Raw genomic sequence first — 55,480 nt, 5'->3', positions numbered from 1 at the left:
CCTGCCGCGGGCGGCCAGCCAACGCGGCGACTCGGGCACCCTGCGCTGGAGGAAGAACGCGGCGACGCCGGGGATCGCGGCGATCAGGAACAGCGTGCGCCAGCCCCAGTTCGGCACGATCCACGCCGACGCCAGCGCGCCGACGGTCAGCCCGGCCGGGAAGACCACCTCGTACATCAGCACGAACCGGCCTCGCCGCTTGGCCCGGCTGAGCTCGGCGATGTAGGACGCCGCGGTGGGCACCTCGCCGCCGATGGCGAGCCCCTGGATGAACCGCAGGACCAGGAACGGCAGCAGCGCCGGGCTCAGCGCCATGCCCAGGTTGCCGAGCGCGGTGATCACCAGGCACAGCGTGATCACCTGGACCCGGCCGATGCGGTCGGCGAGCCAGCCGGAGGCCAGCGCCCCGAGCAGCATGCCGATCGAGCCGACGGTCAGGGTCGCGGTGGCGCCTGCCGTGGACAGGCCCCACTCGCGGGAGATCTCGGGCAGCGAGAAGGCGATGAGCAGTTGGTCGAACGCCTCGAAGAACGTGACGACGCCGATGATCAGCCGCACGCTGACGTGCCAGCGCGACATCGGCAGCCGCTCCAGGCGGGCGGCGACGTCCTGCTGGACGGTGTGGTCGGGGGTCGTGATGCTCATGCGTCCCTCCTTCGTTGGGACACGCATGCCACGAGGACGTGGCATGGAACGGTAGTTGCCGGGAGGTTCGGCGAGCGCGGTGGACTCGCGTTTCGCGCCTCCCTGGGTCGGGAGGCGACCGGTGGGGCCGATGGGTCAGGGCAGCCGGGCGTCGAGGAGCCGGATCGCCCGGGCGGCGTCGGCGGCCGAGGACTCGTCGAGCGGATCGCACTCGACCGCCGCGGCCAGGTCGTGTTCGGCGGCGGCCCGGGTCGCGAGCGGGCCGGTCTCCCCCACCCCGAGCGCGCCGGTCGCGCGGGCGGGGATGCCGAGCCGGGAGGCCAGGTGGTCGAGGGCCCCGGCGATGTCCGCGGCGAGGTCGTCGGCCGCCAACAGCGACATCGCGGCCCGCGCGGTTTCCTCGTTATCCGGGCGGAATTCCTTGCCGCCGGTCTCGTAGTAGAGGTAGGGGGCGACCGCGACGTGCCCGCTCCGGGCCAGCGCCCGGCAGCAGTGCTCGATCGGTTCGGTCAGCCCGTAGGCGTCGTGCAGCACGACCACGGCCGTGCGCGGGCGGGTTCGCGGGAACCGCACGAACAGCGGTGCTGCGGTGCGCCAGCACCCGGCGGCCCCGGTTGGCGGGCCCGTGGGCGTGGTGGTGGTCGTGGTGGGCCGGTTCGGCAGGCATCTCGGATCCTGTTCAGCTGGGCACGTGGACCGGAGGAACGAACGGCGACGGCGTCGGTTCGAGCGCGGTGACGTCGACCTCGAGCAGGAACGGGCGGTGCTCCGCCACCGCCTTGGCGAACGCCTCGGCGAACGATTCCGCCCTGTTGACCAGCGCGTACGGCAGGTCCAGCGCGTCGGCCAGGCCCCCGAAGTTCGGCGTGAACAGGTCGACGCCGGATCGCCGGCCCGCGTGCTTGTCCTGCATGTTGCGCAGCACGCCGTAGCCGCCGTCGTTGAACACCACCAGCACCAGCCACGGCCGTTCCTGGGCCAGCGTGGCGAGCTCGCCGAGGTGCACCGCGAGTCCGCCGTCCCCGGCGAAGACCACGGTCGGCGCCTCCGGCGCGCCGATCGCCGCGCCGATGCCGGTGGCCAAGCCCTGCCCGATGCCGCCGCCGACCGGGAAGACGTTGGTGTTCGGCCGGTAGATCTCCAGCAGCCTGTTGCCCCACTGGCTGGACGGGATCGTCACGTCCCGCGCGATCACCGACTCGGCCGGCAGCGCCTGCCGCATCGCATCGCAGATCAGCGCGTACTTGCCGATCGCAGCGCGCAGGTGCGCGCGCACCCGCGCGCGGGTACCGGTGACCTCCTCGCGCCAGCCGGGCTCGGCGCCCGCCGCACCGGTCAGCTCGGTGAGCAGCTGCGGGAGCACCTGCTCCGCGGCGCCGGTCAAGCCGACCTCGGCCGGGTGGACGCGGCCGATCGCCGCCGGGTCGACGTCGATCTGCACGTGGTTGCGGGGCAGTTCCAGCGCGTAGTGCCTGGTTTCGTTGGAGCGGAAGTGCGTTCCGATGGAGATCAGCAGGTCGGCCTCGGCGAGCAGCGGCCCGGCCTCGGGGTTGGCGGCGAAGTTGCCGATCACCAGCTCGTGGTCCTCCGGCACGCTGCCGCGGCCGGAGTTGCTGGTCAGCACTCCCGCCCCGAGCAGCTCCGCCAGCTCGCGAACGCGCTCGCCTGCGCCGGTGCCTCCGCCGCCGACCCACAGGATCGGCCGCTCGGCGCTCCGGATGATCTCGGCGGCGCGACGCACCGCCCCCGCATCGACCGGCGGCGCAGCCTCGCCCTGCTCCGCGGGAGCTGCCCGGAATCGCTGCTCGGCGTACTGGAGGTCGATCGGCCATTCCACGCTCGACGGTCCACAAGGGAGCGACAAGGCACTGCGAACCGCTTGGCGGAGCACGGATTCGGCCGCATCGGACGAGGTCACCGTGGCGGCATGCTTGGACACGGCGGCGAGCATCGCGGCCTGGTCCTTGGTCTCGTGGATGACGCCGCGGCCCTGCCCGAGGAACGGCGAGTCGATCTGGCCGGTCACGTGCAGCACCCGGCTGCCCGCGGTCAGCGCCTCGACCATCGCGCCGGCCGCGTTGCCCGCGCCGGTGCCGGTGCTGGTGATCGCCACCCCGAGGCCGCCGGTCGCCCGGGCGTAGCCGTCGGCGGCGTTGACCGCCGCCGCTTCGTGGCGCACCGGGACGAACCGCAGTTCCCGGCTCACCGCCTCCACCAGGGGCAGGTTGTGCACGCTGACCACGCCGAAGGCGGTGTCGACGCCGTTGTCGCGCATGACCTGGACGAGCAGATCGCCGCCGTTGGTACTGGGCATGGCAGTCCTACCTTTCAAGGCGTGGGTCTGATCAGAGGTAGCGGGCGATGCCGCCGCCGACGTCGACGGCGGAGCCGGTGATGTAGGAGGCGCGCGGGGAGAGCAGTGACGCGATCGGGAAGGCGACCTCGTCGGCGGTGCCCAGCCGCCCCAGCGGGATGCCGCGGTCGGCGGCCAGTTCCGCGCTCCACGCGGCGAAGTCCGATGCGGAGCCGGACTGCTCGTAGCGGCGGCGCCACTGCCCCGTGTCGATCAGGCCGAGGCACACCGAGTTGACCCGGATCCCGTCGGCGGCGAGCTCACCGGCGAGCGTCTTGGTGAGGTTGAGCAGCGCGGCCCGCGCCGCCGAGGTGGCCGCCAGGCGCGCTTCCGGCTGCCGCGCCAGGATCGCGTTGATGTTGACCACCGATGCGGCGTCGGAAGCGCGCAGCCACGGCTGCGCGGCGCGGATCACGTTCAGGACACTGAAGATCTTCAGCTCCAGCTCGTCGCGCCACTGCCGGTCGGCGGTTTCGGACAGCCGCGCCATCAGGGAACGTCCGGCGTTGTTGACCACGCCGTCGATCCCGCCGAAAACCTCGGCCGCCCGCGCGACGAACTCGTGCACGGCCGCTTCGTCCAGGACGTCGCAGGCACCGATGTGCACCGGCAGCCCGTCCAGCGCGGCCTTCAGCCGGTCGGCGTCGCGTGCGCAAGCGGCGACGTTGGCTCCCTCGGCGAGCAGCATCTTGGTGGTGGCCAGGCCGACGCCGGAACTCGCGCCGGTCACCACCACGGTCCGGCCGGTCAACCCAAGATCCATCGTTTCCTCCTCATCGGCAGACGAAGCCGCCGTCTACGAGCAGCGTCTGGCCGGTGATGTACGCGGCCGCGTCGGACAGCAGGAACCGCACCGCGCCCACGAGGTCCTCGGGTTGCTGCGGCCGGGCGAGCGCGCGGTTGATCCGGTACAGCTCGTGCCGTTCGGCCGGAACGGCCTGGGTGGCCTCGCATTCGGTGATGCCCGGGGCGACGGCGTTCACGGTGATCCCGTCGGGCCCGGCGTCGCGGGCCATCGCGCGCGTCATGGCCACGATCGCGCCCTTGGAGGCCACGTAGTGCATCAGCCGGGGCGGGCCGTAGAACGCGACGTCCGAGGCGATGTTGAGGATCCGGCCGTCTCCCTTGGCCCGCAGCTGCGGGTAGAGCGCCTTCGAAACCAGCCAGGTGCCGCGCAGGTTGACCGACATGATCCGGTCGAACTCGTCGGGTTCGATGTCGTAGAAGTGCTTCCCGCCGACGCCGTCGGCCAGCGCCGCGTTGTTGACCACCCCGTAGGCGCCGCCGAGCGCGGCGACCCGGTCGGCGAGCCGCTGCACCGAGTCGGGGTCGGACACGTCGGTGTCCACGCGGTGCACCGGAACGCCGTGCTCGGCGAGTTCGGCGGCCGCTGCGGCGGCGAAGCCGGGGTTCCGCTCGGCGATCACGAGGTGCGCCCCGGCGGCGGCGAGGTCGTGGGCGATCGCGAGCCCCAGGCCGCGGCCGGCGCCGGTGACCACGACCAGTCGTCCGGTGAGCGTCACAGCACTCCTCCCCTGGTGTCGAGTTCGGTCAGGAACGCCCGCACCGCCGCGTTGAACTCGGCGGGGCGCTCCTGGTTGGCGGCATGCCCGGCGCCGGGGATCTCGACCAGCCGGGCGTCGGGGATCTGCTCGGCCAGCACCCGGCTTTCGGCCACACCGGTCACGGCGTCCTCGCCGCCGACGACCACCAGCGTCGGCGTGGTGATCACCGCCAGCTGCGCGGAGTGGTCGGTCGCCGCCATCACCCGGGCGGCGTTGCGGTAGCCGCGCGGCCGGACCCGCGACATCAGCGCCACGACCCGCTCCCGCACCGCCGGGTCCGCACCGGGCGCCACGAGGCGCGGTCCGCGGGCGGCCGCGAACGCGTCGGCGCCGCTGGTGGTGAGCTCCCGGACCCGCGCCGCCATCGCCTTCCGGCCGTCGGCCGTCCGGCCCGAGCCGCGCGAGGAGTCGGCGAGGATCAGCGACCGCAGCACCTCCGGTGCCTTGATCGCCACCCGCGTCGCGATCACCCCGCCCCAGGAAACCCCGAGCAGGTGCGCCGGTTCGGCGTCCAGCCCGCGCAGCGCCGACACGACCGCATCGGCGTACGCGTCCAGGTCCGGATCGCCGGGCAGGTCCGCCGAGCCGCCGTAGCCGGGCGCGTCCCAGGCGATGACCCGATGATCTCCGGCCAGCCCGGACAGCTGCGCGTCGAACGCATCGGCGGCGCCGCCGATGCCGTGCAGCAGCACCAGCGGCGTGCCGCTGCCCGCCACCACGAAGTCCACATCGGACACCTTCGTCCGGATCATGCGAACGCTCCGGTCGGCGCGGCGAGCCGGCCCACGGCGGCCAGCACCGCGTGCGGAACCACGCCGCTGGTGGCCGGGTTCGCCGGGGACGGGTGGTTGCGGACCTCGAAGCGGTAGTCGCCCGCGCGGCCTTCGGCGGTGATCACGTGGCTGGTCAGCGGCGCCTTCGGGTCGGCGACGACGGCGGCCTCCACCAGGTCCCAGTCCCCCACCGCCAGCGCGACCGACGCCGCGACGTTGGCCGAGGCCGGGAAGGCGGCGGTGACCGCGCGGGCCGGTGCGCGCATCAGCTCGACCGGCTCGACGGCGGTGCGCAGCCGCTGCGCGGCGGGCTCGTCCATCCACTTCTGGATCAGCGTGGGCGCCTTCTTGGTGGTCACGATCCGCACCGTCGACAGCCCACCCATCCGGGCGGCCGCCGCGAGCACGTCCAGGCCGCCGATCGCGCCGCTGCACAGGTGCAGCCGGCCGGGTCCGGTGTCGCGCAGCTTCGCCAGCAGCGCGTCATCTGCCAGCGCGCCGATGGACACCACCAGCAGGTCCGTGCCGGCGGCCACGATGGACGGCCCGAGCTCGGCGAGCGCGCGCTGGCCCGCGCACTCGACGATCAGGTCCGCCTGCTCGATGGCGGCTTCGACGTCCAGCACCGGCAGTCCCGGCGGGTCGGTGCGCTCGGCGTGCACGACGCCGACCAGATCGGCCCCCGGGACCTCTCCGTCCCGCACCGCGCGCGCCACGACGCCGCCGATCGCGCCGCAGCCGAGGATCGCCACCTTCATGCCCGCACCAGCTCCCGGTAACCGGCGTCGGGCTTGCCCGCCATGTGTGCACGCGCGTCCTTGGACGGCGGGCCCGCGGTGCCCCACTGGTCGGAGAGCTCGGCGGTGCGCCGCCACACCCGGCACAGCCAGGCGTCCTCCTCGACCTGCGCGACGTCGGAGGTGTACTCGCAGACCAGTCCGGCCGGATCGGCGAAGTACGAGAAGGTGTTGGATCCCGGGCCGTGCCGCCCCGGGCCCCACAGCGGGGTGATCCCGTTGTGCTTCAGCCGTCCGATGCCGCGCATGAAGTGGTCCATCGACGGCATCTCGTAGGCCACGTGGTTGACCGAGGTCCACTGCGCCTGGTTGAACGCGATCACGTGGTGGTCGGAATTGCACCGCAGGAACGCCATCTGGTGCTCCGACCAGTCCGAGATCCGCATCCCCAGCACGCGCGTGTAGAACTCGCAGGCGGCGTCGATGTCGACGGTGTTGAGCACGACGTGCGCCACCTTGCGCGGCACCGCGGGCAGGCCGTCGGGATCCTTCGCGACGACGGCTTCCACGTTGCAGGACAGCTCGATCAGCCGGCCTTCAGGATCGACGAACCGCAGCCCGTAGCCGCCGCCGATCTGGTCCAGCGGGCCGGGTTCGGCGAGCATCGGGACGCCGAACGCGGCCAGCCGCCGGCCGGCCTCGTCGATCTCGGCGGGCGTCCCGACCGCGAACGCGATCTTGCCCAGCCCGTTCTGCTCGGCCTGCCGCAGCTCGACGATGTGGTGTTCCGAGCCGGTTCCGCGCAGCCACGCGGCGTCCCGGTCGGTCTCCACCGGGGTCAGGCCCCAGATCTCGTGGTAGAACTCGGCGGCCTCGGCGAACCGCTCGGTGCGCAGGCCGACCGACCGCAGCGACCGGAGCCGCACCACCGGCTCGGCGTCGGGGAATCGCATGGTGTGACTCCAATCAGAGACTTTCTTCGAAGCGCCGGAGGCGCTTGGCCCGCCCTCGCAACTTGCACCGCCATGCAAAGGGGTTCGGAGACGAACGATCAGCGGGCGGCCGCGCGGACGGGTTCGCGGGCGGCGGCTTGGCGCTTGGCTTCTGCGCGCAGCATCCGGCGCAGCCGGACGAGGGCGATGTCGTGCTGGTAGAGGTTCTCCCGCGTCCAGGCGTCCTCGGGCATCGCCTCGGCCATGACGCGGTCCTGCTCCAGCACCTGCCAGTGCCGCGCCTCGATCCGGTTCTTGTACAGGAACCGCCAGCTGTCCCGCTGCCAGCCGCTGACCTTGCGGCAGCGCCAGAAGAACCCGGCGTGCTGGCGCTCGTTGATCGCCGTCACGCAGGCGACGATGGTGAACGGCCCGCCCGGCCCGGCGGTGTCCGGGTACGGGATGTCCAGCGTGACCGACTGCAGCCCGCCGGTGTCGAGCCACTCCGACCAGTCGAAGTTGACGCCGCGCTGGTCGGTCTTCTCGAACACGAAACCGGTGTCGGTGTCCCGGATCTGGAACGCCGCCTCCCGCTTCCCGGTGTACATGGTGTGGCTGTTGCGGTGCAGGAACGCGCCGTGCATCGGGTCGAGGAGGTTGTCCAGCGAGAGCAGGTAGGAGGCGTCCCACTCGACGTAGCAGAGGAAGTTGTCCCATTCGCCGCCGGCGATCGGCGCGGGCACCTGCAGCGGAGTCGGCTCGGCGGCCTCGTCCGCGCCGAACCAGGCGAAGATCGCCCCGGCGTGCTCCTGCGCCGGGAAGGTGCGCAACGCCTTGCGGCCTTCCAGCGCGCAGCCCGGGCTGCCCGGCACCGAAGCCACGACACCGTCGCCGTCGAGCTGAACACCGTGGTAGTTGCAGGCGATCCGGTCGCCCATGTGCACACCCAGCGACAGCCGCGCGGAGCGGTGCGGACACCGGTCCTCCTGCACGTGCACGACGCCGGAACTGTCGCGCCACAGCAGCAATTCCTCGCCCGCGCGCTCCAGCCGGGTCAGTTCGCCCGCCCGCACCTGGCTCGACGGGCACAGCGGGTACCAGCGGTCCCGCAGCCCGAGCAGCAGGAGATCTTCCTCGTTCTGCAGCCTGGTCATCATCAGATCTCCTTCGCGCCGAGGCGGGCGAGCTCGGCGACGAACGCCTGCTCGGTCCAGTCGGAGCCGTCGGCCGGGCGGACGCCGGTCTCGTTGAGCGCGGCCACGACGCCGGGCAGGTCGTGCACGCCCCGGCCGTAGATCGCCTCCAGTTCGTCGGCGAAGGCATCCGCATAGCTCGTGGTGGGCCCGAGCCGGGTCTGCACCGGCTCCAAGGTCAGCGACATGTCGGTTCTCCTCCAGTGTTTTTCAACGGGACACCGGCACCCGGATCTTTGATGGGTCGTTTCGGAACGCGGCGCGGGAGTCCGGACTGCGGCGGGAACTCCCACAGAGGGCCGCCACCCACGCCCGTTGAAGAGACCTCCGCTAGTGCAGTGCCGCCCGGCCGAGGTCGGTCAGGGCCGCGGTCACGCGCCCGCCGCTCGCGCCGGACGGGGCCGCCCGCACCAGGCCGGTCCGCACCAGCTCCCGGGCGCTGCCCTGGTCGCAGCACGGCAACCCGTCGACGTACAGGTCGGGTTCGCAGCTGCAGGTGATCTCGGCCCGGCCACCGGCGACGGCCCGCAGCATGGCCAGCTGCCGGTGGTTGAGCACTGCGATGACGGTCATGGTCCTACTCGTTCACAAGTCCAGTACCAGCTCGGCCGAACGGCAGCGGGACACGCAGATCATCATCGTTTCCCCGGCATCCCGTTCCGCCTGGCTGAGCACGAAGTCGCGGTGCTCCGGCTCGCCGCCGAGCACCTTGGTCTCGCAGGTGCCGCACACGCCTTCCTGGCAGGAGCTCGGCACCGGCACCCCGGCGTCGGACAACGCGTCGAGCACCGAGACGTCCGGGCCGACGAACACCCGCGTGCCGGACGCCTTGCAGTCCACCTCGAAGCCTCCGTCCGAAGTGGACGGCTGCGCCTCCGGGGCCCGGAACCGCTCGACGCGCAGCACCGACGGATCGGGCAACGCCGCTTCTACCGCGCCGATCAGCGGTTCGGGGCCGCAGCAGTACACCAGCGCGCCGGGCGGCAGGTCGGCGAGTTCGGCACCGAGGTCCGGCGGCCCGCCGTGCTCGTCATCGGCGTGGACGCGGACCCGGTCACCACCGATCTCCTGCAGCTGCGACAGGAAGGCCATGCTCTCGCGGGACCGTCCGCAGTAGAGCATCCGCCAGTCGGCACCGCGGCCGGCGAGTTCGCCGGCCATGGCCCGCATCGGCGTCACGCCGATGCCGCCCGCAATGAGGAGGTGGCGCTCGGCGGGTTCCAGCGGGAAGTTGTTGCGCGGCCCGTCGACCGTCAGCAGGGTGCCCGCGGTCAACCGCTCGTGCACCCAGCTGCTGCCACCGCGCGAGTCCGGCTCGCGCAGCACCGCGACCGTCCAGCTGCGCCGGTCGGCCGGGTCGCCGCACAGCGAGTACTCCCGCGTCATCCCGTTGGCCAACCGCAGCGCCAGGTGCGCCCCCGGTTCCCACGCCGGGAGGTCGGCCCCGGCCGGATCGCGGAATTCCACCTGCACCACACCGGATGCCAGCCACGTCGTGCTGTGCACCCGAACCTCGTGCGCCATGCTCCTCACCTCGGGCCTTCCTCGACTGACGTCTGTTCTCCAATGCGGCGCCGACCGTCGGCGGCATGGACTTCGAAGCGGTCTCGGCTCAGTCGCGGGTGACGCCGTGCACCGGCGAGGTGGCCGGGTAGGTCGGCAGCTGCGGCTTCTGGGCGCCGATGACGACGCAGAACAGCGCGTCGGTGTCGCCGATGGCCTTCAGGCTGCGCGGCACCCCGGCGGGCACCCGGATCAGGTCGCGATAGCCGAGCACGCGGGTCGCGGTCTTGGTGCCGTCCTCGACGTCGTGGACGCTGACCTCGAGCCGCCCCTCCAGCACGAAGAACACCTCCTCCACGTCGTGGTGGGTGTGCTCCGGGCCGATCGCGCCCAGCGGCAGGCGCATGTTGGAGAAGGTGAAGTGCTCCGACGGCAGCGTGCGGCCGTCGCCCTCGTGGTTGCCGGTGGCGCCGGAACCGATGTAGCGGATCTGCGCGCGGCGGAACTCCTCGCCGGCCTTGGCCTGGAACGCGAGGGTGTCCCAGTCCTCGTGCCGGCTCTCCCGCGAAGCGATGCAGGAGTCGATCAGGTCTTCCAGGGCGGTGTTGGTCTTGGCGTCTGCAGCGCTCATCGGGCTACCTCCAGAATCTCTTAGCAGTAAGCGAGCGAGTGGTGAGCAGTACGAGCACGACGCTGTGACGGCCGCAACCCCCGGCGCAAAAATTCTTTCCAGATTATCTCGTTTTCGCAGCTAGATGCCCGTGGACCGAACGCGCTCGCGCCGCACCTTGTTGCCGCATTCATCTTAGTTCTAAGCTAACCAACCATCGTTGCTCAGACCTGGAGGTGCAGCATGACGAGTCCCGGGGTGCCGGACGAGATCCACGTCGCGGGCCGCTGGCGGCCCGGCCGCGGCAACCCGCTGGAGTGCGTCGACCCGGCCACCGGCGAGGTCATCGCGAAGATCACCGCCGCCGCACCGGAGGACGTCGACGAAGCCGCCCGCGCCGGGGCCGCCGCCGCGGCGGACCCGGCCTGGCGGGACCTGCTCCCGCACGAGCGCGCCCGGCTGCTCACCCGGGTCGGCGACCTGATCGAGCAGCACGCCGGTGAACTCGCCCTCCTGCAGACCCGCAACACCGGCAAGGCGCTGGCCGAGACGCGCGCGCTGGTGGGCAGCGCCGCAGGCACTTTCCGGTTCTACGCCGCAGCTTTGGAGACCACCGAGACCCCGCTGACCCCGCAGCGCGGCCCCTACCTGACGATGAGCGTGCCGGAGCCGATCGGCGTGGTCGGCGCGATCACGCCGTGGAACTCCCCCATCGCGAGCGATGCGCAGAAGGTCGCGCCGGCGCTGGCCGCGGGCAACGCCGTGCTGCTCAAGCCCGCCGAAGCCACCCCGCTGGTGTCGCTGGCGCTCGCCCGGCTGGTGGTCGAGGCCGGGGTGCCCCCGGCGCTGCTCTCGGTGCTGCCCGGCAAGGGGTCGGTGGTCGGCGACGCGATCGTCCGGCACCCGGCGGTGGGCAAGGTCTCCTTCACCGGCGGCACCGACACCGGCCGCGCCATCGGTCAACTCGCCGCGGCCAAGTTCATGCCGCTGACCAGCGAACTCGGCGGCAAGTCCCCGACGATCGTGTTCGACGACGCCGACCTGGACCAGGCCGTGGCCGGGGTCCTGTACGGGATCTTCTCCTCCACCGGGCAGAGCTGCATCGCCGGATCCCGGATCTTCGTGCCGGAGCGGATCTACGCCGTGTTCGTCGAGCGCCTGGTCGCCGGGGCGCGGCGGCTGCGGGTCGGCCCCGGCACCGACCCGGCCAGCCAGGTCGGGCCGCTGGCCACCTTCGCGCACCGCGACCGGGTGGCCGCGCTGGTCGACCGCGCTCGCGAGGAAGGCGCCAACGTGCTCTGTGGCGGCGGGATCCCCGACGATCCGGAGCTGGCGCGCGGCGCGTACTACCTGCCGACGCTGCTGGACGGGCTGCCCAACGACGCGCGCACGTGCCAGGAGGAGATCTTCGGCCCGGTCGGCGTCGTGCTGCCCTTCCGCGACGAGGACGACCTGATCGCCCGGGCGAACGACACGATCTTCGGCCTGGCCTGCGGGATCTGGACCCGGGACTACCGGCGGGCCTGGCGGGTGGCCCGGCGCATCGACGCGGGCACCGTGTGGATCAACACCTACAAGCAGTTCAGCATCGCCACCCCGTTCAGCGGGATGAAGGCCAGCGGCGTGGGCACGGACAAGGGCCGCGACGCGATCCTGCGGTACACCCGGCAGAAGAGCCTCTACTGGGGCCTCGACGAAGCCCCACTCCCCTGGGCCACCTGACCCGACGCCCCACCGGAGGTCGGCGGTTTCAATTGAAACTGCGGAGACCTCGGGCTCCGGGGGTTCGGAGGTCACCACGCGCGCCGCGGTGATCTCCCGGCCCTCGCCGGAAGATCACTCGCCGGCGCGCCTGGCCACCGCGTGGTCGAGGGAGCCTTCGAGCCTGCTGAGCAGGTCCGCGAGGCGCTCCTGCTCCGTGGCGGACAGGCCGCTGAGCATCTCGCGCTCGTTGGCGAAGTGGGCCTCGCTGACCCTGTCGGTGAAGGCGAGGCCTTCCTCGGTCAGCTGCACGTGAACGGTGCGCCGGTCGTCGGCGTCACGCTCCCGCCGCACCAGGCCGGCGGCCTCGAGCTTGTCGACGCGCTGGGTGATGCCGCCCGTGGTCACCAACGCGGCGTCGGCGAGCTCGCCCGCGGTGCGCCGGTACGGGCTGCCCGCCCGGCGCAGCGACGCGAGGATGCTGAACCCGGCCATCGTCAGGTCGAAGGACTGGAAGATCCGGTTCAGCTGGTCCTGGTAGCGGTGGTAGGCGCGGTGCAGACGGCCGAACACGGCCATGCCGGAAGCGTCGACGTCCGGAACCTCGCGCCGCCACTCCGCCAGCATGAAGTCGACCGCGTCCGGCCGGGACCGGTTGCGTCGGACCACCTTCGCCCACCACCCGAAACTCGACGAACAAGACGAACTAAGAATAACAGAGCTAAGAGAATTTCCCCCGGCGACCGCCGACCGAGACCGCAGTTCGAACAGTGCCACCAGGACCGAACCCGGGCGACGCGACGGACATGCTCGCCGAACCTCCAGCCACGAACCTCCAGCCACGATGCGCCGACCGCAAGACGCCTCGCGAGGCGCGAGCCACGATGCGCCGGCCGCCGCCCCCTGACCGGGGTTCCGCAATTTCAATGGAAATCGAAGGTCCGATTTCCATTGAAATTGCGGAAGTTGCCCACAGGTACCCCGGGTTGTCCACAGCCTCCGGCGTGTCGGGGCAGCCGTGTCGGGGCAGCCGTGTCGGGGCAGCCGTCCATCCTCTGAGGACCACCGAACGCGAAAGAAGCACCGGGACGGCAGGAGTGAGACCACGACGCCCCCGCTCGCGCAGGTTAACGCCGAGAGCAAGGTCGATTGGACCGTGAGCGTGGACGCGACGGTCAGGCCTGGAAACCGCAGCGGCGTTCGGCCAGCCGGGCGCGCAGCGGCGCGTAGTCGTGATCGGGGAACAACGTCGGGAAGACCTCGAGCATGATCTCCACGAACCGCCCGGAGACCTCGTGCTCACCGTCGTCGTCCAGCGAGACGTCGGTGAACAGGAACTGCCAACCGTAGGTGCCCTTCGTGATGCGCAACGCCTCGAGGTAGCCGGGGAAGTCGAGGTCCATCCGGCGGTAGCCCTTGGTCGTCGCGTCGAACCACAGCTCGGGGTTGGCCACGCCCGGCTGGATCCGCAGCATAGACAGGTGCCCGACTCCGGCATGCGGGGTTCCGTCGAAGCAGCGGAACCCGGAGTACAGCTGCAGCTCCTCGGGCGTGGGGTCGTACAAGCGCTCCACCAGCGGACCCGACTGGACCGCCCGGTGGATGTTGTGCAGGTAGAACTCCCCGGCGATGAGGCAGTCTTCGTCGTAGTCGGGGTCGGGATCGGGCACGTCCCACACCGCCGCAAGGCCGGAAAACCGCAGGTGGTAGGGCTTCAGCGACGGGTCCAGCGCGATGCCGTCCCGGTCGGCGAGTTCACCGAACGCCCGGTCGGCGTCCGCGTCGTCCAGCTGCCCCTGATCGGCGCTTTCCAGCCTGATCCCCGGGCAATTGCGCAATTCTTCCAGCACACCAAGCCACGTCGTCTCGTACGCGGTCAGCTCGCTCGTCATCGGTCCCTCCGGCTCGCAGCATTGGTGGTGTGTCGCCGGACTCCGATTCCGGTGATCAACTGCTGCGACGTAGTGCAGGAGCGGATGGTTCCACGCACGGCACTTCCCAACCGTCGACGACGTGCACCCAGAACAGTTCTTCGTCCTGGCCAATGGGCCAGAACGAGGACACGTTCGCGGCCTCTCAGTCGAGGCAGAACTCGTTGCCCTCGATGTCCTGCATCACGATGCACGACTCGTTGTCTTCATCGGCAAGCAGTAGTTGCACGCGCACCGCGCCGAGCGCGATCAGTCGTGCGCACTCGGCCTCGAGCGTGGCGAGGCGCTCTTCACCCACGAGCCCGGTGCCGGCCCGCACGCAGAGGTGCACCCGATTCTTGACGACCTTGCCTTCGGGAACGCGCTGGAAGTACAGTCGCGGGCCCTCACCTGAGGGATCCATGCAGACGAACGACGAACCCTGTTTCTCAGGCGGCAACGTGCGATCGTAATCGCCCCAAGTGGCGAACCCCTCCGGTGGCGGCGGCACGACGTACCCCAACACCTCGCACCAGAAACGAGCGACGCGCTCAGGTTCTGCGCAGTCGAAGGTGACTTGGAACTTCTTGATCGACGCCATCGGTCCACCATAGTGGCGCGTGCTGTGCACCGAGACCCCGGATGTCATCGCGGCCACGACCGACGGCGTCGAGCACCACGCCGGCGAGTACCTGGCCGGCCTGTAGTCATCGAGGTCGCCGACCTCGACGCGGCGACCGGCCGCTACGGCAGCGTCGAGGTGCGCCAGGTCGTCGAGCACTGAGGCCGGGAAGCACGGAGGGGTGGCAGGCCCCGACGGACCCGCCACCCCTCCTTTTGTCCACAAGGGACAGTGTGGCTACGACGCGATCAGGCCGTGGCCGGTTCCCGGATCGTGCGCAACTCCTCGTCGAGCAGGACCCACCGGGTGATACCGATCGATTCGAGGAACGGCATGTCGTGGCTGGCCACGATCAGCGCCCCTTCGTACGACCTCAGCGCCGCGACCAGCTGACGTGCGCTGGCCATGTCGAGGTTGTTCGTCGGTTCGTCCAGCATGAGCAGCTGCGGCGCCGGTTCGGCGAGCATCAGCGCGGCGAGGGCCGCGCGGAATCGCTCTCCGCCGGACAGCGTTGCCGCCTGCTGGTCGGCCCGCGCCCCCTTGAAGAGGAAGCGGGCCAGGCGGGCCCGGATCTCGTTGTTGGTCGAACCCGGCGCGAACCGCGCCACGTTCTCGGCGACGCTCAGCTCCTCCTGCAGGACGTCGAGCCGCTGGGGCAGGAAGCGCAGCGGTACGTGCGCGGTGGCCTCCCCCTCCAGCGGTTCCAGTTCCCCGGCGATGGTGCGCAGCAGCGTCGTCTTGCCCGAGCCGTTCCGGCCCAACAGCGCGACCCGTTCGGGCCCGCGCAGGTCGAACTCGCCCCGCACCCGCGCCCCGTAGCGCAGGCGCAGATCGCGCAGGGTCAGGACGGTTCGCCCGAGCGGCACCGCCGTGTGCGGCAGATCGACCCGGATCTCGTCGTCGTCGCGCACCGCCTCCACCGCCTCGTCGAGCCGCTCCTTCGCCTCGGCGAGCTTCTCCTCGTGCATGATGCGGTGCTTGCCGGCGGAGACCTGGGCCTGCCGCTTGCGCTCGCTCATCACGACCTTCGGCTCGCGCTTGGTGTCCCACATCTTCTGGCCGTACCGCTTCCGGCGGGCCAGCTTGATGTGCGCGTCGGCGAGTTCGCGCTTCTGCCTCCGCAGATCCGTCTCGGCGACGCGGACCATCCGCTGCGCCGCCTCCTGCTCGACGGCGAGCGCCTCCTCGTAGGCGGCGAGGTTGCCGCCGTACCAACCGATTTCGCCGTCCCGGAGATCGGCGATCTGGTCCACCCGCTGCAGCAGTTCGCGGTCGTGGCTGACCACGACCAGCACGCCCGACCAGTTCTCGACCGCCTCGTACAGCCGTCGCCTGGCGTGCAGGTCGAGGTTGTTGGTCGGCTCGTCGAGCAGCAGGACGTCCGGCCGCGTCAGCAGCAGCGCGGCCAGCCGCAGCAGCACCGACTCGCCGCTGGAGACCTCACCGATGGTGCGGTCAAGCCCGATGTGGCCCAGCCCGAGACCGGCGAGCATGGCCGCGGCGCGCTCCTCGACGTCCCAGTCGTCGCCGATCGTGGCGAAGTGCTCCTCGAGCACGTCACCGGCGTCGATGGCGTTGAGCGCGGCGCGGATCCCAGCTATGCCGAGGGCCTCGTCGACGCGCATCCTGGTGTCCAGCGCGATGTTCTGCGGCAGGTAGCCGACATCACCGGACACGCGGACCGCGCCGGCGGTCGGCGCGAGCTCGCCCGCCACCAGCTTCAGCAGGGTGGACTTGCCCGACCCGTTGAGCCCGATGAGGCCGGCGCGGCCGGGCCCGAACGCCGCCTGCAGCCCGTCGAAGACCCGGCTGCCGTCCGGCCAGGAGTAGCCGAGTTCGGTGCAGGTGATGGCGGAGATGCCAGGCAGGTGCGTGGAAGTAGACATGAGGGCCTCGCAGTTGCTCGAAGTAGCGGTGTGGGTGCAACGCGTTCGAGACGCCGCGAGCGACAGCAGGCGAAGCGGGAAACGCCGACTCACGGCCCGTTGTCGGGGCGGAGGCGGAGGAACGGCTCACATCGCAGAGGTCGCGACCGGGTCGGCGCTTCAGGAACGAGCGCGACGCGCGGCGTCTCAGGACCTCAGATGAGCAACGTTCCTCTCCAATCGACGGCAGCAGAAGCTCGGCTACTTTAAGGACACCTCGGGAAGAAAGTCAAGGAGAAAACGAACCTTCTTTCATCGGCACGAGCACGCGCAGCGAGGCCACCACGGCTCGCGCTCGTAGAGATCGAACCCTCGGGGAGAGCCCGCCGGGACGACAGGCCCTCCCCGCCGATCTCAAGTCGCTTCGACAGGCACCCAGCTCTGCTGTCCTGCCCTGCTTCTTCGGCGACAGCGCCCCTTCCGGCGGACCCACCGCCCAAAAAGGACATGCTCATCGGGCGGCCGAAGCGAGACCCCGAGGTTCGCCGGAGGCGGGACTCAGGCGTTTTCGGCCGGTTTGCCAGTGGCCCGGCCGCGGTCTAGCCGGTCTCCGAAGTGCTCGAGCAGGCGGCGGAGCTCGCCAGTGAGGTGTTGGTAGTCGGCCGGTTCGAAATCCGGGAGCAGCCGTGCCTCGTTGGCCAGGTGGAGCCGGAAGACGCGGTCGACGACCTCGATTCCGTGCGCGGTCAGGCGAACGCGCACCGAGCGGCGGTCACCGGGGTCCCGGACACGTTCGACGAGGTCTTTTGCCTCCATGCGGTCAATGCGGTTGGTGACCGTGCTCGAGGTGATCATCGCCGCCTCGAGCAGCGCTCCCGGGGTCAGCTCGTAGGGCGGACCGGACCGGCGCAGGGTGGTGAGGACGTCGAACTCCCACACCTCGAGACCGTGCTCGGCGTAGAAGTCCTTCAAAGCGCGGTCGAGGATGCGGGCGAGTCGTTGCACCCGCCCCACGATCGCCACGGGCCACAGGTCCTCTGCCAGCTCCGGCGCTTCGTCGCGCCAGAGGTCCATGATCATGTCGACGGTGTCGGCCACATCCACTCCTCAATAACTCGATGTCGAGAGACTTGACATCGAGATTGTCCTCCTGGTTTTATCTCGATGTCGAGATTACCTGATGGAGGAGGCAGTGACATGGTCGCCGTCGCAGACCTGGCGCCGGAAGCGCGCATCCGCGAACCAACGCCGCTGCGCGACGCGCTGCTCACCGCGATTGCGCCCGTGAGCTTCGGAACCGTCTACGTCGCAACCACTCTGCTGCTGCCGCCGGATCGGCCGTTGCTTGCCGCGGCCGCGCGTGCACTGCCCGCGGGTCTGCTCATCCTGGCGTTCACCCGGACGCTGCCGCAGGGAGCGTGGTGGTGGAAGACGACGGCGCTCGGGATGCTCAACGTCGGCGCGTTCTTCCCGCTGCTGTTCGTGGCCGTCTACCGGCTGCCCGGCGGGCTCGCCGCCACCTTCGGAGCGCTGCAGCCCCTCATCGTCGCGGCGCTGGCGGTCCCGCTGCTGAAGATCCACACTCCGCGTGCAGTGCTGCTCGCGTGCGTCGCGGTCGCGGCCGGTGTTGCGCTGATGACCACTACAGCTGCGACCATGCCGGACCCGGTCGGCATCGCCGCCATGCTCGCGGCGACCTCGCTGATGGGCATGGCGATCGTGCTCGGCAAGAAATGGGGTTCACCGGTTCCGGCGCTGACCATGACCGGCTGGCAACTCACCATCGGCGGGCTGGCGCTCACGCCGTTGACGCTCGTGACCGAAGGGCTGCCGACGACGTTCACCGCCGCGAACCTGCTCGGCTTCGCCTACGTCGGGCTCATCGGGACCGCGCTCGCCTACACGCTGTGGTTCCGCGGCGTGCAGCGTCTCGCGCCCACCTCGACATCGCTGCTGTCGACCGCGAACCCGCTCGTCGCCACGCTGGCCGGATTCGTCTTCCTCGACCAGACCCTCACCCCCTGGCAGATCACCGGATTCACCATCGCCCTCGTCGCGCTCGTCGTGGGCCAATCGATGAACAGGAGCTCGAAATGACCGCACCGGCAAAGGAATACCGCGTTCTCGCCCTCTCCGGGAGCCTGCGCGCCGACTCCTACAACACCGCGCTGCTGCGCGCGGCCGGCAAGTTCAACCCCGGCCCGATGTCCATTCAGATCTACGGCCTCGGCGATCTGCCGCTGTACGACCAGGACCTGGAACAAGGCCCGCTGCCGGCCGCGGTGCACGACCTGCACAAGTACGTCTCGCAGGCCGACGGGCTGCTGATCGCGACCCCGGAGCACAACGCGTCGATCCCTGCCGCGCTGAAGAACGCGATCGACTGGATGAGCCGCATGCCCGACGGGGCGGGCATGGCCGGCAAGCCGGTCGCCGTGGTCGGCGCCTCGCCTGGTGCGCTGGGAACCGTGCGCGCCCAGCTGGCCCTGCGCCAGATCCTCGGGAGCATCGGCGCCGATGTGCTCGCCAAGCCGGAGGTTCTCGTCTTCCGCGCCCACGAGCGGTTCGACGGAAACGGGATCCTGACCGACGAATTCACCCAGAACCTCCTGGTCGACCTCCTGGCAGAACTGGCCAGGCGAATCGGGCGAAGCGATTTGACCTGAAGTTAAGTCGAGGTCATAGCGTCCCGATCGATCCCGGTCGGGACGCCGCCTCGTTCGCGCGCACGCCACGACACCGGTTCAAGCTACGAGTTAGGGAAAAACCATGCCATCCAACGCCCCCGAGGCCCCTGTCCGGAAGGCCGGGCCCCGGGAATGGCTGGGGCTCGCCGTGCTCGCCCTGCCCACCCTGCTGATCTCCCTCGACCAGAGCGTGCTGTACCTGGCACTTCCCCACCTCGCCGAAGGGCTGCAGCCCACCGGCACGCAGACGCTGTGGATCATGGACATCTACGGCTTCCTGATCGCCGGCTTCCTCATCACCATGGGCACCCTCGGCGACCGGATCGGACGTCGCAAGCTGCTGATGATCGGCGCCTTCGCCGTCGGCATCACCTCGGTGGCCGCCGCCTGCTCCACCAGCGCGGAGGCCCTGATCATCACCCGAGCCCTGCTCGGCATCGCCGCCGCGACGCTGATGCCGTCCACCCTCGCCCTCATCAGCAACATGTTCCACGACCCGCACCAGCGCGGTCGCGCCATCGCGGTCTGGGCCAGCTGCTTCATGGGGGGCACGGCGCTCGGCCCGGTCATCGGCGGCGCACTGCTGGAGTTCTTCTGGTGGGGCTCGGTGTTCCTGCTCGGCGTGCCCGTCATGGTGGTGCTGCTGATCGCCGCCCCGCTCGTGCTGCCGGAGTACAAGGACCCCGATGCAGGCCGGATCGACCTGCTGAGCGTGCTGCTGTCGCTGGTGTCGATCCTGTCGATCATCTACGGGCTGAAGGAGCTCGCGCGCTACGGCTTCGCGCCGGTGCCGGTCGCCGCGATCGCTGTCGGCCTGGCCGTCGGCGTGGCTTTCGTGTCGCGGCAGGGCAAGCTCGCCCACCCGCTGCTCGACCTGAAGCTCTTCAGGGTCGGCGCGTTCACCGCCGCGCTGCTGATCCTGATGGTCTCGATGCTCGGGACCGGAGGCGGCTACCTCTTCATCACCGGATTCCTCCAGATGGTCGAGGGACTCTCACCGATGGCAGCGGGTCTGTGGATGCTGCCCGCGGCCATCGCCTCGATCATCGCCGCGCAGGTGGCACCGGTCTTCGCCAAGCACTTCCAGCTCAGCACCGTGATCGGGGTGGCCCTGCTCATCGGCACGGCCGGCTACCTGATGCTCGTCTTCGTCGACCCGGTCGGCGGGATGCCGCTGCTGATGACCGGTTTCGTGATCATCTTCATCGGCGTCGGCACCTTCGGATCGCTGGGCACCAACCTGGTCGTCGGGTCCGTCCCGCCCGAGCGGGGCGGCTCCGCGGCGGGCCTCTCCTCCATCAGCGGCGACCTGGGCAACGCGCTCGGCATCGCCACGCTCGGCAGCCTCGGCGCCGCCGTCTACCGCGACTCGATCGTGCCGCCGGCCGGAATCCCGGCCGACACCGCCAGGGCGAGCATGGAGGACGCGATCACCGCCGCCCGGGAGCTGCCCGCCAAGGCCGCCGAGGCCTTGATGACCGCCGCCAAGGAGGCCTACACCAGCGGGCTCAACACGATCGGACTCGCCTGCGCCGCCCTCACCGCGATCAGCGCGACCATCGCGATCACCATGCTGCGCAACCGCCGCGGAGCCACCCCGTCCGGCAACGATGCACCGCAGCAGGAAAGGGCAACCGAGGACTCCCTTCCGACCGCCTGATACGCGACGATGAAGAACGCCGGCCTCGTGGGCGAAGCCGGCGTTCTCCCCTCCCCGGCCGGATTCCTCCTCATCGGCAGAAGATGGTTGACGGATCACCCGAGTACCAGTGGCGTCGGCATCGATCCGGCTCAGCACCCAGCGCCCGGCGTCCGGGACCGCCACGGCGTCGCAGCGATAGGTGATCCGCACGCCTTCGGCAGGCAGCGGCGCCACGTCCGCAAGCCTGAACAGTTGTCCACATAGGACAGAAGCGTGTGATCACGAGTTCGGCGGTTGCCGCCCTCGCCCCGGACGGCCACGCCCCACGTGCCCTCCGAGACGGCCTCTTGGTCAGACCGCGAGTTCGGGGTAGTCGGTGTAGCCGCGATGGTCGCCGCCGTAGAAGGTCTCCCGGTCCGGGGTGTTGAACGGTCCGCCGGCCGCGAGGCGGCGGGGCAGGTCGGGGTTGGCCAGGAACAGCTCGCCGAAGGCGACCATGTCCGCGGTTCCGTCCCGGACGAGGCCGACGGCGTCCGGGCCGGTCACCCGCGGGTGCGTGAACGGGTTCAGGACGAACGCGCCGGGCCAGCTCTTGCGCAAAAGGCCCGTGAGGTCGGCGTCGGGGCCCTCGACCAGGTGCAGGTAGGCCAGGTCCAGCGGGGCGAGCCGGGCGACGAGGGCGGCGTAGGTCTGCGCCACCGCCGCCGGGTCCGTCTCGGCGATGTCGTTGAAGGGGTTTCCCGGGGAGATCCGGAAACCGGTCCGGCGGCCGCCGATCGCCTCGGCGACGGCCGTGGCCACCTCGGCGGCGAAGCGCACCCGGCCGGCGACCGAGCCGCCCCAGCCGTCGCCGCGCCGGTTGGTGTTCGGGGCCAGGAACTGGTGGACCAGGTAGCCGTTCGCCCCGTGGATCTCCACGCCGTCGAAGCCGGCGGCGATCGCGTTGCGCGCCGCAGCGGCGAATTCGGCGATCGTCCCGGTGATCTCCGCGGAGCTCAGCTCCTTCGGCGTGACGAAGTCCTGTTCGCCCTGGTGGGTGAACACGCGGCCCTTCGCCGCGACCGGCGACGGACCCACCGGGATCAGCCCGTCGGGCAGCAGGCTGGGGTGACCGATCCGGCCGGTGTGCATCAGCTGCGCGAACACGGTGCCGCCCGCCGCGTGGACGGCGTCGGTCACCTGCCGCCATGCGGCGACCTGCGCCGCGGAGTGCAGGCCCGGCGTGTCGGGATAGCCCTGGCCGACCACCGACGGCTGGATGCCCTCGGTGATGATCAAACCGGCGCTCGCCCGCTGGGCGTAGTAGGTCGCGATCAGCTCTGTGACGGTCTCCCCCGGCCCGTAGGCGCGGCTGCGCGTCATCGGCGCCATCGCGATGCGATTGGGCAGGCGCCTGCCGCCGAGATCGATGGGGTCGAATGCGGTCGTCATGCCGGTTTCCTCCCGAACGGCGAAGTGCTTCGCGGGTACTCGGAGCAAGCGATGAGGCCGGACGGCCGCGGACGGCCCGACCGCACCCCCAAAGCGGTTGGCGCGCAACGGACTCCGCACATCTCGTCGGCTGCCCCGATGGATCGACCGTAGAGCCGAGCGGCTGGATGAAACGTATCCTCGCGTCCAGGATTCGGTGCAGATCGTCCAGGATGAGGCCATGGACCCGATCGACGACCTCCTCACCACGATGAAGATGGAGAACTCGGGGTACGGGAAGGTGCGCGCGCACGCACCGTGGGGAATCTCCTTCCCCGCCGGGCACCTCGCCCGGCTCGTGCTGGTCTCCAGCGGGTCGAGCTGGCTCACCTCGGACGCCCTCGGCGAGCCGCAGCACCTGACGGCGAACGACTGCGTCCTGGTCCGGGCCGGTGTGGAGTTCGCGCTCCAGGACGAACCGGGACGCGACGTCGTCGACTGCGACGAGGTGTTCGCCCGGGCTACCGGCGCCACCGCGCGGATCGGGGGCGGCGGCGAGCTGACCGAGATCGTCTCCAGCCGGTTCACCTTCGACGCCGTGGCCGCCGAGCCGCTGTTCACGCTCCTGCCGCCGCTGTTCCGCCTGAGCCTGGACGACACCTCCGGCCGGCTCCTGCGCACCACGTTCGACCTCATCGCGCGGGAGAACGAGACGAGCGGGATCGGCACCGGCTTCGTCACGAACCGCCTGTCCGACGTGCTGTTCGGCCAGGCGCTGCGGACCTGCTGCGAGGCGGTCGGCCGCGACAGCGTCGGGTGGCTCGCCGCGCTGCGAGACCCGCAGCTGGCCGCTGCCATGCAAGCGCTGCACGAGGACCTGGCCCACCCGTGGACCGTCGACGCGCTCGCCCGCAAGGCGGGGATGTCGCGCTCGGCGTTCGCGGCCTTGTTCAAGGAGAAAGCGGGAGACACCCCGCTGGGCTACCTCGCGTCGTGGCGCATGTACCGGGCGAAGACGCTGCTCCGGGAGACGCAGCTGAGCGTTCAGGAGATCGCCGTCGAAGTCGGCTACGACACCGGTACGGCGCTCAGCCGCGCGTTCCTGCACAGGGAAGGCCTCGCTCCGGGGGCCTGGCGCAAGCTGTCCAGCGGATCCGGACCGGCCCCCGAGTGATCGGAGCGCGGCATCCGGGAAGTTCGGCCGAACTCGCCTCAGGGGGTCGTTTCAGAATGGCGGACGGCGGGACGCAGGGCGCCGGTTTCGCGCGAAAACGGCGCCCCACGTGAGGGCGGGATGGCGTTTTCGCGCGAAATCGCCACCGGCGTCAGGCCACCGGACGCCCTCGGGATGAGCCGGGCGGAGCCATGCCGAAACGGACTCCTAGGCGTCCGGATTCATCGGGCGGTGCACGTCGTCGTAGGCGGCGTCGGCCGCGTCGATCAGGCTCGCCCCTTCGGCCTGGAGGTCGGCGATGGCGGCATACCAGGTGTCGAGGGTGGCCTTGCACTGGCTGACCACCTCCTCCGCCGCCGGGCTCAGCGCGGCGCGCCGGTGGACCACGCCGAAGGGCACGGACACCAGCGGATCGGTTTCGATCACGACGGCACCGAGCCGCCGCGCCTGAACGGCCATCCGCAGCGGGAGGAAGGCGTGCACGCCGCCGCCGAGGACGAGCGTGAGCTGCGCGTGGCGATTGGGCATGCTCGCGATCAGCCGCGGCTCCACCCCCACATCCCGCAGCGCCGTAGCGACCCGGTCGTTCTCGCGCTGCGCGAGCGAGCAGATCGTCAGCGGCAGGTCGCCGAGTGCGTCGAGCGGCAGCCGCCCGGTCTGCGGCGCCGGCGAGCCCGGCGGCATCACCAGCAGCAACTGCTGCACCCCGAGCTCGACGAAGTCCAGACTCTCGACTGGAATCGGCCGCGTGGTGAACCCGAGCTCGTACCGGCCGGCGACGACCTCGCCGCACAGCGCCCGAACGCCGGCGGCCTCGGCGATGTCCAGCCGCACGTCCGGATGCCGGGCCCGGAACGAGGTGATCCAGGAGGCGACCGCGTCGCTGGACATCTCCGGCATCGTGCCGATGGAGACCGAACCCGCCTTGAGATCCCGGGCCCGGCTCATCGCGTCCCGGGCGGCCACGACGCCGTCGAGGATCGCCCGCGCCTTCGGGACCAGCAGCGTTCCCGCCGGGGTCAGCACGAGACTGCGCCGAGCCACGCGCTGGAACAGCTCCACGCCGAGCTCTCGTTCGAGCGCCTGGATCGCCTGGGAGAGCGCCGGTTGGGAAACGTAGAGGCGCTGCGCGGCCCGGTTCAGCCCCTCGTGCTCGACCACGGCCAGGAAGTACTCGATCTGGCGCAGCTCCATCGCCCCTCCTCCGATCGCCCGGGGCCGACGCGCTCCCGCTGACGAGCCCTAACGTACGCGGTAGCTGTCCGGCAGCAGCCCGTCCGCCGCGACCGACCGGATCATCGCGCGGCCCAGGTTCCGCTCGTGGATCGCGGAGGCGCCCTCGTAGATGCGCAGGGTGCGGACGTCGCGCCACATCCGGGGCACCGGGTGCGGCCCGACGATGCCTTCCCCGCCGAGCAGCTGCACGCACCGGTCGGCGACCCTGCCGACCATCTCCGAGCAGTACAGCTTCGCCGCCGAAATCCGCTGCCGGGGAACGGTTCCGGCGTCGAACGCGCGGGCGGCGTCCAGGACGAGGGCCCGCCCGGCCTCCATCTCCGAGTAGCACCGGCCCAGCTCGGCCTGCACGACGCCGAGATCGGCGAGCGGGGCGCCGAACTGGTGCCGCTCGCTGACGTGGCGGGTGGCCTCCTCCAGCATCCGGGTCGCCTGGCCGACGCAGGTCGCGGCGACGTGGAGCCGGGCGTGGTTGATCCCGCGCATCGCGGCCGCGAGCCCGGTGCCGGGCACCCCGCCGAGCAGCCGGTCCTCGGCGACGACCACCGACTTCAGGTCGATCTCGGCGACGGGGCCCTCGGCGTGGCCGTTCATGAGGTCCGGGATCCGGGTCGACACGCCGGGCGCGGTCCGGTCCACGATGAACGCGGACACCTCGGCGCCGTCGGTGCGCGCGAAGACGAGGAGCGTGTCCGCCCAGTGGGCGTTGGTGATGTAGCGCTTCGACCCGTCCAGGACCCAGCCGTCGCCGGTGCGCCGGGCGACGGTCTGCACGTTGGTCGCGTCGGAACCGGCCTCCGGTTCGGTCAGCGCGAACGAGGTCACCTGCCGGCCGGCCGCCATCTCCGGCAGCATCTCGCGGCGCTGGTCCTCCGTGCCGTGGCCGAGGATCGCCTGCGAGCAGAGCCCGATCACGGTCGAGAAGCGGGATCGGTACACGCACGACGCCCTGGTGAACTCGAGCGTCAGCAGCACCTGCTGCTCCATGGTCCAGCCGAGCCCGCCGTAGGCGGGCGGGATCGAGATGCTGAACAGCCCGAGCTCGGCCATGCGTCGCACGATCGCATCCGGGACCTGCCCGGCGGCGACCATTTCGGCCTCGGCGGGGATCAGCTCGTCGTCGGTGAACGCGGCGATCGTGCGCAAGTACGCGTCGAAGTCGGGCTTGCCGGCGGCGCGGGTCATCGTTTCTCCATCTCTGGTCGCGGTTGCTCCGGCAGGGCGACGACGCCGTCGTCGGCCAGCCGGTCGATCTCGTCCTCGCTGCGCCCGAGTTCGCGCAGCACGTCACGGGTGTGGGCGCCCAGCCGGGGTGCGGCCGACGTCCGGCCGCGGGCCGCCCCGTCGACCCGGAAGGGCGCGGCCGGGGCGTCGATCCCGAGCTCGTCCAGCTCGACGACCAGGCCCGATGCGGCGAGGTCGGCGTCCTTCACGAGCTCGTCGAACGACCGCACCGAGCCGCACACGATCCCCCGCGAGGCCAGCAGCGCGATCGCCTCGGCGCGGGTGAGGTGGCCGAGGGCTGAGCTCAGGACTTCCTTCAACGCCAACCGGTTCGCGACTCTCGACCCGTTGTCCGCGAAGCGCGGGTCGGTCGTGAGCTCCGGCCTGCCGATCGCCGAGCACAGCGCGGCCCACTTGGTCGCGGTGTAGGCGGAGACCACGACGGCGCCGTCGACGGTCTGCACGAGATCCGCGGCGGGCGCCACCGCGGGCTGGCCGTTGCCCGTCCGCCGGGGCGCCTCGCCGGTGAGGCGGTAGCCCGTCCACTGCGCCGCCTGGGCCGCCACCACCGCTTCCATCAGCGAGGTCTCGACGACCGCGCCGTTGCCGGTCCGGCCGCGCCGGACCAGCGCGGCGAGCACCCCGGACGCCAGGGCGTTCGCGGCCAGCACGTCGGCGACGGTGAATCCGACGCGCTGCGGTTCGCCGTCGGCATCGCCGGTGGTGTGCATGATCCCGAACTCGGCCTGGGCCGCGATGTCCAGCCCCGCTCGCCCCGCCGAGGGGCCACGGGTTCCGAACCCGGTGACGAACCCGTAGACGAGGTGCGGGTGGCGCGAACGCGTCCGCTCCGGCCCGATGCCGAGGCGTTCGGCCGAGCCGTGCCGGAAGTTGTGCAGCAGCACGTCCGATCCCGCGCACAGCTCGTCGAGGACTCGGAACCCCTCGGGATGCCGCAGGTCGATCGCGATGCTGCGCTTTCCGCGGTTGTTCGCGTGCAGCATCGCTTGGCCGAACGAGCCGACGGATCGCGCCTGGTCGCCGGTGGGGCTCTCCACCTTGATCACCTCGGCGCCCAGGTCGGCCAGCTGCTGGCCGGCCCCGGGAGCGGCGATGTACTGGCCCAGGTCCACCACCCGGATCCCGGTCAGCGGTGCCTCCATCACGAAGCCCTCCTCATCGCGGTCTCGGCCTCCAGGGTCCGGCGGGCGGCCTCCGGATCCAGCAACCGCGCGCCGATCACCGCGAACGCGCAGATGGCGATGCCGACGACGAGGAACCCGTTCGAATAGCCCTCGGACGGCGTCGGTCCGGCTTGGACGATGAGCCCCAGCGCGTAGGGGGCGACGATTCCCGCGATGCTGTAGAACCCGATCACGCACCCGAAGAACGCGGTCCGCTGGCGCTGCGGCAGGAAGTCGGAGGCGCCCGCGAAGGCGACCGAGAACGCGACGCTGTTGATGGAGAAGGTGCAGATCACCAGCACCAGCTGGAGCGTTCCCGGCCCGACCAGCGCGAACGCGATCATGCTCAGCCCGGCGAAGACGATCAGCGCGCCGCTGAGGTGACCGCGCGCGGCCCGGGAGCTCCAGCCCCGCGCGAGGAGCCGGCCCGATAGGTATCCGCTGGCGACGAGGACGACGACCGCCGTGGCGTAGGGCGCGGTGACCAGCCATCCGACGGTGGTCGGCGCGTAGCCGAGGCCTTCGCCGAGGAACGCGGGCAGCCACGAGACCTTCAGCGAGGTGATGAGGTAGCCCGCGAACGACAGCAGGCTGAGCCCCCAGAAGCTGGGCAGCCGCAGCAGCCGGAGGAACGGCACGTCGATGTGCCCGTTCGGGTCCGCCTCCGCCGCGGCCGCGGTCGTCGGGCGCTTCCGCAGCGGCTGCCGCTCGACGTAGCACAGCCAGACGACCAGCCAGACGACGCCGACCGCGATCAGCACGAGGAACGCGGCGTGCCAGGAGTACGAGACGATCACCCACGTCAGCACCGGCGCGGAGATCAGCGGGCCGACCGAGGACCCCGCGTTCACGATCGACCCGGCGAACGCGCGCTTCTCCTTCGGGAACCGGTCGGCGACGACGCTCTGGCACAGGGCGTGCGCCGGTCCCTCGAAGAAGCCCAGCACGATCCGGGACACCAGCAGCACCCCGAACGTCGTAGGGACCGCGAGCGGCAGCATGCTGGCGATCCAGGTGAACATCAGGATGGCCGCCGCCCACTTCGCGGAGATCCAGCGCATGGCGGCGGACAACCCCACCGCGCCGACGGCGAACAACCAGAAGAACGCGCTGCCGACCAGGCCGAAGTCCCCGGCGGTCAGGCCGAGGTCATGGCGGATCTGCTGCGCCGCCAACCCCACTGCCGCCTTGTCCGCGAAGTTCAGCGTGAAGAAGGCGAAGAGCAGGATGACGACGCCCCAGGCCTTGCGGTCTGGGCGTGGGAGTACCGGTGACACCACCGGCGTCCCGATTTCGGCTGATGCCATGTGACCCTCCGTCACGGCCTTGACCTCGTTGACAAGCGCTGCGCCGCAACAACTCCACCGGTGATCTGCGGCACCAACAAGGCCGAATCCCGAGTCACGCTTATAGCCAGAGCCGATAATCCGCGCGACGCGCTCTCCCACCGCACGTGTGGGACGTGACGGCTTGGGACGAAGGACGGCGATTTCGCGCGAAATCACCATCGGCCGGGCGCCTTCGGGACGAGCTTGCCCGAAGCCTTTCCGAAACGCCCCCTCGGCATCGAGGACGCAAGATCAGCAGAGCTGGATCGAGACCACGTCCACAAGAGACCAACGGGCGTGAAAACCAAGGGAAAGCGGGGAAATCAGCGTCGCCGGTCGCCGTGGTTCGGCTCAGGGCAGGTCGGGCCAGCCGCGCGCGAGGTGGGAGAACGCGATGTCCAGGGCCGCTCGCGGGTCGGGCTCCGTGCCCGCGAGATCGGGGATTTCCAGGACGTAACGGGCCAGCAGGCGCAGGGCGAGGTCGTCCGCGTCGCGGCCGGTTTCCTCGGCGATGACGCGGGCCAGCGCGGCTTCGCAGCTCGTCCACAACGTCCGGGCGTAGGCGCGCAGGGCCGGGGTGGCGACCACGAGTTCGGCGACGCGCCGGGCCTCGGGTCCGGGGTCGGGGGCGAAAGGGCCTCGCGTGGCGAGGAAATCGCGCAGGGCATCCAGGACCGAGCCGCCCTCCGGGCGATTGCGAACGGCCGCCGCCAGGGCCGCCTCGCGTTCTCCGGCGTCGCCGAGGACCAGCGCTTCCTTCCCGCCGGGGAAGTGCGCGAACAGCGTCGACACCGCCGTGTCCGCCGTGTCGGCGATCTCGGCGACGGTGACCTTGTCGAAGCCCCGCTCCAGGAACAGCCGGCGCGCGGCCGCCGAGAGTGCCTGGCGGGTGGCGGCCTTCTTGCGTTCACGCCGGTCGGACACCCGCGCCGGAGTCTGTGCCATGCCTCGATGCTACCGGCGAGCAGAGCGACTCCAAAAACGAAGTCATTGCAAAGTCGGAACGACTTCGATTTACTTGAGCGAGACGCCGCACCCCGAAACCACACCGAGCCCACCGGAGCCGCCATGCCGCCCACCGCCCAGACCGCGCAGTGGGACGTCCGCCGGCCACCGCGCGCCGACGGGAAGACCTTCCTGGTGACCGGCGCAAACGCGGGGATCGGGTACTTCGTCGCCGAGCAGCTGGCCGGCACCGGGGCGACCGTCGTCCTCGGCAGCCGCAACGGCACCAAGGCGAACGCCGCGATGGCATCGATCCGGTCCCGGATCCCCGATGCGCGCGTGCGCCACCTCCGCCTGGACCTCTCCGACCTCTCCTCGATCAAGTCCGCCGCGGACGAGCTGGACGCGGACGGACTCGACGCGATCGTCTGCAACGCCGGGGTACTGCTGGACGGACCGCAGCGCCAGGAGACCGCGGACGGCCACGAGCTGACGTTCGCCACCAACCACCTCGGACACTTCCTGCTGGTCGGACACCTGGCGCCGCTGCTCGCCGCGCGCGCGGGCCGCGTGGTCACCACCGGCAGCTTCGTGGCGAAGTCGGCAAGCCTGGACCTCGCCGACCTGCAGAGCACGCGGGACTACGAGCCCAAACGCGCCTACGCGCGGTCGAAGCTCGCGCAGATGCTGTTCGGCTTCGAGCTCGACCGCCGCCTGCGCGCCGCCGGCGGGGCGGCGCTGAGCGTGGTGAACCATCCCGGTGGCGCGCTCGACTCCCTCACCCCCTCCCGGCCGCCCGTCTACATCCGGACCACCGGTCAGCGGTTGCGGGGACTGCCCGCCGGTCTCGCCTTGCAGGGCAAGGAAGCCGGCGCGTGGCCCGCCGTTCGAGCGGTCCTGGATCCATCCGTTCGCGGTGGCCAGCTGTGGGGACCTCGCATGTTCGGGCTTCGCGGCGCGCCTCGCAGCGAAGCCGTTCAGGGCCCGCTCGCCGACGCCGCGCTCGCCGCAGGCGCGTGGGCCGCCAGCGTGGACCTCACCGGCATCGACCCCTTCGAGGCCGTTCCAGGACCGGCGAAGCACGGGCGGTAAGCACGCCCTGCTCCGTCGACATTGGACAGTTCGCGAAGGCCCAGGCATCGCGAGCAATCTCAAGAAAATGTGACACATTTCACGTCCGTTTTGTCCGTTTACCGGGTGCCCCCGGCCCGGCATGATGCACGCGCCAATCGCTCAACAGTGAGGAAAAAGCGCGTGGAAAACACTCGGGATACCGGGTCGTGGCGGGAGCTCGGCGGTCATCTGAGCACCGCGGTCGTGCTGGCCGGCGGGGTGCTCGTCGGCGCGGTGAACATCTACGTGGCGGCGAGCCTGCTGCCGACGGCGGTCGGCGACATCGGCGGCGAGCGGCTGTACGCGTGGAACATGACGGCCTTCCTGATCGCCCAGGTGGTCGCGACGATGTTCGTGGGCCGGCTGCTCTCCCGGCGCGGCGATGTCGGCTCCTACCTGATCGGCTTCGGCGTCTTCGCCGGCGGTTCGCTGGTCTGCGCGGTGGCCCCGGCGATGCCCGTGCTGCTGGTCGGCCGCGGCATCCAGGGCCTCGGCGCCGGACTGCTGGCCGGCCTGGGATTCGCCATGATCCGCTCGGCGCTGCCACCCCACCTGTGGTCGCGCGGCAGCGCGTTGGTCTCCGCGATGTTCGGCGTCGGCAACTTCGTGGGCCCGGCGCTCGGCGGGCTGTTCGCGCAGTTCGGTTCGTGGCGGCTGGCTTTCGTCGTACTGGCCGCCGTCTCGGTCGTGATGGCGGCGTTCGTGCCCAGGGCGCTCCCGCGAAGCGAACGGGACGAGCACGCGACCCCGGTGCCGGTGCGTTCGCTGGTGCTGGTCGTCGCGGCCGTGGGGGCGGTGAGCGTCGCCGGAATCCTCTCGAACGCCGCCGCGATGACGGCGTTCATCCTGCTGGGGCTCGTGTTGGTCCTGGCGTTCCTGGTGGCGGAGAAGCGCGCGGAGGTGCGGGTCCTGCCGCGTTCGACGTTCCAGTCCGGCTCGGCGTTGCGGTGGGTCTTCCTGACCATCGTGCTGCTCGCATCCGGTGTCGCCGTGGAGACGTTCCTGCCGTTGTTCGGCCAGCACCTGGGTGGGCTGCCGCCCGTGGCGGCGGGATTCTTCGCCGCAGCACTGTCTTTCGGCTGGTCGGCGAGCCAGATCGCGAGCTCCTCGGCGAGCCGGGAACGCACGACCCGGCGACTCCAGGTCGCCGGCCCGGCCGCTCTCGCCGCCGGGTTCGCCGTGCTCGCCCTGCTGCAGCACGACGATGCGCCGCTGGTCGTAGTCCTCGCCTGGCTGCCCGTGCTCGTCGCCGGTGGCGCGGGAATCGGCATCGCCATGCCTCACCTGTCCGTCGCCGCCATGGCCAGCACCGATGATCCCGGCGAGGGGCGGAAAACCGCCGCCGCTATCGCGACGGTGCTGACGATATCGACGGCCTTCGGCGCGGCGGTCGCCGGACTCCTGGTCAACCTGGGCGCGCCGTCGATGGTCGCGTCCGCCCGCTACCTCCTGATCGGGTTCGCCGCCATCGCCGCCCTCGGGATCTTCACCGCGCGACGCGCCAACGACGTCGCGCGCCGCCAGGAGAAAGCAGGCTCCCCCCGATGACCGAACCGACAGCACATGACAGTCCGGCACAAGGAGATTCGATGCACGACGCAGCGGCGACGACGCCGATGTTCCCGATGGCCCGAGCGCGGGGTTGCCCGTTCGACCCGGCGCCGGAGCTGTCCGGGCTGGCGGAACAGGCGCCGGTGTCACGGGTGAGGCTGTGGGATGGCAGCACGCCGTGGCTGGTCACCCGCTACGCGGATGTCCGGGCGCTGCTGGTCGATCCCCGCGTCAGCGTCGATGTCGCGCAGCCCGGTTTCCCGCACACCAACGCGGTGAGCAAGGCGCGGGACGCGGAGATGAAGACGCTGATGCAGATGGACGCGCCGGAGCACACCGCCCAGCGGCGGTTGCTGACCCCGGAGTTCACGTCGAAGAAGATCGAGGCGTTGCGGCCCGGCATCCAGCGGATCGTCGACGAGCTCGTCGACGCGTTGCTCGCCGGCCCGAAACCCGTGGACCTCGTGGAGGCCCTCGCGCTGCCGGTCCCCTCGCAGGTGATCTGCGAGCTGCTCGGCGTGCCCTACGCCGACCGCGATTTCTTCCAGGAGGTTGCTCGCACGCTCGTCATGGACGAGTCCGATCCCCTGCGCGCCGTGGCCGCCAGCGAGGAGCTGAACGCCTACCTGGAGGAGCTGGTGGTCGCGAAGGACGCCGAGCCGGGCGAGGACCTGCTCAGCAAGCTGGCCGTCGAGCACTACCGGACCGGGAAGATGACCCGGCGCGAGATCGCCGTGCTGGGGCAGCTCCTCCTGGTCGCCGGGCACGACACCACCGCGAGCATGATCGCCTTGGGCACCGTCGCGCTGCTGACGCACCCGGAGCAGTTCCACGCGGTCCGGGACAGCGACGATCCCGCGCTGGTGGCCAACGCGGTGGAGGAACTCCTGCGCTACCTGTCCATCACCCACACCGAAGCCCGCCGCGTCGCGCGGGAGGACCTGGAGGTCGGCGGGCGGACCATCCGCGCGGGCGAAGGCATCATCGCGGTGAAGAGCACCGCCAACCGGGATCCCGCGGCGTTCCCGGACCCCGACGCGCTCGACATCCACCGAAAGGCCCGCCACCACGTCGCTTTCGGCCACGGCGCGCACCACTGCCTCGGCCACGCGCTGGCCCGGGTCGAGCTGCAGGTCGTGTACGGCACCCTCTACCGGCGCATACCGACTCTGGAGCTGGCCGTACCACCGGAACAGCTTGTGTTCAAACAGGATGCGGTCTTCTACGGGATTCGAGAGCTGCCCGTCACCTGGTGAGCTCCGGCGGAAACCGGGCGGGCGGCTTCGAAAAGCCGCCCGCCCGGCCGCTTCCCCATCACTTCAACGGCACGAATCCGTTGAACAACGGCAGCCTCTCGCCGTCCAGCGCCAGGACCCACGTGGTTCCGTCCGGGGAGAGGGGCTTCGCCCCTTCCGGCAGCCACATCCCGAACGTCCCGTTCGCGACCGGCACGTCCGACGGCTGCCCCAGCGAGAAGTCGGCGATCATGGAGGCCCCCGACGGGGGCACGATGCCGACGAACGCGATCTTCTCGCCGTCCTTGCCCAATCCGGGCACCGCGAGGCGGCGAACCGGGATGGACTGGCCGACGAAGGTGTCGGTGTGCAGCCGGTGGATCTTGCCCGCTGGGTTGGCCGGATCCGGCTCCGTGGTGCAGGCCACCGCGTGCTGCGCGGTCCGGCCCAGCACCACCCGGTACGGCCCGTCCTCGACGAGGACGCCGGGCTGGTAGCCGTCCCGGTCGGCAGGCGGCTCGGCGAGCCCGGCCAGGCATTCGCCGAGCGCCCTGCCCGCCGGCGAAGTCCGGTCCCCGGCGCGGTCGATCAGGCTGAGCAGCGGCGCCGGCGGCGCGGGCAGTTCGGCGCGGGGCCAGTTGACCCTCCCTTGGCCCTGCCTCGGCTGTTCCGGCTCACCCTGCCCCGACAGCTCCGGTTCGCCCTGCCCTGGCCGCCCCGGCTCACCCTGCCCCGGCTGCCCCGGCTCGCCCTGGCCCGACGGCTCCGGCTTGTACTCGTCCAGTCGTTGCGCCCAGAGCCGGGTGGTCGCCGGGTTCGTCAGCGTGAAGCTGGTGAACTGCCGCGTGTCCGTCGCGACGTCGCTCTCCGAAACACCCAGGCCGTCCGGCATGGACAGCATGATCCGGGGCCACGTGGGATCGGCGACGCCGGCGGCCACCCCGGTGCTGGTGTAGAGCAACAACGCGGTGCGGCTTCCGGTGGCGTAGGAGGGTTCCGCGTTCGGGTCGGACATCGTCACCGTCGTCGACGTCGTCTCGCAGAAGACGGGCTTGCCGCCCGCGGTGAACGCGGCGACGACATCGTCGCCCTGCTCCGTGATGGACGCGTTGACCCATTCGCTCCGATCCGGCACCTGGCCGGTCTTGCCCGCGGCGCGAACCGCGTTCCAGCACCGGTCGAGCGTCCTGGTCGTGGCGTCGGGCGGCGCGGCGGCGGGCGTCTCGACGAGCTGCGAGCGGGCGACCTGCACACCGATCACGGCACCGGCGGCGAGCAGGACGACCGCGGCCGAAGCCGCCACCACCCGGCCGCGGTGGCGCGCCGACATCCCGGCCTCGACCCTGCCGCGCAACCGCGCGCGGACCTCGGGTGGGAGTTCTCGTCGCGGGGGAAGCCGTGGCTCGTCGTTCATTTCTCCTCCACCAGGTCGCGCAGCTGGGCCTTCGCCCGGGACAGATGCGAACGAACGGTGACCTCGGCGACCTTGAGCAGCACCGCCGCATCCGCGATCGACAGGTCGCCGAGCAGGCACAGCTCCACGACCTGCCGCTGCGCTCGCGGCAGCGTGCGCACGGCATCGATCACCTGCTTCAGCCGCGCCTCGCCGTCGAGCTGGTCGGCGACGGCATCGGCGTGGTCCGACACCACGTCCGGTTCGGGAATGCGGCGCAGCAGCCGCAACCGCCGGCTCGCGCCCCGGCGCTCCGTTCGCGCGAGGTTCCCGGCCACCGTGTAGAGCCACGGCAGCAGGCTGTCCCGCACCAGGACGACCTCGGCGCGCTTGCGCCAGGCGATGAGGAAGGTGTTCGACGTCAGGTCTTCGGCGGCGCTCCAGGAACCCGTCAGCCGGTAGGCGTGGTTCCACACCGCTTGCACGTGCCGCTCGAACAGGACGCCGAAGGCCCCGTCGTCGTCGCGTGCCGCGCGCGCCCAGAGGTCACCGTCTTCGAAGTCGTCGGCGGACTCCGCCGACGACCTCGCTCCGGTCCATTGCATGGTCACACTCCCCAGTGGCCGGCAACGGCGGAAGTGTTGTCGCGGTCGGCCAGAAGGGCGGCGACGGTCCGCTCAGGGAACGAGGACGATCTTGCCGACCGCGTGCCCGTTCTCGACCTGGGCGAGGGCTTCGCCTGCTTCGTCGAGCGGCCGGACCTGCGTGACGTGCGGGTCCAACGCCTTCGTCGCGACCAGCCGGGCGAGCTCGGTGAGGACGGCCGTGCTCCGGTCCCGTTCGACCTCGCCGCCGCCGAGCTCGCGGGCCAACAGCTTGTCGGCCACCGAGCGCAGCTTGGTGCGGTCCGCGACCAGACCCGCCACGGTGCGCAGGGCCTCGCCACCGACGAGGTCGAAGACGGCGTCGACCCCGCCCGGAGCGGCGGCGCGCACCCGATCCAGGACACCGTCGCCATAAGCGACCGGGACGGCCCCGAATCCCGCCACCAGCCCGTGCTTGGCCGGGCTGGCGACCCCGACGACGTTGATCCCCCTGGCTCGCGCGAGCTGCACGACCGGAATCCCGACGCCGCCGCCGGCCCCGTTGACCAGCAGCGTCGCCCCGGCATCCAGGCCGAGGTCCTCCAGCGCGTCGTGCGCGGTACCGGCCGCCACGGGCAGCACCGCGGCCTCCTCCGGCGACACCTCGTCCGGTCGATGCGCCGCGAACGACGCGGTGACCAGCGCCTGCTCGGCCCAGCCGCCGACCATCCCGGGGCAACCGCCGAACACCTCGTCACCGACCGAGAACCCCTCGACCCCGGGCCCGAGCGCGGTGATGGTCCCTGCCACCTCGCGGCCCAGCACGGCGGGCCCGGCCACGCCGTAGGAGCCCTCTCGAAGCCGCCAGTCCCCCGGGTTCACGCCCGCCGCGCGCACCCGGACGAGCAGCTCGCCCGGGCCAGGAACAGGCACCAGGACGTCGAGGAAGGTTTCCTTCTCCGGCCCGCCCGCTGCAGAAAATCCGTACGCCCGCATGCCCACTCCCCTTCGCCGTCCCCTCCAACGTACTAAAAGGGGTCGTCCCAGAAGGGTGCCTGGGCACGTGCGAGACGTGGCCGTCCGGAGCGCTGGGCGCCGGTTTCGCGCGAAACCGCCACTCCACGTGAGGCGGGATGGCGGTTTCGCGCGAAACCGCCATCGGTGCCAGGCATTGGCACCTTCGCGGTGAGGCGGGCGGAGCCACGCTGAAACGAACTCCAAGAGGTGCCCGGGAACAGGCACGGCATGTCTGGAATAGACGGTCACACTTGCGCGGTGTCGTTTCAGATCGAGCCCTTCTCCACGGCGATGCGAGCAGCATCGTGCCGGTTCGCCGCGCCGAGCTTCGCGACGGCGGCCGCGAGGTATTTCCGCACGGTCCCGCGGGAGAGCGATACGCGTTGCGCGATCTCGTCGACGACGTGCCGTCGCGCGCCAGGGCGAGGACATCGGCCTCGCGCGGACTCAGCGGCGAGTCGCCGGCGCTGATCGTCTCGGCCGCGAGCTCGGGGGCGACGTGCCGACCGCCGCTCGCGACCTTCCGCACGACCTGGTCGAGAGTGCGGGAGGACGCGGTCTTCGGGAGGAACCCGCGCGCTGACCACCGACCAGGCGCCCGTGCTCCGCATCCCGCCGTCGGGGACCGAACGGATCACGGGCCGGCGGGGTCAGGGCGGTCGTCACATGCACGCCTTCATCCTCGCGGGTTGGTGTGACCGCGAGGAGTGCCGCGGTTCACGAGTTCGCCTGCAGTACGCACGGGTCGATCATGACGGATGTCATGTGCGCCCCCTGGGACCCGCGAACTCACCTCTAAAACCACCCGTGAGCGCTTTGTGCTGCCACAGCAGCGCAAAACGCTCACGGGTCCGATCGCCGCCGGTCGTCAGGCTCGTTCCCGGCGATCACCGGGGAAGGCGGCGTTCTTCACTTTGAGTGCACCGAGGACGGACTGCTCAGGACTGGCCCGCGAGGTTCTCCTCGCAGAACGGCGTGGCCTCCTCGACGGCGCGGTCGACGTACTTCGCGCCAGCCCCGGCGGCTACGCCGCGGTGACCGCCCCGAGGCCCGGCCTCCGCAGACATTTCCGCCGGGTGCTGGCCTGGTTCGCCGTCCCGGCCGTCTTGTGGATGGCCGGTGCGGTGCTCCGCATCTGGTGCCGGGCGGCGGCCGCGCTCCGGGTCGAGACCGGCACCGGCTGGCTCCCGCGGGCCACCGGAGCCGCGGCCCTCGGTGTCGCGTCAGCGGCGGCTTGCTGGCTCCCGCCGTATGCCGTGATCGCATTGCTGGTCGTCATCGTCCTCTGGCTGGCCCGCCACCTCTCCAGAGGCGCGGCGGATTCCACCGCGACGCCCTGACCGCGTGGCGCTTGCTGCGAAAAGGCCGGCGGCGGTCGTTCCGCCACCGGCCTTTTTCGCCCCTTGCTATTCCGCTGCCTTCTCGCCGGCCCGCTCCGCCGCGGAAAATCCTTCCCGCGCGTGCGATCCGTCGCAGAACGGCTTCTTCGCCGAGAGCCCGCATCGGCACAGCAGCCGGGTGCGGCCGGGGCCGAGCTCGTAGGTGTTGTTCTCGTGGTCGACGATCTTGACGGGTCCTTTGACCTGGTACGGCCCGTTGTCCACGGTTTTGATCACCACGGGCGGCTCGGCCGGGGTCGGATCGCTCATCGATTCGCCGCCGTCAGCCCGCGACCTGGTATCCGGCTTCGTTGACGGCCTTGCGGATCGCGTCCGGGTCGACCGGCGAGGCGCTGACGACCGTGAGCTCGCCGTTGCTGATGTCCACGTCGACGTCGGTGACGCCCTCGACGCCCGTGACCGCGGACGTCACCTTGCTCATGCAACCCGAGCACGTCATGCCCTTGACGACGAAGGTGCTCTCACTCATCGGATCTCCTCTTCTGGGAACGAACTTGATCAGTACCCCGGCAGGGTATCAACCATACCCGCAGGGGGTATATCGGTGGACTACTCGGCGACCGCGGTGAACTGAGCGGTGCGGACCTTCCCCGCGTGCTTGAAGTCGAGGAACAAGCGATAGGTGCCCGGACCCGGCACTTCCGCGTGGAACGCGACCTCGGGGCCCGGCCGGGTCACACCATCCTCCGGCGAACCGTCCGGGTGGACGTGCAGGTACGCCAGGTCTCCCAGCTGGAGCGCGACCAGGTGCCCGTAGGCGCCGAGGTACGGCTGCAGGTCGGTGACCGGCGCGCCGTCGCGGCGCACCACGAGGGCGAGCGGGTTCGCCTGGCCGGCGACCAGCGCCCCACCGAGCTCGACCTCGTAGCCGTCGACCGCCGAGACGGCGGCGACCTCCGGCACCGGGCGCGGCCGGTAGTCACCGGCGACCGCCAGGTCCGCGCCGAGGGTGAGCGCGGGCCCGCCTTCCGGCTGGAAGTCGATGAAGACCCGGTACTCCCCGGCTTCCGCGAGCTCCAGCGGCACCGACCAGGCGCCGCCGCCCACCTCGACGGGGTGCACGTGCCAGAACCCGGTGAGGTCCCGGCGGACGACGATGAGGTGGATCTTCTTGCCGTGCACCTCGGCCAGCGAGGTCAGCGCGGCACCGTCGGGCCCGAGGATCCGGAACCGGTAGTCGGCGACGCCGCCCGCCGCCAACCGGGTCGTCTCCGGCACGAAGGTGTACCCGTCCTTCGTGATCTGCAGCCCCTGCGGCACACCCCCGGCCCCGTGGCCCTGATGAGCGCCCGCGTGACCGTGCTGACCGTGGTGCTCGTGACCGGCCGCGTGGCCCTGGTGGGCGTGGTGCTGGTGGTGACCGACATTCGCCGACTCGTTCATCATCGCCGCCTCCTTCTCGCATACCCCCTGGGGGTATCTTTCGAACACGGAGGACTATGCCAAACGATCAGCCCGGGGCGCAACGTGATCCACGACATACCCCTTAGGCGTATGTCGTCGATCGAGATGGCAACAGGTGGACCAGAAAGGCCATTCGCCGAGGTAGCGCGGCAAAACGCCGCACCTCGACAGGAGATCCGGATCGAGCAGAACCCGAACCAGGCCATCCACCCCAATCACATCGACGACCGGTACGGACTGGACATCCCGGCTCCACTCGTCTATACCCCTAGGGGGTATCAGTATCCGATCATTCGAATCTCACGAGGAGTCCCGACATGTCCGCACCAACCCGATCGCCGCGCAGGTGGTGGGCGCTCGCGCTCATCGCCCTGGCCCAGTTCATGGTGATCATGGACACTTCGATCATCGGCGTCGCCCTGCCGCGGATGCAGGCGGATCTGGGCTTCTCCCAGGAGAACCTCTCGTGGGTGTTCAACGCCTACGTCATCGCCTTCGGCGGCCTGCTGCTGCTCGGCGGCAGGCTGTCCGACCTGCTCGGCGCACGCCGGATGTTCGCCGCCGGCTGGCTGGTGCTGCTCGCCGGCTCCGCCGTCGCCGGAGCCGCCGGCACAGCGTGGGTCGAGCTGGCCGGGCGGGCGCTGCAAGGCGCGGGATCCGCGCTGATCGCTCCGTCCGCGCTAACGCTGCTGATGATGCTCTTCGGCGCAACGCCGAAGGAGCTCGGCAAGGCCCTCGCGCTCTACGGCGCCGCCGCCCCGGCTGGCGGGACCGCCGGCGTCTTCCTCGGCGGTGTCATCACCGAATACCTGAGCTGGCCGTGGGTCTTCTACCTGAACATCCCGATCGCGGTGCTCGCGCTCGCGCTCACCCCCGCCCTGATGCCGGCCGGTTCGGCGCAGCGCGGTTCCACGGACCTGCTCGGCGCTTTCCTCGCCACCGGCGGGCTCGCCGTCGCGGTCTACGCCATCGTCCGCGCGCCCGAAACCGGTTGGGGTTCCGCCGAAACCGTCATCGGCCTGGTCGCGGCGGTCGCGCTGCTGGCGGCCTTCGTGGTCGTCCAGGCCAAGCGCCGCACCCCCCTGGTCCGGCTCGGCATCTTCCGGACCCCGGACCTCGGCGCGGCCAACATCGCGCAGCTGTTGCTGGGCGCGGCGTGGATCCCGATGTGGTTCTTCCTGAACCTCTACCTGCAGCAGGTGCTCGGCCTCGGCGCCTTCGCCAGCGGCTCCGCGCTGCTGCCGATGACCACGGTCATCATGCTGCTGATGATCGTCATCGCGCCGAAGCTGGCCGCCCGCTTCGGGGTCAAACCGATGATCGTGTCGGGCCTGGTGCTGCTCGCGCTCGGGCTGGGGTGGCTGGCCCTGGTGCGAACGGACGGCAGTTACGCGGCCGACGTGCTGCCCGCCTCGCTGGTGGCCGCGGCGGGCATGGCGCTGGCGTTCGTCCCCTCGCTGGGCACCGCCATCTCCGCCGCCCGCCCCGAGGAGGGCGGGCTGGCCTCGGGAATCGTCAACACCAGCTACCAGATCGGGTCGGCCCTGGGCCTGGCCGCGATGACGGCGCTGGCGACGTCGCGGGGCGTCGACCGGATCGGCGATCCCGCCGCGCTCACCAGCGGTGTCTCGGCCGCCTTCGTCGGCGCCGCCGGCATCGCGATCGCCGGTGCGCTCATCGCCGGGATGAGCTTGCGCGGCAAGCGTTCCGCGACCGAGCCCCAGATCACGAACGCCTGACCACCGGCCGCCGCCCGCCTCGCGGGGCGGGCGGCGGCCCCGAACCCCGGAGCACCACATGCGACGCCTCAAGCCGCTCGAACCCGCCGACGCACCGGCCAAGTCCAGCGAACTGCTGGTGGAGATCATCGGCCGCCACGGCACGGCCGGAGACATGGTCCGCACCATGGCCCACTCACCCGCGCTGCTGACCGGCTACCTGTCGTTTTCCCGCGCGATGAAGCGGACCAAGCTGCCCGCGGCGCTGGGCGAGAAGGTCTCGCTGGCGGTGCAGGAATGGCTCGGCTGCGCGTCTTGCCTGGCCGCGCACACCGACGCCGCGAAGGCCCTCGGCCTCAGCGACAACGAGATCGCCCTAGCCCGCCAGGGCACCTCGATCGACCCCCGGGAGGCCGCGCTGCTGGCCTTCGTCGTGAACGTGGTGGCCGAACCCGCGACGATCGGCGACGACGACATCGCCGCGCTCACCGCCCACGGCTGGACCGAGCGCACCATCGCCGACGTCGTCGGGCTGGTCGCCCTGAACCAACTCACCGGCACCTTCAACCTCGTCGCCGGCATCGAACCGGAACCCGCCGAGGAGCTCGCTGCGCGCTGACCCTGGGAGTCGGCATCATGCCCCGGGCATGACGCCGACTCCCAGGGGCAGGCCCGCGCGGCCGATCCAGGACGGCCCGTCCGGTTCGTGATCGTGCCGATGTCGTCGATCGCTTCGAGAACCGACACCCGGCGTGTTCCATTCCGGCATCCCGCCCCGCGCGCAAGGCCCGGCACTACATCACTGCCGATCAGCCGGACGGCGCCGCGAACCACCAGACCGGCACGCCGGAAGGGAACCGGCTCAGGCGCCCTGGCTCCCGATTTCAGGCAAAACCGGAAGCCGGAAACGCCGGGCGAACTTCCGATCCCAGCCAAGATCAGGAGCCTCAGCGGGTCCGGCCGATCAAGGACCGGGCCAGCGCCTCGAAGGTCGTGCGGATCTCCGCCGGCATCGGCAGCGATGCCAGGCAGTCCGCGACGCCCGTGAGGTGCCGCATGGCCTCGCGTTCGGCGAACTCCCGGCCGCCCAGCTCCTCGACGAGCTCCGCAGCAAGTCTCAGGTCGGCTTCGGTCCGCGCCTCGGCGCCGACCAGCGAAACCAGGCGCTCGCGCGCGGGGCCTTCCGCCGCCAGCGCGGCGATGATCGGCAGGGTTTTCTTGCCCTCGCGCAGGTCCCCGAGCACCGGCTTGCCGGTCGCCGCCGGATCTCCCCAGATTCCCAGCACGTCGTCGGTGCACTGGAAGGCGAGCCCGAGGCTGCGGCCGAGGCGGTCGAAGCACTCCGCGGTCGCGGCGTCCGCACCGGCCAGCAGGGCGCCCGCCGAAGCGGAAAAACCGAGCAACGCGCCGGTTTTGGCCTCGGCCATCGCCTGGTACTCGGCGACGTCCACCGCCAGCTCGCCCGTCCACGGCCGTTCGGTGAACCGGATGTCCTCGACCTGGCCGACGACCACCTCCCGCATCGAGGCGGCGAGGCGCGCGGCCACTGCGGCACCGGCGTGCGCCCCGCCCTGGCCGAGCAGGATCGCGAACGCTTCGGACTGCAGGGCGTCGCCGAGCAGTATCGCCGCCGGAACCCCGTGCTCCTTCCACACCGCGGGCTGACCGCGTCTCAGCACGTCGCCGTCGATGAGGTCGTCGTGGATCAGGCTGAAGTTGTGGACGAGCTCGACGGCGGCGGCCGCGGGCAGCGCCGCCGACGGTTCGCCGCCGACCGCCTCCGCGGCGAGCACGGCCATCGTGGGCCGGATGGCCTTGCCTGTCGCGGCGGGATCCCGCGAGTGCCAACGAAAATGGTAGGAACCGATCGCCCCGAGCGATGGCCCGAGCCGTGCGACGGCATCGCGCAGCAGTGGTTCGGTGAGCTCGCGAGCCCGTCGGCTGGCGCTCGCCAGCAGCTCGTGATCAGTGTTCGCGGTGACCGGCGGTGTGGTCATGATCGGCCTCGATCCTGGTTTCAATCCCGACGTGACCGACGTTACGTGTCCAAAGAGGCCGGTCAGATCGGCCGAAGTGGCAACGGGGATCGACCGATCGGCCAGGAAAGGCGGCCCGGCGCCTCATACTTTCGGCCGAAATTCCGGCGCGCACGATGCGTCCCGGCCGCACCGGAATCGGTGTTGCCGCTGGTGGCGCCCGTACAACCACCAGATCGGGCGTTGAATCCAGCCGCATCCCCTCCCGTCGACGACGACCGACGGGATGCGGCGTTCGGCTCAGGCGAATTCGAAGACCTAGCGGGCCTCGATCGCCTCCGGGGCCGGGAGCCTCTTGGCCAGTTCGACGGCTTCCTCCGGGGCCGCCACATCAAGCACGAACCAGCCGCCGAACGTCGGCCCGGTGACGATCCGTTGGCCTCCGCACGCACCGTCACCGGGGTGTCGCGCTCGGCGTCGAGGTCGCAGCGACCGGCTTGCCAGCCGCTGCGACCTGGCCGATCCACGTCTCGTACGCCTTGCAGCAGCCGTCCGGGTCGGTCCGGATCCGGCAGCGCGACCCATCCGCCTCGAAGATCACGAGTGCCTATTTACGGGTGCACCGCTCTACCGGCCCGCGTGACCTGGGGTCTTGCCTCGCGGTGTCGAGGCGGGCGACCACGTGCCGAGCAGGTTCCTCCCCCGCGCCGGCCGGAGTTCCGGCCGACGCTGTTGCACCGGATTCAGCCGTCGGTTCCGGCCGGGAGCGGGGCGATCCGGGCGAGGGCGCCGATCTCCAGCGCCGTCCACAGTGCACCGTCCGGGCCGAGGGCGATGCCGTGCGGTTCCGAGCCGGGTGTGGGCAGGTCGTGCACCACGATGACGCCTCCGGCGGTGATCGAGCCGACCCTGCCGGTGCCCCACTCGGTGAACCACATCGCCCCGTCCGGGCCGGTGGTGATGGCGTGCGGCCGGGCGGCGCGGTCGGGCAGCGGGTACTCCTCGATCCCGCCGTCGGTGCCGATCCGGCCGATCTGGCCCGCGCCGATCTCGACGAACCAGATCGCGCCGTCCGGGCCTGCCGCGATGCCCACCGGCGCGGCGGCCTCGGTCGGCAGCGGGTGGACCGCGACCTCGCCGTCCGGGCCGATCCGCCCGATCACGTTGGCCATGTTCATGGTGAACCACAGCGCGCCGTCGGCGCCGGCGGCGATCGCGGACGGGAACGCGCCGGCCAGCGGCAGCGGGAACTCCCGCACCTGACCATCCGGCGTGATCCGGCCGATCTGGTTCGCGGCGGTCTCGGTGAACCACATCGCGCCGTCCGGCCCGGCGGCCAGGCCGTACGGCCCGGATTGCGCCGTGGGCAGGTCGAACTCGGCGATCTCGCCGGCGGTGGTGATCCGGCCGATCCGGTGCGACTGGTACTCGGTGAACCAGAGCGCCCCGTCCGGCCCGACGGTGATGATCGTCGGCCCGCTGTCCGGGTCGAGCTGGTGGCTCGTGAGCGCGCCTCCGGGCACCAACCGGCCGATCCGGCCGCTGCGCACCATCGTGAACCACAGCGCGCCGTCCGGCCCGGTGGTGACCGCGTACGGGCCGGTGCCCTCGGCGGAGACGTCGTGCTGCTCGATCCGCGCGGTCGATGTCATGCGACCTCCTTGTGCTGCTGCGAGATGCGTTCGATGTCGGCGGGAGTGGCCGACATGATCATCCTGCAGTGCCCGGTGACGAGTTCGACCGGGACACTTCCGCTGCACGTCGCGAAGCAGCCGCTCGACGTCGGCTTCGTCGAAGCGCCGGATCGCTTCGGCCGCCGACGATCGCGCAAGGCGCCGCATCGTAGGCCGCCAGCACGCCCGGCATGATGGTCGCCCCGGCCGAACCAGACGATGGTGCCGCCGCGGTCGGCAGCCGGACGGCTGCCGGAAAGGCCCGCTGCCCAGCGCTTTCGCACCGGACAACGGGCCTCGCGCTCCGCCTGCTCAGGCGCCGATGGTGGCGGTGTCGATCACGAAGCGGTACCGCACGTCGCTGTTCTCGACGCGCTCGTAGGCCTCGTTGACCTGGCCCGCGGAGATCAGCTCGATCTCCGCGCCGATGCCGTGCTCCGCGCAGAAGTCCAGCATCTCCTGGGTCTCGGCGATCCCGCCGATCATCGACCCGGCCAGCACCTTGTTGCCGCCCAGCAGCGAGAAGGCGTTGTAGGACAGCGGTTCGCCGGGAGCCCCGACGTTGACCATCGCGCCGCCCACCCGCAGCAGCCCCAGGTAGGCGTCGATCGGGAGCTTCGCCGAGACCGTGTTGAGGATGAGGTCGAACCGCCCCGCCAGCGCCTCGAAGGTCGACTCGTCGCTGGTCGCGAAGTAGTCGGTCGCGCCCAGCCGCAGGCCGTCCTCCTGCTTCTTCAGGCTCTGGCTGAGCACCGTCACCTCGGCGCCCATCGCGGCGGCCAGCTTCACCGCCATGTGCCCCAGCCCGCCGAGCCCGATCACGGCGACCTTCTTGCCCGGGCCCGCACCCCACTGGCGCAGCGGCGAGTAGGTGGTGATGCCCGCGCACAGCAGCGGCGCGGCGACGTCCAGCCCGATGCCGTCCGGGATCCGGCACACGAAGGCGTCCTTCACCACGACCTGCCGGCTGTAGCCGCCGTAGGTGTTCTCGCCGTCGAAGCCGACGCCGTTGTAGGTCTGGACGTTGCCCTTGACGCAGAACTGCTCGCGGCCGGCCCGGCAGTACTCGCACTCGCCGCAGGAATCGACCATGCAGCCGACCCCGACCCGGTCCCCGACCTGGTACTTCGTCACGGCCGATCCGACCGCGGCGACCACGCCGGCGATCTCGTGCCCGGGCACCATCGGGAAGATCGCCTCGCCCCAGTCCTCCTTGGCCTGGTGGATGTCGCTGTGGCAGATGCCGGCGTAGGCGATGTCGATCAGCACGTCGTCCGGGCGCAGGTCACGTCGCTCGATCGTCGTCGGCGCCAGGGGTGCACCCGGCGACGGTGCGGCGATAGCGTGCGTGATCGTGCTCATGAATCCTCCAAGGAACAGCTGTGCAGCAGGCCCCGATCATGTAAGAGGCCTCTTACATTGGAGACGTAAGAGGCCTCTTACATATTCCGAGTGGAAGATGTGATCCACGACATGGGCGGCAAGTACCACCACGGCGACCTCCGCGCCGAGCTCGTGCGCGTCTCGCTGGACCTGATCGCGGAACGGGGCCTGGCCGGCTTCTCGGTGGCGGAGGTGGCGCGGCGGGCCAAGGTCAGCCCGGGCGCGCCGTACCGGCACTTCCCCGAACGGGAGAGCCTGCTCGCGGCCGCCGCGGCCGCGGTCGCGTGCCAACTCGCGGAACGCGTGCAGGCCGCCGTCGAGACCCGGGACGATCCCGTGGACGCGCTCGCCGCGGCGGCCGGCGCCTACACGGAGTACCTCCTCGAGCGCCGCGCGGGCATGAACGTCATCTATGCGGACGACCTGCAGGGCCCCGAGCACGCCGAGCTGCACGAGCAGACGCGGCGGCTGACCGATCAGTTCCTGATGCTCTGCCTGGCCGTGTCGGACACACCCCAGGGGGCCCTGGAGCTGATGGAGCAGCTGTTCACCCAGGCGCACGGCTACGGCATGTTCTGGCTCGACGGCGTGTTCACCAAGCAGGGCTACTCCCCCGAACTCGTCGTGCGGAAGTCCACCGCTGCCGCGCGCATCGCGATCGAAGGCCACGCGAAGCAGCCACCACCGAGCCGCTGAAACCCATGGGCAGCAAAGGAATTCGCACTGGCCGGACGAGCACGCCCCGTCGTTCCCCGGAGCGGCGGGGCGTCGAGTCTTACTGACCGGACTTCGCGTCGAGGCCGCGCAGCTCGCGCACGCTCTCGGCGAGCGTGCGGTCACCGAGCGAATTGAGCACCGCCTGCTCGGCCTCTGCGGTGAGCGCGGCGAAGTACTCCCCTGAGCGCGCGGTGACCAGGCACATGTCCTCCGCCTCCGGCGAGCAGGCCCACAGGGGCTTGTCGCCGACGGCGCAGCGGTAGATCTCCGCCAGCGTGATCTGATCCGCGGGGCGTCCCAGCCGGGCCCCACCGGCACGACCCTTGACACAGACGACCAACCCGGCGTTCGCCAGCGGCACGAGGAGCTTGCGGACCAGGCTCGGGTTGGCGTTCAGGCTGCCGGCCAGGTGGGCCGAGCTCAACGCGGCGGAGTCCTCCTCGGCGGCGATCGCCAGGAACAGCATCACCTGCAACGCGCGGGAGAACCGGATGTCCAGCACGGTCTCCACCCCCTCCCGCGGATCGACGCCGACGCCCACTCCAGAATAGCAACTATCACAGTTGCACTTCTCGCCGCTAAATGTATCTTTGACTTGAACATTTAAACGCGGGCGATCGCCCGCAAGCACACGGCAGGAGACCGACACGGTGAGCACCCGCGCAGCTCAGGCACTGTCCCGCCCGTTCACGTTGGGTTCGGCCGAGCTGCCGAACCGGATCGTCATGGCACCCATGACCCGCCAGCTCTCCCCCGGTGGTGTTCCCGGCGAGGACGTGGCCGCCTACTACGCCCGCCGCGCCGCGGCGGGGACCGGCCTGATCATCACCGAGGGCACCTTCATCGACCACCGGTCCGCCGGCTTCAGCGACGGGGTCCCCCGCTTCCACGGCGAGCAGCAGCTCGCCGGCTGGAGCCGCGTCGTGGAGGCCGTGCACGCGCACGGCGGCAAGATCATGCCGCAGATCTGGCACGTCGGGATCCAGCGGCCGGCGGGCGCACCGCCGTTCCCGGAGGCCCCGTCCGTGGGACCGTCCGGGCTCACGCTGGACGGCATGCCCGGCGCGGGCGAGCCGCTGACGCTGTCCGACATCGACGACGTCATCAGCGCGTTCGCCGACGCCGCGCAGGCGGCCGAGCGGATCGGCTTCGACGGCGTGGAACTGCACGGCGCGCACGGCTACCTCATCGACCAGTTCCTGTGGGAGCGCACCAACCAGCGCACCGACGCCTACGGCGGCGACCTGCTCTCCCGGACCAAGTTCGCCGCCGACATCGTGGCCGCCGTCCGCGAGCGGGTCGCGCCGGACTTCCCGGTCGTGCTGCGGTTCTCCCAGTGGAAGGCCAACCACTACGACGCCCGGCTCGCCGAGGACCCCGGCGAGCTCGAATCCCTGCTTACCCCGCTGGCCGACGCGGGAGTCGACGCCTTCCACGCCTCCGGACGCCGCTACTGGGTGCCGGAGTTCCCCGAATCCGGGTCGGACCTGAACGTCGCCGGGTGGACGAAGAAGCTCACCGGCAAGCCGGTCATCACCGTCGGCTCGGTCGGCCTCGACAAGGTCTTCGAGCCCGGCGCCATCACGGGAGCCGCCGCGGCGGTGGAGAGCATCGAGCGGCTCGCCGAACACCTGGAGCGCGACGAGTTCGACCTCGTCGCCGTCGGTCGAGCACTGATCGCCGACCCCGAGTGGGGGGACAAGGTCCTCGGCGGCCGCCTGGCGGAACTGGTCCCGTTCAGCAAGGACGCGCTGCAAACCCTGCACTGACGACCGGTTCCGCGGAAGGGCGGGCGTTGACGTCGACCGAAAGCGCCCGCCCCGCCGCACTTCGCACATCGAACGTCCATTGGTCCACACAGGACTGCGGCAGCCCGGACGGAGACGCCCTTCCCTGCTGCGGGCCCGGTCGTCCGACGTCCACCGCTGGTTGTGCACATAGGACTCTCCTGAGCGCACAGCGGACGGCGTAAGGTGCAGACGAGTTCGGGGGCGGATGATGCTCGACGGGCAGACCGGCGATGAGACCGATGTCAGCGGACCTCGGCCTGGACTGAGTAGGCTGGCCTCGATCGCAGCCGCCGGGCGCTCGCTCGGCCCACGCATGCTCCGACCGCCCAGGAGGTCCTCGTGCCCGAATGGCGTCCCCTGCGCAAGCGCCCCCGGCGCACCCCGGAGCAGTCCGGGCCCGCCGCTCCAGAGCACTCCATGGACCCCCGCTCCGCCGACGAGCGGCCGCTGGCGGACCGGCCGCTGATCGACACCGCGATCTACCGCGACGGCGTCCGGACCGCCACCCCGTCCAGCCTCGCCGAGACCTACCGGCTGCTGCGGGACGAGCCCGGCACGATGGCGTGGATCGGGCTGTACCGCCCCGCCGAAGAGGAACTGCTGGCCGCCGCCGACGAATTCGATCTCCACAAGCTCGCCGTCGAGGACGCGATCGTCGCCCACCAGCGCCCCAAGATCGAACGCTACGGCGACACGCTGTTCGTGGTGCTGCGCGCCGCCACCTACGTGGATGAGGCCGAAGAGGTCAGCTTCGGCGAACTGCACCTGTTCATCGGCCCCAACTTCGTGCTCACCGTCCGCCACGGCCAGTCCCCCGACCTGTCGGTGGTGCGCCGCCGCATGGAGGACGACCCGGATCTGCTGCGGCGCGGCCCGGAGGCCGTGCTGTACGCGGTGCTGGACAACGTCGTCGACGGCTACGCGCCGGTCATCGCGGGCCTACAGAACGACATCGACGAGATCGAGACCGAGGTCTTCGAGGCGAACCCGAACGTTTCGCGGCGCATCTACGAGCTGTCCCGCGAGGTCATCGAGTTCCAGCGGGCGACGCAGCCGCTGCTGGCCATCCTGCGGAGCCTGGAGGCGGGCTTCCAGAAGTACCGCATCGACGAGGAGCTGCAGCGCTACCTGCGCGACGTCGCCGACCACGCCACCACGGTCGCCGAGCGCGTCGACGGGTTCCGCCAGATGCTCGACAACATCCTCACGGTCAACGCCACTCTGGTCACCCAGGCCCAGAACGAAGAGATGAAGCGGATGACCGAGGCCAGCTACGCGCAGAACGAGGAGATCAAGAAGATCTCGTCGTGGGCGGCGATCCTGTTCGCGCCCACCCTGATCGGCACGGTGTACGGGATGAACTTCGACTTCATGCCCGAACTCCACTGGGGCCTGGGCTACCCCTTCGCGGTCGTCCTCATGCTGGTGGTCTGCCTGAGCCTCTACACGATCTTCAAGCGCCGCAACTGGTTGTGAGCCGGAGCCCGCACCGGGCTCCGGCTCAGGCGGCGAGCCGTCAGAAGCCGACCTGGTCCTTGCCCTTGAGCCGCAGGATCTCGCGGGCCTCGTCGGGGGTGGCGACCTCCAGGTTCAGCGCCTCCAGCACGGTGCGGATGCGCGTCACCTGGTCGGCGTTGGTCTTGGCCAGCTCACCGGGCCCGATCCACAGCGAATCCTCCAGCCCGACGCGCACGTGCGAGCCCTGGGCCGCGCCGATGGTGGCCAGCGGGATCTGGTTGCGGCCCGCGCCCAGGATCGACCACTGGTAGGAGTCGCCGAGCAGGCGGTCCGCCGTGCGGCGCATGTGCATCAGGTCCTCGGGGTGCGCGCCGATCCCGCCCAGCAGCCCGAACACCGACTGCACGAACAGCGGGCCCCGCACCAGGCCCCGCGAAGCGAAGTGCGCCAGGTTGTTGAGGTGCGCGATGTCGTAGCACTCGAACTCGAACCGGGTGCCGTTCTCCGCGCCGATGGCCAGGATCGCCTCGATGTCGGCGAAGGTGTTCTTGAACACCAGGTCCCGGCTCTTCTCCAGGGCCTCCCGCTCCCAGTCGTGCCGGAATTCCTTGAAGCGGTCCAGCATCGGGTAGAGGCCGAAGTTCATCGAGCCCATGTTCAGCGATGCCAGCTCCGGCTTGAACACCGCGGCGGGCCGCATCCGCTCCTGCACGGTCATGTGCGGTGAGCCGCCGGTGGTGATGTTGATGACCGCGTCGGTGTGGGACTTCAGCTGCGCCAGGATCGGTTCGAAGTGGGCGGGGTCCTGCGAGGGCCTGCCGTCCTCGGGGTCGCGGGCGTGCAGGTGCACGATCGCCGCCCCCGCCTCGGCCGCGCCCAGCGCCGCCTCGGCGATCTCCGCCGGCGAGACGGGAAGGTGCTCAGACATCGACGGGGTGTGGATCGCGCCCGTCACCGCGCACGTGATGATGACCTTGCGACCGGTTGCCATCTGCGTCAAACCTCCACAGTGGATCGTCAGTAGAGCTTCTCGGTGTTGCCGTCGACCGCCATCGCCTGGCCGTTGACGTTGCGGGCCAGCGGGCTCGCCAGGAACGCGGCCATGTCCGCGATGTCCTCGGCGGTGACCAGCCGGCGCATCGACGACTGGTCCTGGTAGGTGGCCGCGATCTCCGCCACCGGCCTGCCCAGCATCTCCGCCTTCGCCTCGATGACCGCGCGGATGCGCGGGCCGTCGACCGCGCCGGGGCAGATCGCGTTCGCCCGGATCCCCTCCGGGCCGAGCTCGATCGCCAGGGTCTTGGTGAAGCCCACCACCGCCCACTTCGACGCCGAGTACGCGCTGCGCCCGGCCATGCCGAGCCGCCCCGCGGCCGAGGAGAGGTTCACGATGGACGCGTCGGTGGCCTCGCGCAGCAGCGGCAACCCGTGCTTCACGCAGTAGAACTGGCTGTGGACGTTGACCTCGAAGGTCCGCGCCCACGCGGCACCGTCCAGCGTTTCCACCGGCCCGGTCGGACCGGCGATGCCCGCGTTGTTGACCAGCACGTCCAGGCCGCCGAGCTCCGCGCGCACGGCCCCCATCAGCTCCTCGACCTGCGCTTCGCTCGAAGCGTCCGAGACCCGGGCCGCCAGGCCCCGTCGCCCGGCCGCCCGCACCGCGTCCTCGTTGATGTCGGTGACGAGCACGCGGGCGCCCAGCCCGGCGAACCGGCCGGCGATCGCCAGCCCGATGCCGTCCGCACCGGCGGTGACGAGCACCCGCTTTCCCGAGAAATCCACTTCCTGCACCCTTCCTGGAACTCCGGATTCACGAACGCCGTTCGGCGTCGCCGTACTTGAGGAAGAACGACAGCGCGGTGCCGATGGCGCACACGCCGACGACGAACCACAGGCCGGACAGCTTGCTGCCGGTGAAGTCCTCCATCGCGCCCATCGCGTACGGGCCGAGGAATCCGCCGAACAGCCCGATGGTGTTGACGAACGCGATGCCGCCCGCCAGGGTCGCCCCGCTCAGCCGGGACGCCGGGAACGTGTAGAGGATCGGCTGCATCGCGAAGAACGAGAACGCGCCGAGGCAGAACCCGATCAGGCCGACGACCGGGCCGGAGACCGCGCCCAGCGCGAAACCGACGCAGATCCCGCCCATCGTGATGGTGACCAGCCTGCGGGAGCTGCCGCCGTTGACGGCGAACCGCGGCACCAGGAACGCGCCCAGACCGGCGAAGATCCACGGGACCGAGGTCAGCAACCCGATCTGCAGCGACGACAGCTCGCCGTAGGTGCCGATGATCGACGGCAGGAAGTAGGACAGCGCGTACACCGCGATCTGCTGCGACAGGTAGATCGCGACCACCAGCAGGATCTGCTTGTCCCGCCACACCTGGCGCATGCTGTGCGTGCCGGACGCCTCCGCGCCCGCCTCGTCCTCGGCGGCGATGCGGCGCTGCAGGTCTTCGGCTTCGGCCGCGGTCAGGAACTTCGCCTGGTCCGGCCGGTCGGGCAGCTTCTTCCACACCACGAAGGCGAACAGGCAGGCCGGAAGCCCCTCGATCAGGAACATCCACTGCCAGCCGTGCATGCCGCCGAGGCCGCCCATCCCGAGCAGCAGGCCGCCCAGCGGCGGGCCGAGGATGCTCGCCGCGGACACGCCGAGCAGGAACAGGCCGTTGGCCTTGGCGCGGTCGGCGCGGGTGAACCACTGCGTCAGGAAGTACATGACGCCCGGGAACAGGCCGGCCTCGGCCACTCCGAGCAGCATCCGCATGATGTAGAAGGACCACTCGCCCTGCACGAAGGCCATCCCGGCGGACACCAGGCCCCAGGTGATCATGATCCGGGTGATCCAGAACCGCGCCCCGACCCGGTGCAGGATCAGGTTCGACGGGATCTCCGCCAGCGCGTAGGTGATGAAGAACAGCCCGGCGCCGATCCCGTAGGCGGTCGCCGAAATGCCCAGGTCGATCTGCAGGTGTTCCTTCGCGATACCGATGTTGGTCCGGTCCAGGAAGCTGATGATGTAGGCCCCGATCAGCAGCGGGAGCAACTTCCGGAAAATGACTCCGTTCAGCTCGCTGGGCGAGCGCATCACCGATTCTGGGGCGCTTTTCGGCATGGCGTGACCTTCGGTTCTTTTCCGGCGTGCCGGATGGTCGGGTTCTTCTTCGGGAATTCGCTTTTTCAGCGGCGGTATTTCTCGGCGGCCCGGGTCGGTTCGCAACCGCAGGTCCGGCCGATGTGCAGGCGGTGCGCGCACACCAGCGATTGGTAGCTGTTCGACGGCTTTTCCATGCGTTTGAGCAGCATTCCGAAGGCCTCCCGGCCCATTTCCTCGTGCGGCTGCATGACGGTGGTGAGCCCGATCAGCCCGGACATGCTGTGCGGAATGCCGTCGTGCCCGGTCACCGCGACGTCCTCGGGCACCCGGATGCCGTGTTCCACCGCGTACTCCAGGATGCCGATCGCGAGCTCGTCGCTGCCGCACACGATGGCGCTCGGCGGATCGTCGCGGGCGAACAGGCGGGCCGCCGCGCGGCGGCCGCCGTCGCTGTTGAGCTCGGTGCTGATCTTGCGGTCGCCGCCGATGTCGACGCCGTGCGCGCGGGCGGTCGACACGAAGGCCTGCTCCCGGGCCAGGGACGCCGAGGAGAACCGCGGCCCGATCACGGCGGCGATGTCGGTGTGGCCGTGCGCCAGCACGTGCTCCATCAACGACGTCGCCGCTGCGGCGTCGTCGATGCCGACGAAATCGCCCTCCAGGTACTGGGATCTCCGCGACAGGTAGACGTACGGGATCCGGGCGGCGCGCAGGGTCCGCAACGCGGTGGCGTCCTCCCGGAACGCGGCGCTCAGGACGACCCCGTCGACGTTGCGGTGCACCAGGCTGCTGGAGACCTTGCCCAGCGTCCGGAGGTCGTCCTGGGTGGTCGCGACGAATACCTCGTACCCGGCTTCGGCGGCCGCGGAAACGATGCTCTGCGCGAATCGCGGATAGGTCGGATTGATGATGTTGGGTTGCACCAGCCCGATGACGCGGGTGCGATTCGGGTCGACCGGCTTTCCCCGGTTCGGCGGGCGAAAACCGATTTCATCGGCGACGGCGAGGATGTGCCGGCGCGTTTCCGGCGCCACCCCGCCCTTTCCGTTCATCACGTAGGAGACGGCGGCGGTGGAAACGCCGGCGGCGCGCGCCACCGCGGCCGCCGAGACCGTGCCCGGTCGGCGCGAGGAGCGACGAGTCGCGATCTCCACAGCCGAGTCTCCCTTGACGTGCGATGCGGATCTCAGATCCGGGGTGAACCTAAGGCGCTCGCTGAACGTTAAGCAACATTAAGCTGACGGCCTCCCCCGGCGACAGCCGGCCGCGCGTTCGGCACTGCCCGACGAGCACGCCCTGCGACGACCTGCCGACAGTGCGCGAACGTCGCAGACTGGTAGGCAGCCAGTCATCACCGAATCTCGAGGCGAGACGCGCGCGAGCCGAAATCGAACAGGGAGACGGCAGCGATGGCCGAATCGGGCGGAAGAACATCGAAAGAGCAGGCGGAGACCACCGAGGCTGTCAGGTGGACCACGACGACCGGCGAAGTCGCCGAGACCGGTCAGGGCCGCACGACGATCGGGGTCGTGGTGGTGCAGAAGATCGCGGTGACGGCCACCCGCGAAGTCCCTGGGGTGGCCGCGCTGGGCGGCGGGATGGCACGGGCGTTCGGCGCGCTGAGGGAGCGCATTCCCGGCGCCAGCGCCGCGCAGACCTCGGGCGCGAACGTGGAAGTGGGCGAGAAGCAGACCGCGATCGACCTGCAGATCATCGTGGATTACGGCGTTTCCCTGGTGGAGCTGGCACGAGCGGTGCGGCGCAACGTCATCACCGGCGTGGAACGCATGACCGGGCTGCAGGTCGTGGAGGTCAACATCGAGGTCATCGACATCCGCCTGCCCGGTGAGGAGGAGGCGGCGCCCGCACGCGTCGAATGATTGCGGCCGGGCACCGCACGGCCTACCCGCCGATCCGGTTTCCCGCAGGTGAGATCGCGTACCAGTTGCCACCGTTGGAGTTCACGGCTTGGCCGTTGGCCTGGCCCGCCAGTTCATCGCCGACGTAGTAGTACAGCGGGTGCCCGTTGTAGACGACCTGCGTGCTGCCGTCCGGGCGCCGGGTCGTGGCGAGCAGGGCCGGGTTCACGGCCGGCCCCGCGATGGGCGGAGCGGTCGTGGTCAGCGGCGGCCAATCGCCTGCGCACGCCTCCAGGCAGGCCAGCTGGTCGCTTCGATCCTTGTCGAACAGGTACACCGTGCGCCCGTCCGGGCCCGTGAGCACGGCGCCGAGGTTGGGCACTTCGCGGGTCTGGACCGCAATGGCGCCGCCGGTGACCGGCGGGGCCATCGTCGGTGGCGGGGGTGTTCCAGGTCCGCTGCCCGCGGGCTCCTCCCCGACGGGCACGCATGCGGTCGCGAGGGCCAGGACACCTCCCGCCAGCCCGATGCTTCGCAGCACGGCTGCACGGTCTCGCGCCAAGTGGGCCATCGCGCCTCCCCAGGGCGAGGCCGCCGAACCTCGCCATCGACGCATCCTGATCCGGAGCCGGGTTCGAGGTGGCCGAAAAAACGACCACCTCCCAAGCACAGCACGAGGGTGGAACCCGCCGGGCGGCCGAGCACAGGGCCGGAAGTCCCCGACCGGCCATCAGCGCGTCTGTTTCGTCAGGCTGTTGGTACGCGGAGGATCAGGGCGTCACCCTGCCCACCACCACCGCACAACGCCGCCGCACCAACCCCACCACCACGACGCTTCAACTCCAACGCCAGATGCAACGCCAACCGCGCACC

At 70.8% G+C, this 55,480-nt stretch carries 57 protein-coding genes (1 of these 57 cut by a window edge); 16 read left to right on the top strand and 41 right to left on the bottom strand.

Annotation, left to right across the window (positions count from 1 at the left end):
* From E1288_RS16330 to E1288_RS16270, 13 genes are all read right to left on the bottom strand, one after another.
* Nucleotides 1-645, bottom strand: the 5' portion of a protein-coding gene (locus E1288_RS16330) for an MFS transporter (protein ID WP_132485923.1). Its footprint begins 738 nt before the window's first position; the window shows 645 of its 1,383 coding nt (coding positions 1-645); its start codon is at nt 643-645; its stop codon lies off the left edge, out of view.
* Nucleotides 646-780: 135 nt separating this feature from the next.
* Complete coding sequence (locus E1288_RS16325; RefSeq protein ID WP_165968137.1) at nt 781-1,218, bottom strand: dienelactone hydrolase family protein; 438 nt, start codon at nt 1,216-1,218, stop codon at nt 781-783.
* A 106-nt stretch (nt 1,219-1,324) separates the two neighbouring features.
* Nucleotides 1,325-2,959 (bottom strand): thiamine pyrophosphate-binding protein, encoded by a 1,635-nt coding sequence (locus tag E1288_RS16320; protein WP_132485919.1) that lies wholly within the window; start codon nt 2,957-2,959, stop codon nt 1,325-1,327.
* Between the two features lie 31 nt (nt 2,960-2,990).
* Nucleotides 2,991-3,761, bottom strand: a complete 771-nt coding sequence (locus tag E1288_RS16315; RefSeq protein ID WP_132485917.1) for an SDR family oxidoreductase — start codon at nt 3,759-3,761, stop codon at nt 2,991-2,993.
* A 10-nt stretch (nt 3,762-3,771) separates the two neighbouring features.
* Nucleotides 3,772-4,521, bottom strand: a complete 750-nt coding sequence (locus E1288_RS16310) for a 3-oxoacyl-ACP reductase family protein (RefSeq protein WP_132485915.1) — start codon at nt 4,519-4,521, stop codon at nt 3,772-3,774.
* Nucleotides 4,518-5,315, bottom strand: coding sequence for an alpha/beta fold hydrolase (locus E1288_RS16305; RefSeq protein ID WP_132485913.1), 798 nt, complete (start codon nt 5,313-5,315; stop codon nt 4,518-4,520). Before E1288_RS16305 ends, E1288_RS16310 begins: the two co-directional genes overlap by 4 nt.
* Nucleotides 5,312-6,094 (bottom strand): aspartate dehydrogenase domain-containing protein, encoded by a 783-nt coding sequence (locus E1288_RS16300; protein WP_132485911.1) that lies wholly within the window; start codon nt 6,092-6,094, stop codon nt 5,312-5,314. Before E1288_RS16300 ends, E1288_RS16305 begins: the two co-directional genes overlap by 4 nt.
* Nucleotides 6,091-7,026, bottom strand: coding sequence for a VOC family protein (locus E1288_RS16295; protein WP_132485909.1), 936 nt, complete (start codon nt 7,024-7,026; stop codon nt 6,091-6,093). The genes E1288_RS16300 and E1288_RS16295 overlap by 4 nt, the downstream gene beginning before the upstream one ends.
* 98 nt (nt 7,027-7,124) lie before the next feature.
* Nucleotides 7,125-8,159, bottom strand: coding sequence for an aromatic ring-hydroxylating oxygenase subunit alpha (locus E1288_RS16290; protein WP_235883589.1), 1,035 nt, complete (start codon nt 8,157-8,159; stop codon nt 7,125-7,127).
* Between the two features lie 2 nt (nt 8,160-8,161).
* Nucleotides 8,162-8,386 carry a recombinase-like helix-turn-helix domain-containing protein gene (locus E1288_RS16285; RefSeq protein ID WP_132485905.1) on the bottom strand — a complete coding sequence of 75 codons (225 nt, stop codon included), beginning with the start codon at nt 8,384-8,386 and terminating at the stop codon, nt 8,162-8,164.
* Nucleotides 8,387-8,528: 142 nt separating this feature from the next.
* A complete protein-coding gene (locus tag E1288_RS16280) occupies nt 8,529-8,771 on the bottom strand; it encodes a hypothetical protein (protein WP_132485903.1) in 243 nt (80 codons plus the stop codon).
* Nucleotides 8,772-8,783: 12 nt separating this feature from the next.
* The gene (locus E1288_RS16275; RefSeq protein WP_132485901.1) at nt 8,784-9,722 is read right to left on the bottom strand and encodes a PDR/VanB family oxidoreductase; all 939 of its coding nucleotides are present in this window, start codon (nt 9,720-9,722) and stop codon (nt 8,784-8,786) included.
* An 88-nt stretch (nt 9,723-9,810) separates the two neighbouring features.
* Nucleotides 9,811-10,332, bottom strand: coding sequence for a cupin domain-containing protein (locus E1288_RS16270; protein ID WP_132485899.1), 522 nt, complete (start codon nt 10,330-10,332; stop codon nt 9,811-9,813).
* A 222-nt stretch (nt 10,333-10,554) separates the two neighbouring features.
* Here E1288_RS16270 and E1288_RS16265 point away from each other — a divergent pair, with 222 nt between their 5' ends.
* A complete protein-coding gene (locus E1288_RS16265; RefSeq protein ID WP_132485897.1) occupies nt 10,555-12,033 on the top strand; it encodes an aldehyde dehydrogenase in 1,479 nt (492 codons plus the stop codon).
* Between the two features lie 114 nt (nt 12,034-12,147).
* Here E1288_RS16265 and E1288_RS16260 read toward each other — a convergent pair whose 3' ends face one another.
* The 5 genes from E1288_RS16260 to E1288_RS16240 all read right to left on the bottom strand — a co-directional run bounded on the left by E1288_RS16260 (nt 12,148) and on the right by E1288_RS16240 (nt 17,507).
* Nucleotides 12,148-12,681: a MarR family winged helix-turn-helix transcriptional regulator gene (locus E1288_RS16260; RefSeq protein WP_235883588.1), complete on the bottom strand. Its 534-nt coding sequence runs from the start codon at nt 12,679-12,681 to the stop codon at nt 12,148-12,150.
* Nucleotides 12,682-13,187: 506 nt separating this feature from the next.
* Nucleotides 13,188-13,904: a hypothetical protein gene (locus E1288_RS16255; protein WP_132485895.1), complete on the bottom strand. Its 717-nt coding sequence runs from the start codon at nt 13,902-13,904 to the stop codon at nt 13,188-13,190.
* Nucleotides 13,905-14,088: 184 nt separating this feature from the next.
* A complete protein-coding gene (locus E1288_RS16250; protein WP_132486041.1) occupies nt 14,089-14,523 on the bottom strand; it encodes a VOC family protein in 435 nt (144 codons plus the stop codon).
* A 269-nt stretch (nt 14,524-14,792) separates the two neighbouring features.
* Nucleotides 14,793-16,430, bottom strand: coding sequence for an ABC-F family ATP-binding cassette domain-containing protein (locus E1288_RS16245; protein ID WP_132485893.1), 1,638 nt, complete (start codon nt 16,428-16,430; stop codon nt 14,793-14,795).
* 537 nt (nt 16,431-16,967) lie between these two features.
* On the bottom strand, nt 16,968-17,507 hold the full coding sequence (locus E1288_RS16240) for a MarR family winged helix-turn-helix transcriptional regulator (protein WP_132485891.1): 540 nt from the start codon (nt 17,505-17,507) through the stop codon (nt 16,968-16,970).
* Between the two features lie 99 nt (nt 17,508-17,606).
* Between E1288_RS16240 and E1288_RS16235 the strand changes: the two genes are divergently transcribed.
* From E1288_RS16235 to E1288_RS16225, 3 genes are all read left to right on the top strand, one after another.
* Entirely contained in the window at nt 17,607-18,506 is a 900-nt protein-coding gene (locus E1288_RS16235; RefSeq protein WP_132485889.1) for an EamA family transporter, read from the top strand.
* Nucleotides 18,503-19,075 (top strand): NADPH-dependent FMN reductase, encoded by a 573-nt coding sequence (locus E1288_RS16230; RefSeq protein WP_132485887.1) that lies wholly within the window; start codon nt 18,503-18,505, stop codon nt 19,073-19,075. Before E1288_RS16235 ends, E1288_RS16230 begins: the two co-directional genes overlap by 4 nt.
* A gap of 103 nt (nt 19,076-19,178) precedes the next feature.
* Nucleotides 19,179-20,756, top strand: a complete 1,578-nt coding sequence (locus tag E1288_RS16225) for an MFS transporter (protein WP_132485885.1) — start codon at nt 19,179-19,181, stop codon at nt 20,754-20,756.
* 333 nt (nt 20,757-21,089) lie between these two features.
* Here the strand turns inward: E1288_RS16225 and E1288_RS16220 are convergent, their stop codons facing one another.
* Entirely contained in the window at nt 21,090-22,169 is a 1,080-nt protein-coding gene (locus E1288_RS16220; protein ID WP_132485883.1) for an alkene reductase, read from the bottom strand.
* Between the two features lie 220 nt (nt 22,170-22,389).
* Between E1288_RS16220 and E1288_RS16215 the strand changes: the two genes are divergently transcribed.
* Nucleotides 22,390-23,322 (top strand): AraC family transcriptional regulator, encoded by a 933-nt coding sequence (locus E1288_RS16215; protein ID WP_132485881.1) that lies wholly within the window; start codon nt 22,390-22,392, stop codon nt 23,320-23,322.
* 207 nt (nt 23,323-23,529) lie between these two features.
* Here E1288_RS16215 and E1288_RS16210 read toward each other — a convergent pair whose 3' ends face one another.
* The 5 genes from E1288_RS16210 to E1288_RS16190 form a co-directional block, all read right to left on the bottom strand.
* Nucleotides 23,530-24,516: a LysR family transcriptional regulator gene (locus E1288_RS16210; protein WP_132485879.1), complete on the bottom strand. Its 987-nt coding sequence runs from the start codon at nt 24,514-24,516 to the stop codon at nt 23,530-23,532.
* Between the two features lie 48 nt (nt 24,517-24,564).
* Nucleotides 24,565-25,743 carry an acyl-CoA dehydrogenase family protein gene (locus E1288_RS16205; RefSeq protein WP_132485878.1) on the bottom strand — a complete coding sequence of 393 codons (1,179 nt, stop codon included), beginning with the start codon at nt 25,741-25,743 and terminating at the stop codon, nt 24,565-24,567.
* A complete protein-coding gene (locus E1288_RS16200; RefSeq protein ID WP_132486039.1) occupies nt 25,740-26,945 on the bottom strand; it encodes a CaiB/BaiF CoA transferase family protein in 1,206 nt (401 codons plus the stop codon). Before E1288_RS16200 ends, E1288_RS16205 begins: the two co-directional genes overlap by 4 nt.
* A complete protein-coding gene (locus E1288_RS16195) occupies nt 26,945-28,273 on the bottom strand; it encodes an MFS transporter (RefSeq protein WP_132485876.1) in 1,329 nt (442 codons plus the stop codon). Before E1288_RS16195 ends, E1288_RS16200 begins: the two co-directional genes overlap by 1 nt.
* 372 nt (nt 28,274-28,645) lie before the next feature.
* The gene (locus E1288_RS16190) at nt 28,646-29,239 is read right to left on the bottom strand and encodes a TetR/AcrR family transcriptional regulator (RefSeq protein ID WP_132485874.1); all 594 of its coding nucleotides are present in this window, start codon (nt 29,237-29,239) and stop codon (nt 28,646-28,648) included.
* Nucleotides 29,240-29,362: 123 nt separating this feature from the next.
* On the opposite strand from E1288_RS16190, the gene E1288_RS16185 reads away from it, so the two are divergent.
* The 3 genes from E1288_RS16185 (at nt 29,363) to E1288_RS16175 (ending at nt 33,159) form a co-directional block, all read left to right on the top strand.
* Nucleotides 29,363-30,331 (top strand): SDR family NAD(P)-dependent oxidoreductase, encoded by a 969-nt coding sequence (locus E1288_RS16185; RefSeq protein ID WP_132485872.1) that lies wholly within the window; start codon nt 29,363-29,365, stop codon nt 30,329-30,331.
* Between the two features lie 162 nt (nt 30,332-30,493).
* The gene (locus E1288_RS16180) at nt 30,494-31,900 is read left to right on the top strand and encodes an MFS transporter (RefSeq protein ID WP_132485870.1); all 1,407 of its coding nucleotides are present in this window, start codon (nt 30,494-30,496) and stop codon (nt 31,898-31,900) included.
* Nucleotides 31,901-31,941: 41 nt separating this feature from the next.
* Nucleotides 31,942-33,159: a cytochrome P450 gene (locus E1288_RS16175; RefSeq protein ID WP_132485868.1), complete on the top strand. Its 1,218-nt coding sequence runs from the start codon at nt 31,942-31,944 to the stop codon at nt 33,157-33,159.
* Between the two features lie 58 nt (nt 33,160-33,217).
* On the opposite strand, the gene E1288_RS16170 is transcribed toward E1288_RS16175, so the two are convergent.
* The 4 genes from E1288_RS16170 to E1288_RS48770 all read right to left on the bottom strand — a co-directional run bounded on the left by E1288_RS16170 (nt 33,218) and on the right by E1288_RS48770 (nt 36,491).
* Entirely contained in the window at nt 33,218-34,552 is a 1,335-nt protein-coding gene (locus tag E1288_RS16170; RefSeq protein WP_132485866.1) for a hypothetical protein, read from the bottom strand.
* Nucleotides 34,549-35,136, bottom strand: a complete 588-nt coding sequence (locus tag E1288_RS16165; RefSeq protein ID WP_132485864.1) for an RNA polymerase sigma factor — start codon at nt 35,134-35,136, stop codon at nt 34,549-34,551. The genes E1288_RS16170 and E1288_RS16165 overlap by 4 nt, the downstream gene beginning before the upstream one ends.
* A 72-nt stretch (nt 35,137-35,208) precedes the next feature.
* Nucleotides 35,209-36,111: an NADP-dependent oxidoreductase gene (locus E1288_RS16160; RefSeq protein WP_132485862.1), complete on the bottom strand. Its 903-nt coding sequence runs from the start codon at nt 36,109-36,111 to the stop codon at nt 35,209-35,211.
* A 287-nt stretch (nt 36,112-36,398) separates the two neighbouring features.
* On the bottom strand, nt 36,399-36,491 hold the full coding sequence (locus E1288_RS48770) for a hypothetical protein (protein WP_235883587.1): 93 nt from the start codon (nt 36,489-36,491) through the stop codon (nt 36,399-36,401).
* A 555-nt stretch (nt 36,492-37,046) separates the two neighbouring features.
* Here E1288_RS48770 and E1288_RS16150 point away from each other — a divergent pair.
* Nucleotides 37,047-37,472 (top strand): hypothetical protein, encoded by a 426-nt coding sequence (locus E1288_RS16150; protein ID WP_132485860.1) that lies wholly within the window; start codon nt 37,047-37,049, stop codon nt 37,470-37,472.
* Nucleotides 37,473-37,538: 66 nt separating this feature from the next.
* Here the strand turns inward: E1288_RS16150 and E1288_RS16145 are convergent, their stop codons facing one another.
* From E1288_RS16145 to E1288_RS16135, 3 genes are all read right to left on the bottom strand, one after another.
* Entirely contained in the window at nt 37,539-37,781 is a 243-nt protein-coding gene (locus E1288_RS16145; RefSeq protein WP_132485858.1) for a CDGSH iron-sulfur domain-containing protein, read from the bottom strand.
* Nucleotides 37,782-37,794: 13 nt separating this feature from the next.
* Entirely contained in the window at nt 37,795-38,001 is a 207-nt protein-coding gene (locus E1288_RS16140; RefSeq protein ID WP_132485856.1) for a heavy-metal-associated domain-containing protein, read from the bottom strand.
* Nucleotides 38,002-38,081: 80 nt separating this feature from the next.
* The gene (locus E1288_RS16135) at nt 38,082-38,918 is read right to left on the bottom strand and encodes a hypothetical protein (protein ID WP_207954378.1); all 837 of its coding nucleotides are present in this window, start codon (nt 38,916-38,918) and stop codon (nt 38,082-38,084) included.
* Nucleotides 38,919-39,253: 335 nt separating this feature from the next.
* Here E1288_RS16135 and E1288_RS16130 point away from each other — a divergent pair, with 335 nt between their 5' ends.
* Together E1288_RS16130 and E1288_RS16125 are read left to right on the top strand one after the other, a co-directional pair.
* Nucleotides 39,254-40,675: an MFS transporter gene (locus E1288_RS16130; RefSeq protein ID WP_132485854.1), complete on the top strand. Its 1,422-nt coding sequence runs from the start codon at nt 39,254-39,256 to the stop codon at nt 40,673-40,675.
* A gap of 58 nt (nt 40,676-40,733) precedes the next feature.
* A complete protein-coding gene (locus E1288_RS16125) occupies nt 40,734-41,273 on the top strand; it encodes a carboxymuconolactone decarboxylase family protein (RefSeq protein WP_132485852.1) in 540 nt (179 codons plus the stop codon).
* A 328-nt stretch (nt 41,274-41,601) separates the two neighbouring features.
* On the opposite strand, the gene E1288_RS16120 is transcribed toward E1288_RS16125, so the two are convergent.
* The gene (locus E1288_RS16120) at nt 41,602-42,651 is read right to left on the bottom strand and encodes a polyprenyl synthetase family protein (protein WP_132485850.1); all 1,050 of its coding nucleotides are present in this window, start codon (nt 42,649-42,651) and stop codon (nt 41,602-41,604) included.
* Nucleotides 42,652-43,373: 722 nt separating this feature from the next.
* Nucleotides 43,374-44,282 carry a Vgb family protein gene (locus E1288_RS16110; RefSeq protein WP_132485848.1) on the bottom strand — a complete coding sequence of 303 codons (909 nt, stop codon included), beginning with the start codon at nt 44,280-44,282 and terminating at the stop codon, nt 43,374-43,376.
* A 54-nt stretch (nt 44,283-44,336) separates the two neighbouring features.
* Between E1288_RS16110 and E1288_RS46960 the strand changes: the two genes are divergently transcribed.
* Nucleotides 44,337-44,498 (top strand): hypothetical protein, encoded by a 162-nt coding sequence (locus tag E1288_RS46960; RefSeq protein WP_165968136.1) that lies wholly within the window; start codon nt 44,337-44,339, stop codon nt 44,496-44,498.
* A 117-nt stretch (nt 44,499-44,615) separates the two neighbouring features.
* On the opposite strand, the gene E1288_RS16105 is transcribed toward E1288_RS46960, so the two are convergent.
* The gene (locus tag E1288_RS16105; RefSeq protein ID WP_132485846.1) at nt 44,616-45,665 is read right to left on the bottom strand and encodes an NAD(P)-dependent alcohol dehydrogenase; all 1,050 of its coding nucleotides are present in this window, start codon (nt 45,663-45,665) and stop codon (nt 44,616-44,618) included.
* A gap of 99 nt (nt 45,666-45,764) precedes the next feature.
* Here E1288_RS16105 and E1288_RS16100 point away from each other — a divergent pair, with 99 nt between their 5' ends.
* Nucleotides 45,765-46,382 carry a TetR/AcrR family transcriptional regulator gene (locus E1288_RS16100; RefSeq protein WP_132486035.1) on the top strand — a complete coding sequence of 206 codons (618 nt, stop codon included), beginning with the start codon at nt 45,765-45,767 and terminating at the stop codon, nt 46,380-46,382.
* Between the two features lie 79 nt (nt 46,383-46,461).
* Here the strand turns inward: E1288_RS16100 and E1288_RS16095 are convergent, their stop codons facing one another.
* The gene (locus E1288_RS16095) at nt 46,462-46,944 is read right to left on the bottom strand and encodes an RrF2 family transcriptional regulator (protein WP_235883586.1); all 483 of its coding nucleotides are present in this window, start codon (nt 46,942-46,944) and stop codon (nt 46,462-46,464) included.
* Between the two features lie 109 nt (nt 46,945-47,053).
* On the opposite strand from E1288_RS16095, the gene E1288_RS16090 reads away from it, so the two are divergent.
* Nucleotides 47,054-48,172, top strand: a complete 1,119-nt coding sequence (locus tag E1288_RS16090) for an NADH:flavin oxidoreductase (RefSeq protein WP_132485844.1) — start codon at nt 47,054-47,056, stop codon at nt 48,170-48,172.
* A gap of 360 nt (nt 48,173-48,532) precedes the next feature.
* Nucleotides 48,533-49,669: a magnesium and cobalt transport protein CorA gene (locus E1288_RS16085; protein ID WP_207954377.1), complete on the top strand. Its 1,137-nt coding sequence runs from the start codon at nt 48,533-48,535 to the stop codon at nt 49,667-49,669.
* 40 nt (nt 49,670-49,709) lie between these two features.
* Here the strand turns inward: E1288_RS16085 and E1288_RS16080 are convergent, their stop codons facing one another.
* From E1288_RS16080 to E1288_RS16065, 4 genes are all read right to left on the bottom strand, one after another.
* Nucleotides 49,710-50,642, bottom strand: coding sequence for a BKACE family enzyme (locus tag E1288_RS16080; protein ID WP_132485842.1), 933 nt, complete (start codon nt 50,640-50,642; stop codon nt 49,710-49,712).
* Nucleotides 50,643-50,668: 26 nt separating this feature from the next.
* Complete coding sequence (locus tag E1288_RS16075; protein ID WP_132485840.1) at nt 50,669-51,433, bottom strand: SDR family oxidoreductase; 765 nt, start codon at nt 51,431-51,433, stop codon at nt 50,669-50,671.
* A 28-nt stretch (nt 51,434-51,461) separates the two neighbouring features.
* Entirely contained in the window at nt 51,462-52,697 is a 1,236-nt protein-coding gene (locus tag E1288_RS16070; RefSeq protein WP_207954376.1) for an MFS transporter, read from the bottom strand.
* 134 nt (nt 52,698-52,831) lie between these two features.
* Nucleotides 52,832-53,902 carry a LacI family DNA-binding transcriptional regulator gene (locus E1288_RS16065; RefSeq protein WP_132485838.1) on the bottom strand — a complete coding sequence of 357 codons (1,071 nt, stop codon included), beginning with the start codon at nt 53,900-53,902 and terminating at the stop codon, nt 52,832-52,834.
* 255 nt (nt 53,903-54,157) lie between these two features.
* Here E1288_RS16065 and E1288_RS16060 point away from each other — a divergent pair, with 255 nt between their 5' ends.
* Nucleotides 54,158-54,628 (top strand): Asp23/Gls24 family envelope stress response protein, encoded by a 471-nt coding sequence (locus tag E1288_RS16060; RefSeq protein WP_132485836.1) that lies wholly within the window; start codon nt 54,158-54,160, stop codon nt 54,626-54,628.
* A gap of 22 nt (nt 54,629-54,650) precedes the next feature.
* Here the strand turns inward: E1288_RS16060 and E1288_RS16055 are convergent, their stop codons facing one another.
* Both E1288_RS16055 and E1288_RS16050 read right to left on the bottom strand, forming a co-directional pair.
* The gene (locus E1288_RS16055) at nt 54,651-55,148 is read right to left on the bottom strand and encodes a COG4315 family predicted lipoprotein (protein ID WP_235883585.1); all 498 of its coding nucleotides are present in this window, start codon (nt 55,146-55,148) and stop codon (nt 54,651-54,653) included.
* 206 nt (nt 55,149-55,354) lie between these two features.
* Entirely contained in the window at nt 55,355-55,471 is a 117-nt protein-coding gene (locus tag E1288_RS16050; RefSeq protein ID WP_268951839.1) for a hypothetical protein, read from the bottom strand.
* Nucleotides 55,472-55,480 lie beyond the last annotated feature (9 nt).

Source organism: Saccharopolyspora elongata (genome assembly GCF_004348985.1).
GTDB classification, from domain to species: Bacteria; Actinomycetota; Actinomycetes; order Mycobacteriales; family Pseudonocardiaceae; genus Saccharopolyspora; species Saccharopolyspora elongata.
Note: the sequence above shows the minus strand (reverse complement) of the source record. Positions and strands in the feature narration are given on the sequence as shown.

Coding starts and splice junctions, on each gene's coding strand:
- E1288_RS16320 (WP_132485919.1), bottom strand. CDS start 2,959: ATGCCCAGTACCAACGGCGGCGATCTGCTCGTCCAGGTCATGCGCGAC.
- E1288_RS16315 (WP_132485917.1), bottom strand. CDS start 3,761: ATGGATCTTGGGTTGACCGGCCGGACCGTGGTGGTGACCGGCGCGAGT.
- E1288_RS16305 (WP_132485913.1), bottom strand. CDS start 5,315: ATGATCCGGACGAAGGTGTCCGATGTGGACTTCGTGGTGGCGGGCAGC.
- E1288_RS16300 (WP_132485911.1), bottom strand. CDS start 6,094: ATGAAGGTGGCGATCCTCGGCTGCGGCGCGATCGGCGGCGTCGTGGCG.
- E1288_RS16295 (WP_132485909.1), bottom strand. CDS start 7,026: ATGCGATTCCCCGACGCCGAGCCGGTGGTGCGGCTCCGGTCGCTGCGG.
- E1288_RS16290 (WP_235883589.1), bottom strand. CDS start 8,159: ATGACCAGGCTGCAGAACGAGGAAGATCTCCTGCTGCTCGGGCTGCGG.
- E1288_RS16285 (WP_132485905.1), bottom strand. CDS start 8,386: ATGTCGCTGACCTTGGAGCCGGTGCAGACCCGGCTCGGGCCCACCACG.
- E1288_RS16280 (WP_132485903.1), bottom strand. CDS start 8,771: ATGACCGTCATCGCAGTGCTCAACCACCGGCAGCTGGCCATGCTGCGG.
- E1288_RS16275 (WP_132485901.1), bottom strand. CDS start 9,722: ATGGCGCACGAGGTTCGGGTGCACAGCACGACGTGGCTGGCATCCGGT.
- E1288_RS16270 (WP_132485899.1), bottom strand. CDS start 10,332: ATGAGCGCTGCAGACGCCAAGACCAACACCGCCCTGGAAGACCTGATC.
- E1288_RS16265 (WP_132485897.1), top strand. CDS start 10,555: ATGACGAGTCCCGGGGTGCCGGACGAGATCCACGTCGCGGGCCGCTGG.
- E1288_RS16255 (WP_132485895.1), bottom strand. CDS start 13,904: ATGACGAGCGAGCTGACCGCGTACGAGACGACGTGGCTTGGTGTGCTG.
- E1288_RS16250 (WP_132486041.1), bottom strand. CDS start 14,523: ATGGCGTCGATCAAGAAGTTCCAAGTCACCTTCGACTGCGCAGAACCT.
- E1288_RS16245 (WP_132485893.1), bottom strand. CDS start 16,430: ATGTCTACTTCCACGCACCTGCCTGGCATCTCCGCCATCACCTGCACC.
- E1288_RS16235 (WP_132485889.1), top strand. CDS start 17,607: ATGGTCGCCGTCGCAGACCTGGCGCCGGAAGCGCGCATCCGCGAACCA.
- E1288_RS16230 (WP_132485887.1), top strand. CDS start 18,503: ATGACCGCACCGGCAAAGGAATACCGCGTTCTCGCCCTCTCCGGGAGC.
- E1288_RS16225 (WP_132485885.1), top strand. CDS start 19,179: ATGCCATCCAACGCCCCCGAGGCCCCTGTCCGGAAGGCCGGGCCCCGG.
- E1288_RS16220 (WP_132485883.1), bottom strand. CDS start 22,169: ATGACGACCGCATTCGACCCCATCGATCTCGGCGGCAGGCGCCTGCCC.
- E1288_RS16215 (WP_132485881.1), top strand. CDS start 22,390: ATGGACCCGATCGACGACCTCCTCACCACGATGAAGATGGAGAACTCG.
- E1288_RS16210 (WP_132485879.1), bottom strand. CDS start 24,516: ATGGAGCTGCGCCAGATCGAGTACTTCCTGGCCGTGGTCGAGCACGAG.
- E1288_RS16205 (WP_132485878.1), bottom strand. CDS start 25,743: ATGACCCGCGCCGCCGGCAAGCCCGACTTCGACGCGTACTTGCGCACG.
- E1288_RS16200 (WP_132486039.1), bottom strand. CDS start 26,945: ATGGAGGCACCGCTGACCGGGATCCGGGTGGTGGACCTGGGCCAGTAC.
- E1288_RS16195 (WP_132485876.1), bottom strand. CDS start 28,273: ATGGCATCAGCCGAAATCGGGACGCCGGTGGTGTCACCGGTACTCCCA.
- E1288_RS16190 (WP_132485874.1), bottom strand. CDS start 29,239: ATGGCACAGACTCCGGCGCGGGTGTCCGACCGGCGTGAACGCAAGAAG.
- E1288_RS16185 (WP_132485872.1), top strand. CDS start 29,363: ATGCCGCCCACCGCCCAGACCGCGCAGTGGGACGTCCGCCGGCCACCG.
- E1288_RS16175 (WP_132485868.1), top strand. CDS start 31,942: ATGCACGACGCAGCGGCGACGACGCCGATGTTCCCGATGGCCCGAGCG.
- E1288_RS16170 (WP_132485866.1), bottom strand. CDS start 34,552: ATGAACGACGAGCCACGGCTTCCCCCGCGACGAGAACTCCCACCCGAG.
- E1288_RS16165 (WP_132485864.1), bottom strand. CDS start 35,136: ATGCAATGGACCGGAGCGAGGTCGTCGGCGGAGTCCGCCGACGACTTC.
- E1288_RS16160 (WP_132485862.1), bottom strand. CDS start 36,111: ATGCGGGCGTACGGATTTTCTGCAGCGGGCGGGCCGGAGAAGGAAACC.
- E1288_RS16145 (WP_132485858.1), bottom strand. CDS start 37,781: ATGAGCGATCCGACCCCGGCCGAGCCGCCCGTGGTGATCAAAACCGTG.
- E1288_RS16140 (WP_132485856.1), bottom strand. CDS start 38,001: ATGAGTGAGAGCACCTTCGTCGTCAAGGGCATGACGTGCTCGGGTTGC.
- E1288_RS16135 (WP_207954378.1), bottom strand. CDS start 38,918: ATGATGAACGAGTCGGCGAATGTCGGTCACCACCAGCACCACGCCCAC.
- E1288_RS16130 (WP_132485854.1), top strand. CDS start 39,254: ATGTCCGCACCAACCCGATCGCCGCGCAGGTGGTGGGCGCTCGCGCTC.
- E1288_RS16125 (WP_132485852.1), top strand. CDS start 40,734: ATGCGACGCCTCAAGCCGCTCGAACCCGCCGACGCACCGGCCAAGTCC.
- E1288_RS16120 (WP_132485850.1), bottom strand. CDS start 42,651: ATGACCACACCGCCGGTCACCGCGAACACTGATCACGAGCTGCTGGCG.
- E1288_RS16110 (WP_132485848.1), bottom strand. CDS start 44,282: ATGACATCGACCGCGCGGATCGAGCAGCACGACGTCTCCGCCGAGGGC.
- E1288_RS46960 (WP_165968136.1), top strand. CDS start 44,337: ATGATCATCCTGCAGTGCCCGGTGACGAGTTCGACCGGGACACTTCCG.
- E1288_RS16105 (WP_132485846.1), bottom strand. CDS start 45,665: ATGAGCACGATCACGCACGCTATCGCCGCACCGTCGCCGGGTGCACCC.
- E1288_RS16080 (WP_132485842.1), bottom strand. CDS start 50,642: ATGGCAACCGGTCGCAAGGTCATCATCACGTGCGCGGTGACGGGCGCG.
- E1288_RS16060 (WP_132485836.1), top strand. CDS start 54,158: ATGGCCGAATCGGGCGGAAGAACATCGAAAGAGCAGGCGGAGACCACC.